53 protein-coding genes and 2 tRNA genes (2 of these 55 running past the window's edge) are annotated in these 57,671 nt (G+C 36.6%); 17 read left to right on the forward strand and 38 right to left on the reverse strand.

Annotated features, from left to right (window positions below; translation table 11 throughout):
• The 3 genes from AC27FM_RS02700 to AC27FM_RS02710 all read left to right on the forward strand — a co-directional run.
• Window positions 1-175: the 3' portion of a hypothetical protein gene (locus AC27FM_RS02700; protein ID WP_487085790.1), read on the forward strand. It extends 8 nt beyond the left edge of the window; only the last 175 of its 183 coding nucleotides appear in the window; its start codon lies beyond the left edge, outside the window; it ends in the stop codon at window positions 173-175.
• Window positions 176-233: 58 nt separating this feature from the next.
• Entirely contained in the window at window positions 234-1,040 is an 807-nt protein-coding gene (locus tag AC27FM_RS02705; protein WP_487085791.1) for an SHOCT domain-containing protein, read from the forward strand.
• Between the two features lie 220 nt (window positions 1,041-1,260).
• Window positions 1,261-2,415 carry a tyrosine-type recombinase/integrase gene (locus tag AC27FM_RS02710; RefSeq protein ID WP_487085792.1) on the forward strand — a complete coding sequence of 385 codons (1,155 nt, stop codon included), beginning with the start codon at window positions 1,261-1,263 and terminating at the stop codon, window positions 2,413-2,415.
• A gap of 139 nt (window positions 2,416-2,554) precedes the next feature.
• On the opposite strand, the gene AC27FM_RS02715 is transcribed toward AC27FM_RS02710, so the two are convergent.
• The 7 genes from AC27FM_RS02715 to AC27FM_RS02745 form a co-directional block, all read right to left on the reverse strand.
• Window positions 2,555-2,627: transfer RNA gene (locus AC27FM_RS02715), tRNA-Glu, on the reverse strand.
• Window positions 2,628-2,706: 79 nt separating this feature from the next.
• On the reverse strand, window positions 2,707-4,470 hold the full coding sequence (locus AC27FM_RS02720) for a hypothetical protein (protein ID WP_487085793.1): 1,764 nt from the start codon (window positions 4,468-4,470) through the stop codon (window positions 2,707-2,709).
• A 37-nt stretch (window positions 4,471-4,507) separates the two neighbouring features.
• Window positions 4,508-4,888, reverse strand: coding sequence for a VOC family protein (locus AC27FM_RS02725; RefSeq protein WP_487085794.1), 381 nt, complete (start codon window positions 4,886-4,888; stop codon window positions 4,508-4,510).
• 108 nt (window positions 4,889-4,996) lie between these two features.
• A complete protein-coding gene (locus tag AC27FM_RS02730) occupies window positions 4,997-5,131 on the reverse strand; it encodes a hypothetical protein (protein WP_487085795.1) in 135 nt (44 codons plus the stop codon).
• A 194-nt stretch (window positions 5,132-5,325) separates the two neighbouring features.
• The gene (locus tag AC27FM_RS02735) at window positions 5,326-7,098 is read right to left on the reverse strand and encodes an oleate hydratase (protein ID WP_487085796.1); all 1,773 of its coding nucleotides are present in this window, start codon (window positions 7,096-7,098) and stop codon (window positions 5,326-5,328) included.
• A 256-nt stretch (window positions 7,099-7,354) separates the two neighbouring features.
• Window positions 7,355-8,179, reverse strand: a complete 825-nt coding sequence (locus tag AC27FM_RS02740) for an aldo/keto reductase (RefSeq protein ID WP_487085797.1) — start codon at window positions 8,177-8,179, stop codon at window positions 7,355-7,357.
• A gap of 182 nt (window positions 8,180-8,361) precedes the next feature.
• The gene (locus tag AC27FM_RS02745; protein ID WP_487085798.1) at window positions 8,362-9,474 is read right to left on the reverse strand and encodes a serine hydrolase domain-containing protein; all 1,113 of its coding nucleotides are present in this window, start codon (window positions 9,472-9,474) and stop codon (window positions 8,362-8,364) included.
• Window positions 9,475-9,653: 179 nt separating this feature from the next.
• Between AC27FM_RS02745 and AC27FM_RS02750 the strand changes: the two genes are divergently transcribed.
• The 4 genes from AC27FM_RS02750 (at window position 9,654) to glyA (ending at window position 13,334) form a co-directional block, all read left to right on the forward strand.
• Entirely contained in the window at window positions 9,654-10,205 is a 552-nt protein-coding gene (locus tag AC27FM_RS02750) for a LemA family protein (protein ID WP_487085799.1), read from the forward strand.
• An 11-nt stretch (window positions 10,206-10,216) separates the two neighbouring features.
• The gene (htpX, locus tag AC27FM_RS02755) at window positions 10,217-11,131 is read left to right on the forward strand and encodes a zinc metalloprotease HtpX (RefSeq protein WP_487085800.1); all 915 of its coding nucleotides are present in this window, start codon (window positions 10,217-10,219) and stop codon (window positions 11,129-11,131) included.
• A gap of 144 nt (window positions 11,132-11,275) precedes the next feature.
• Entirely contained in the window at window positions 11,276-12,091 is an 816-nt protein-coding gene (locus AC27FM_RS02760; RefSeq protein ID WP_487085801.1) for a DNA/RNA non-specific endonuclease, read from the forward strand.
• A gap of 13 nt (window positions 12,092-12,104) precedes the next feature.
• Window positions 12,105-13,334 carry a serine hydroxymethyltransferase gene (glyA, locus tag AC27FM_RS02765; RefSeq protein WP_487085802.1) on the forward strand — a complete coding sequence of 410 codons (1,230 nt, stop codon included), beginning with the start codon at window positions 12,105-12,107 and terminating at the stop codon, window positions 13,332-13,334.
• A 43-nt stretch (window positions 13,335-13,377) separates the two neighbouring features.
• Here glyA and vprA read toward each other — a convergent pair whose 3' ends face one another.
• The 7 genes from vprA to AC27FM_RS02800 form a co-directional block, all read right to left on the reverse strand.
• Window positions 13,378-14,823, reverse strand: coding sequence for a vinyl phenol reductase (gene vprA / locus AC27FM_RS02770; protein ID WP_487085803.1), 1,446 nt, complete (start codon window positions 14,821-14,823; stop codon window positions 13,378-13,380).
• A 17-nt stretch (window positions 14,824-14,840) separates the two neighbouring features.
• Window positions 14,841-15,593, reverse strand: coding sequence for an SDR family NAD(P)-dependent oxidoreductase (locus AC27FM_RS02775; protein ID WP_487085804.1), 753 nt, complete (start codon window positions 15,591-15,593; stop codon window positions 14,841-14,843).
• Window positions 15,594-15,617: 24 nt separating this feature from the next.
• Entirely contained in the window at window positions 15,618-17,102 is a 1,485-nt protein-coding gene (locus AC27FM_RS02780) for an FAD-dependent oxidoreductase (RefSeq protein WP_487085805.1), read from the reverse strand.
• A 105-nt stretch (window positions 17,103-17,207) separates the two neighbouring features.
• Window positions 17,208-18,071, reverse strand: coding sequence for a LysR family transcriptional regulator (locus AC27FM_RS02785; RefSeq protein WP_487085806.1), 864 nt, complete (start codon window positions 18,069-18,071; stop codon window positions 17,208-17,210).
• Window positions 18,072-18,171: 100 nt separating this feature from the next.
• Complete coding sequence (yjeM, locus tag AC27FM_RS02790; RefSeq protein ID WP_487085807.1) at window positions 18,172-19,710, reverse strand: glutamate/gamma-aminobutyrate family transporter YjeM; 1,539 nt, start codon at window positions 19,708-19,710, stop codon at window positions 18,172-18,174.
• Between the two features lie 39 nt (window positions 19,711-19,749).
• Window positions 19,750-21,180, reverse strand: coding sequence for a C69 family dipeptidase (locus AC27FM_RS02795; RefSeq protein ID WP_487085808.1), 1,431 nt, complete (start codon window positions 21,178-21,180; stop codon window positions 19,750-19,752).
• A gap of 11 nt (window positions 21,181-21,191) precedes the next feature.
• Window positions 21,192-21,518 (reverse strand): heavy metal-binding domain-containing protein, encoded by a 327-nt coding sequence (locus AC27FM_RS02800; RefSeq protein ID WP_487085809.1) that lies wholly within the window; start codon window positions 21,516-21,518, stop codon window positions 21,192-21,194.
• 151 nt (window positions 21,519-21,669) lie between these two features.
• On the opposite strand from AC27FM_RS02800, the gene AC27FM_RS02805 reads away from it, so the two are divergent.
• Both AC27FM_RS02805 and AC27FM_RS02810 read left to right on the forward strand, forming a co-directional pair.
• Window positions 21,670-21,741 (forward strand) — tRNA-Gln (locus AC27FM_RS02805).
• 414 nt (window positions 21,742-22,155) lie between these two features.
• Window positions 22,156-22,869 (forward strand): alpha/beta hydrolase, encoded by a 714-nt coding sequence (locus AC27FM_RS02810; RefSeq protein ID WP_487085810.1) that lies wholly within the window; start codon window positions 22,156-22,158, stop codon window positions 22,867-22,869.
• 189 nt (window positions 22,870-23,058) lie between these two features.
• On the opposite strand, the gene AC27FM_RS02815 is transcribed toward AC27FM_RS02810, so the two are convergent.
• The 5 genes from AC27FM_RS02815 to AC27FM_RS02835 all read right to left on the reverse strand — a co-directional run bounded on the left by AC27FM_RS02815 (window position 23,059) and on the right by AC27FM_RS02835 (window position 26,656).
• Entirely contained in the window at window positions 23,059-24,117 is a 1,059-nt protein-coding gene (locus tag AC27FM_RS02815) for a permease (protein WP_487085811.1), read from the reverse strand.
• 144 nt (window positions 24,118-24,261) lie between these two features.
• Complete coding sequence (locus AC27FM_RS02820) at window positions 24,262-24,774, reverse strand: uroporphyrinogen decarboxylase/cobalamine-independent methonine synthase family protein (protein ID WP_487085812.1); 513 nt, start codon at window positions 24,772-24,774, stop codon at window positions 24,262-24,264.
• Window positions 24,775-24,780: 6 nt separating this feature from the next.
• Window positions 24,781-25,425: a hypothetical protein gene (locus AC27FM_RS02825; RefSeq protein ID WP_487085813.1), complete on the reverse strand. Its 645-nt coding sequence runs from the start codon at window positions 25,423-25,425 to the stop codon at window positions 24,781-24,783.
• Between the two features lie 114 nt (window positions 25,426-25,539).
• The gene (gene yedF, locus AC27FM_RS02830; RefSeq protein ID WP_487085814.1) at window positions 25,540-25,875 is read right to left on the reverse strand and encodes a sulfurtransferase-like selenium metabolism protein YedF; all 336 of its coding nucleotides are present in this window, start codon (window positions 25,873-25,875) and stop codon (window positions 25,540-25,542) included.
• A gap of 223 nt (window positions 25,876-26,098) precedes the next feature.
• The gene (locus tag AC27FM_RS02835; protein ID WP_487085815.1) at window positions 26,099-26,656 is read right to left on the reverse strand and encodes a TetR/AcrR family transcriptional regulator; all 558 of its coding nucleotides are present in this window, start codon (window positions 26,654-26,656) and stop codon (window positions 26,099-26,101) included.
• Window positions 26,657-26,804: 148 nt separating this feature from the next.
• Between AC27FM_RS02835 and AC27FM_RS02840 the strand changes: the two genes are divergently transcribed.
• The 3 genes from AC27FM_RS02840 to AC27FM_RS02850 all read left to right on the forward strand — a co-directional run bounded on the left by AC27FM_RS02840 (window position 26,805) and on the right by AC27FM_RS02850 (window position 30,149).
• Window positions 26,805-28,244, forward strand: a complete 1,440-nt coding sequence (locus AC27FM_RS02840; protein WP_487085816.1) for an MDR family MFS transporter — start codon at window positions 26,805-26,807, stop codon at window positions 28,242-28,244.
• Window positions 28,241-28,945, forward strand: coding sequence for a DUF4811 domain-containing protein (locus AC27FM_RS02845; RefSeq protein WP_487085817.1), 705 nt, complete (start codon window positions 28,241-28,243; stop codon window positions 28,943-28,945). Before AC27FM_RS02840 ends, AC27FM_RS02845 begins: the two co-directional genes overlap by 4 nt.
• A 568-nt stretch (window positions 28,946-29,513) precedes the next feature.
• The gene (locus AC27FM_RS02850) at window positions 29,514-30,149 is read left to right on the forward strand and encodes an Ltp family lipoprotein (RefSeq protein ID WP_487085818.1); all 636 of its coding nucleotides are present in this window, start codon (window positions 29,514-29,516) and stop codon (window positions 30,147-30,149) included.
• A 213-nt stretch (window positions 30,150-30,362) separates the two neighbouring features.
• Here AC27FM_RS02850 and AC27FM_RS02855 read toward each other — a convergent pair whose 3' ends face one another.
• From AC27FM_RS02855 to AC27FM_RS02880, 6 genes are all read right to left on the reverse strand, one after another.
• Window positions 30,363-31,298 (reverse strand): NADP-dependent oxidoreductase, encoded by a 936-nt coding sequence (locus AC27FM_RS02855; protein WP_487085819.1) that lies wholly within the window; start codon window positions 31,296-31,298, stop codon window positions 30,363-30,365.
• A 217-nt stretch (window positions 31,299-31,515) separates the two neighbouring features.
• Complete coding sequence (locus AC27FM_RS02860; protein WP_487085820.1) at window positions 31,516-31,677, reverse strand: hypothetical protein; 162 nt, start codon at window positions 31,675-31,677, stop codon at window positions 31,516-31,518.
• A gap of 239 nt (window positions 31,678-31,916) precedes the next feature.
• Window positions 31,917-32,411 (reverse strand): GNAT family N-acetyltransferase, encoded by a 495-nt coding sequence (locus tag AC27FM_RS02865; RefSeq protein ID WP_487085821.1) that lies wholly within the window; start codon window positions 32,409-32,411, stop codon window positions 31,917-31,919.
• Between the two features lie 86 nt (window positions 32,412-32,497).
• Entirely contained in the window at window positions 32,498-34,489 is a 1,992-nt protein-coding gene (gene ppk1 / locus AC27FM_RS02870) for a polyphosphate kinase 1 (RefSeq protein WP_487085822.1), read from the reverse strand.
• A gap of 510 nt (window positions 34,490-34,999) precedes the next feature.
• Complete coding sequence (locus AC27FM_RS02875) at window positions 35,000-35,617, reverse strand: NAD(P)H-binding protein (protein ID WP_487085823.1); 618 nt, start codon at window positions 35,615-35,617, stop codon at window positions 35,000-35,002.
• Between the two features lie 9 nt (window positions 35,618-35,626).
• The gene (locus tag AC27FM_RS02880) at window positions 35,627-36,283 is read right to left on the reverse strand and encodes a nitroreductase (protein ID WP_487085824.1); all 657 of its coding nucleotides are present in this window, start codon (window positions 36,281-36,283) and stop codon (window positions 35,627-35,629) included.
• A gap of 153 nt (window positions 36,284-36,436) precedes the next feature.
• Here AC27FM_RS02880 and AC27FM_RS02885 point away from each other — a divergent pair, with 153 nt between their 5' ends.
• The 3 genes from AC27FM_RS02885 (at window position 36,437) to AC27FM_RS02895 (ending at window position 39,402) form a co-directional block, all read left to right on the forward strand.
• The gene (locus AC27FM_RS02885) at window positions 36,437-37,516 is read left to right on the forward strand and encodes a helix-turn-helix domain-containing protein (RefSeq protein ID WP_487085825.1); all 1,080 of its coding nucleotides are present in this window, start codon (window positions 36,437-36,439) and stop codon (window positions 37,514-37,516) included.
• A 103-nt stretch (window positions 37,517-37,619) separates the two neighbouring features.
• Window positions 37,620-38,051 carry a pyridoxamine 5'-phosphate oxidase gene (locus tag AC27FM_RS02890; protein WP_487085826.1) on the forward strand — a complete coding sequence of 144 codons (432 nt, stop codon included), beginning with the start codon at window positions 37,620-37,622 and terminating at the stop codon, window positions 38,049-38,051.
• A 25-nt stretch (window positions 38,052-38,076) separates the two neighbouring features.
• Window positions 38,077-39,402, forward strand: coding sequence for a replication-associated recombination protein A (locus AC27FM_RS02895; protein WP_487085827.1), 1,326 nt, complete (start codon window positions 38,077-38,079; stop codon window positions 39,400-39,402).
• Window positions 39,403-39,452: 50 nt separating this feature from the next.
• On the opposite strand, the gene AC27FM_RS02900 is transcribed toward AC27FM_RS02895, so the two are convergent.
• From AC27FM_RS02900 to AC27FM_RS02910, 3 genes are all read right to left on the reverse strand, one after another.
• A complete protein-coding gene (locus AC27FM_RS02900) occupies window positions 39,453-40,949 on the reverse strand; it encodes a YfcC family protein (RefSeq protein ID WP_487085828.1) in 1,497 nt (498 codons plus the stop codon).
• Between the two features lie 217 nt (window positions 40,950-41,166).
• Window positions 41,167-42,351 carry a M20 family metallopeptidase gene (locus tag AC27FM_RS02905; protein WP_487085829.1) on the reverse strand — a complete coding sequence of 395 codons (1,185 nt, stop codon included), beginning with the start codon at window positions 42,349-42,351 and terminating at the stop codon, window positions 41,167-41,169.
• Between the two features lie 11 nt (window positions 42,352-42,362).
• Window positions 42,363-43,859 (reverse strand): YfcC family protein, encoded by a 1,497-nt coding sequence (locus AC27FM_RS02910; RefSeq protein WP_487085830.1) that lies wholly within the window; start codon window positions 43,857-43,859, stop codon window positions 42,363-42,365.
• Window positions 43,860-43,953: 94 nt separating this feature from the next.
• Between AC27FM_RS02910 and AC27FM_RS02915 the strand changes: the two genes are divergently transcribed.
• Entirely contained in the window at window positions 43,954-44,808 is an 855-nt protein-coding gene (locus AC27FM_RS02915) for a LysR family transcriptional regulator (RefSeq protein ID WP_487085831.1), read from the forward strand.
• 114 nt (window positions 44,809-44,922) lie between these two features.
• On the opposite strand, the gene AC27FM_RS02920 is transcribed toward AC27FM_RS02915, so the two are convergent.
• The 9 genes from AC27FM_RS02920 to AC27FM_RS02960 all read right to left on the reverse strand — a co-directional run bounded on the left by AC27FM_RS02920 (window position 44,923) and on the right by AC27FM_RS02960 (window position 55,901).
• Entirely contained in the window at window positions 44,923-45,702 is a 780-nt protein-coding gene (locus AC27FM_RS02920; protein WP_487085832.1) for a hypothetical protein, read from the reverse strand.
• A gap of 49 nt (window positions 45,703-45,751) precedes the next feature.
• Window positions 45,752-46,606 (reverse strand): GGDEF domain-containing protein, encoded by an 855-nt coding sequence (locus tag AC27FM_RS02925; protein ID WP_487085833.1) that lies wholly within the window; start codon window positions 46,604-46,606, stop codon window positions 45,752-45,754.
• Window positions 46,596-48,629 (reverse strand): cellulose biosynthesis cyclic di-GMP-binding regulatory protein BcsB, encoded by a 2,034-nt coding sequence (locus AC27FM_RS02930; protein WP_487086069.1) that lies wholly within the window; start codon window positions 48,627-48,629, stop codon window positions 46,596-46,598. Before AC27FM_RS02930 ends, AC27FM_RS02925 begins: the two co-directional genes overlap by 11 nt.
• A 25-nt stretch (window positions 48,630-48,654) precedes the next feature.
• The gene (locus tag AC27FM_RS02935; protein ID WP_487086070.1) at window positions 48,655-49,908 is read right to left on the reverse strand and encodes a glycosyltransferase family 2 protein; all 1,254 of its coding nucleotides are present in this window, start codon (window positions 49,906-49,908) and stop codon (window positions 48,655-48,657) included.
• A gap of 5 nt (window positions 49,909-49,913) precedes the next feature.
• Entirely contained in the window at window positions 49,914-51,470 is a 1,557-nt protein-coding gene (locus tag AC27FM_RS02940) for a hypothetical protein (protein WP_487085834.1), read from the reverse strand.
• Window positions 51,460-52,956 carry a glycan biosynthesis hexose transferase WsfD gene (gene wsfD / locus AC27FM_RS02945; protein WP_487085835.1) on the reverse strand — a complete coding sequence of 499 codons (1,497 nt, stop codon included), beginning with the start codon at window positions 52,954-52,956 and terminating at the stop codon, window positions 51,460-51,462. The genes AC27FM_RS02940 and wsfD overlap by 11 nt, the downstream gene beginning before the upstream one ends.
• A gap of 11 nt (window positions 52,957-52,967) precedes the next feature.
• Window positions 52,968-54,092, reverse strand: a complete 1,125-nt coding sequence (locus tag AC27FM_RS02950) for a hypothetical protein (RefSeq protein ID WP_487085836.1) — start codon at window positions 54,090-54,092, stop codon at window positions 52,968-52,970.
• A gap of 117 nt (window positions 54,093-54,209) precedes the next feature.
• Window positions 54,210-55,040, reverse strand: coding sequence for an alpha/beta hydrolase (locus tag AC27FM_RS02955; protein WP_487085837.1), 831 nt, complete (start codon window positions 55,038-55,040; stop codon window positions 54,210-54,212).
• Window positions 55,041-55,526: 486 nt separating this feature from the next.
• On the reverse strand, window positions 55,527-55,901 hold the full coding sequence (locus AC27FM_RS02960; RefSeq protein ID WP_487085838.1) for an iron chaperone: 375 nt from the start codon (window positions 55,899-55,901) through the stop codon (window positions 55,527-55,529).
• A 150-nt stretch (window positions 55,902-56,051) separates the two neighbouring features.
• On the opposite strand from AC27FM_RS02960, the gene AC27FM_RS02965 reads away from it, so the two are divergent.
• On the forward strand, window positions 56,052-56,912 hold the full coding sequence (locus AC27FM_RS02965) for an AraC family transcriptional regulator (protein ID WP_487085839.1): 861 nt from the start codon (window positions 56,052-56,054) through the stop codon (window positions 56,910-56,912).
• Between the two features lie 188 nt (window positions 56,913-57,100).
• On the opposite strand, the gene AC27FM_RS02970 is transcribed toward AC27FM_RS02965, so the two are convergent.
• A protein-coding gene (locus tag AC27FM_RS02970; protein ID WP_487085840.1) for an NADP-dependent oxidoreductase crosses the window boundary here: on the reverse strand, window positions 57,101-57,671 show its 3' portion. It continues 335 nt past the right edge of the window; only the last 571 of its 906 coding nucleotides appear in the window; its start codon lies off the right edge, out of view; its stop codon occupies window positions 57,101-57,103.

Consider the following 57,671-nt stretch of genomic DNA (forward strand, 5'->3'; position numbering starts at 1 on the left):
TAAAAAAGAAATTGATCTAAGAGTCGTATTACTAGAAAAAGCAGCAGATTGTTTTAGTAACCGTCATGTTAAAGGATTAGATGGCAAAAATCGCTTTGGTGAAGATGCAATTCAATATGGTTATGAACTGATCGCTTTTACTCAATACCTTGATAGAAAGTTCAAAATTAATTAGATATATTTGATGTCCAAATACTGATTGACATTAAAAGCTGAATAATAGGAGGTAAAACATGTCAAAGCGATGCGTAGTCTGTGGTAATAAAATTGGAATGTTTAGTTCTTTCATTCAAATAAGCGATGGTATTATTTGTAAGTTTTGTACCCCACGAGTTGCAAAGGCATTAGGATTTTATGTTCCATTTTCTGAAATGGAAAACTTGAAACTTTCACATATGATTACTAATGAACTTTTAGAAAAAATAAAATATTATGATCAATCTGGTCAAATTATTAATACCCCAGTTTTTGAAAATAATGAAAATGAATTTGATATAGATAGAGCGATTAACGCTGATGGATTGTATGCCGATTTCACTTCTAAAATTGCAATGAGAAAACTTGGATTTAAGCAACAAAAATTATATTATTTCCAAGATATAACTGGCTATACTCCTAATATTGATGGTCATGAAGTTAAAAAACATCATGGTGTTGCACGTGCGGTCACGGGAAGTATTCTCTTCGGAGGTGCTGGTGCCATTGTCGGTGCAGTTACCGGCGGCAAACAATATGACGTAATTAGTAATATCAATCTAACTGTATTTTTATCAAACGGTAGTTCATTCGAAGTTACAATGTTATCAACAGAAACCAAACCCGACTCACTTACATTTCAGGGGGCAAAAGGTCAATTAGATTCTTGGTGTAATCTTCTTGACAGAATTATCAATGACAATCAATCACGTAGTGAAAATCAATCAAATAATATTTCTAACAATAATGCTGATGAAATACGAAAGTATAAGACTCTTCTTGATGATGGAATCATTACCCAAGAAGATTTTGATAAAAAGAAAATTCAATTACTAAATCTTTAATCTATACGTTTCAATTTATATCGGTACTACCGCAATAGGTCATTCAAGAATGACTAAATACACTGAATTTAAATGGTATAACGAATAATTAAAAACAAAAAAAGCCATATCCCCCTACCGACCAAAGTTGTGGGATATGACTTTAACTAAGATATATACTAAACGGGACTACTGCGCCCTTTTTAGCTCCTTTAGTATAACATATTGGAGGAAATGTATTATGGAAGTTTACAAGCGATATAACAAGAAAGACCCCAAGAAATATACTTGGACTTATCGAATACGATACTATGATGATAATGATAAGAAACACTCCATATCGAAATCTGGTTTTAAAACTTCAAAATCTGCTAGAAGAGCTGGGGAAATACTTGAATTAAAATATCATCAATCAGGTATAACACAAAAAGAAAATATAACTTTTCATGACTATGCTCAAATGTGGATTGAAACTTATAAAAAAGATCATATTAGCGAACACAGTTATTATATTTATTCGTTAATTCCTATTGAGATACAAAATCATTTTAAAGATACAAAACTCAAAGATGTTACAAAGGCTGATTATCAAAAAATGATTACTAAATACGGAAAAACACACGTCAGAGAGAGTACTTCTAAACTTAACAGTAGAATTAGAGCTATTGTACAAGAAGCCGTTGATGAAAGAATTGTATTTACCAATTTCACTCATAATATCTCTATTTCTTCTAAAGTTGAAAGTAAATCATCAGAACTAAAATATATTGATGAAAATGAAGCTAAAAAACTAAAAGCTCTTTGTATGGAAAATCTCGATATGAGTGCCATGAGTAACTATGAAATACTCTTCGGATTGATGACTGGCTGTCGCATAGGAGAAGTTTCTGGTCTTACTTGGAATAACGTACACATTGGAACTAAAACCGTCTCAATAGTCAATGGATACGATTATAATGGCTCTAGCGGGTTTAAAGATACAAAAACAGAATCATCGAATAGAACGATCAGAATATCCGATAAATTAATTACTATTTTAAGAATTTTAAAAAAACAACAACGCGAATTATTTTTAAAACAAGGGTACCGAGATGATGATAATTTAGTATTCAGAAATGCTAATCATCAAATAATATCAGATAATGCTGTTAATAAGAACCTTAATACTAAATTGACTGATCAAGTTAAATCTAAAAACATAATTACTTTTCATGGATTGAGACATACACACGCATCTATATTAATTTCTCACGGTGTAGACATTGCATATGTATCTCAACGACTTGGACATAAAAATGTGGGCATAACTTTAAATATTTATTCTCATCTACTTCAAAAAGCTAAAGAAAAACAGGAAGAAAAGGCCATGGAAGTACTTCAAAACGAACTCAATTAAAATATTATTTGTGGGGGATTTGTGGGACAAAAGTTTATTTCGAGTGAATTCGAGTGAACCCTTGAAAAACAAAAAAGCCGTAAACTCAACGTTTACGACCCTTTTATAAAAATAAAATGTAGTGGAATTTAGTACAATATCACCCGTGAGGGAATCGAACCCTCAACTCCACCTTGAGAGGGTGGCGTCTTAAACCATTTGACCAACGGGCAATCAAACAACAATTAACATTTTACCTGTTAATATGTTGTTCTGTCAATACATTAAAATAATTTTATTTAATAAAAATCATTAAAGACTCTGATTATTGATATCTTTCACCACAACTACCGTATTTCCGTCCAAATAACCGGTGAAACTGACCTCATCTCCAGTTTGAATGAACATATTTCTAGGATAGTTTTTAATAGATGCATAGAAGACATTTTCATTATCGTTCATCAAAAATGCGACTTCGCCATTATTCACCTTGACGACTCGCTTAATAGTACCAGTGAACTTTTGCTTTTTTCCAGAATATGAAGAACTTGCAGTTCCTAGGTTGGAATTGAACAAGTTACGATACTTTTGAAGTGTAGTCTTAGCATCGGTACCAACCGCAACTGTGTCTTGTGTTCCATTACCATCAGCCAGTAAGTAGACGTAGGACATGAAAGCCCCGTTATCGTCGATCATCGAGACTACCCATGTTGGCTTGCCATCGATTCGGTACAGCAATGGCATATTAGCCTTCCACTGCGTCTGCTTCATCCGATTCTCAGCCAAACTATCAGCACGATTTGGCGTCATTGCATCTTCACCTTCACGATAATAGTACGTTTTACCTGTCTTGGCATTAACATACATATAACCTAAGACTGACGTTTGTTTCTTATTATTACTAGTCATAGACGTGAAATAATAAATACTACCTTTATAAGCAATAGGTGTGAAAATCTCTTCCTCACCTTCAATACCGACATTTTCAACTGACTTCATAACTCCCAGACGAGAGCCACCGAATCCATGAGCATTCCACCAGCCGTTACGTTCAGCAGCATATGAATAAACTTTGCTACTAGCAATGTTAGGGTCAAATGTGACATCGATCCACTTAGGTTCGTCACCTTGTTTGTAAACTTTGACTTTACCAGTGACTGAATCTAAAACTGCAACATAGATCTTGCGATAATTCTTACGTGTCGATAATCCATATTGCTTGTACAACGTTTGAACGTAGTAAGGATGTCCTGATTCATTGATCTCCAATTGTGGTGAGCTACCAGAAATCACTAAACCTCTACCAGCAATCGAAGCGTAGATCTTACGAGAGGCATCGTGACCAAAATACGCCGATGGTGTATAGCGCATGCTCTTTTTAATGAATTTTGGTTTTGCATTTTTAGATGTTGCATCCACTACAAAATAACCAGGAACTTTTTTGTAATGATAATATCTGAAGAATGAGCCATCAAAATCTAATGGTGCAATATAAACTAACTTTCCATGATAAAACTGAACTCTAGCATGATTCAATGAGTATACATTAGAGTCTGGAACGTTAGACAGTGAGTTCTGCATTTGATTGCGAACCGTCTTATACGAATTAACAACCGGTACTTCTTTACTTTGTGAGTTAATAACTGGCATCGGTGCATTCTTAGTCGAAGTATTCTCTGTTACGTCGGTAATTCGAGCAACGGATTTCGTAGTTGCATATCCTGCTCCGATGATCAGCAATACTAGTATTCCTAGAGCTACACCAGCACTTACCGCCAGCATCAAGAAATTTCCTTCGATCCGATGGACTTCACGCTTTGAAATCGCGACGATCACACCGTGAACAGCAGATGAAATGGCCAGTAGCAGCAGATTGACTTCTAGAACAACTTTCCAAGTTTGATCTGGTCCTGAGAAGTACACGAAGAACAACATAACCAAAAATAGCACTAGCTGAACTAAGACATGTGACTGGACCCGTAATTTAGAACTGTGGTTCTGCATCAAGGCATACACGAATGGTATGAATGATAACAGTGAAAATTCTAATGTTAACAATAAAAATAATAAAAACACTATTCTCTCCCCTTAACTAAAATTTTTTGTAACAACCTTATTCCGCCTGATAAACCATCCATTGATACTTATCTGTATCTTGTAAAACCATATATTTCAAGCCTTCATATGGTTCTTTAGTGATAGGAACAACTAATTCAAATCCCGCTTTGACTGCATTATCGCAGGTACTCTCAATATCATCTACAATGACATTTACCCATGGAGAATTAGGTGTACTAGCAGGTAGTTCAAATCCAACTTCTTTATTAACAGTCAAGAAATGCACTGACATCCCCTCCATATTTACCAAAATCGTATCTTGAGGATTGACGGTATCTTGTACATTTAATACTTCTAAATTGAATACTTGTTGAAACATTTCGACAGTTTGCTTTGCATCTGAAACGATAATATCTAATTCGATTCCTCTCTTCATAGGTGCTCCTCCAAACATCTTTGTGGTAATCCAAGTGTAACAAAAAAGCTACTTATATAATACAAGCAGCTTCTTAAATTAATTTAATTATGAATCCGATAACTAAAACTATGCACTTTTCTTAATCAGTTTATTGACGGCTTCTTCGATCGATTTACCGCATGCAGAATTTTTTTTGTTATCTTTCTCTACGACGGTAAACAGATGCTTCTTCTTGTCTAATGAGACACAGTATTTTTTCATAGTGTTTACCTCCACGTTCGAATTTTTAATGATTTATTTTACTAGCATTGTAAGAAATGTCAATCCTTTCTTTTTGACAGTTATATTTTAATATTCTTCAGATAAAATCTATTAGTTTTTTGCCTAAAATATACAAAAAAGCAACCTCAAATGAGATTGCTTCGACTAAATTTAATTTGAATTCAATTGTAATTTTAAAGAAGTTTTGCTTCTTTCATTAATTCTTCGATATAAGTTCCGTGAATCTTCTCGAGAACTTTTTTCTCAGCCATACGCTCCTTGAACGGAAGTTTGATGCTGTCCAACCCTTGTTGATCGTTCAAGTAGTAAACAGCTCTCATCAATACACGCGTATCGAAGGCTGAAGCGAATACTTCAGGAACACCACGGTCAACATCTAGTAACGTATATACGGCTTCCATAGCAGTACGAACTGAATATTCAGTTGTGAAGACTGTATCACGTTCTGTTTCAGAGAAGTTACCAATAAATGCCAAATTCTTTGAACCTTCTGGAACTACTAGTGGACGGTCTCCAACTTTTCTAGGCATGAAATATGAAGTGATATATGGCATATGTGTTGGGATAGTGCTTGCATGATTTTCAGCGATATCCTTGATCTTATCAGTAGGAACACCGATATGATAGAGCCACTCTTCACAGAGTTCTTCACCTGTACATTCAGTAATCTTCTTATTAATGAAGTTACCAGGTTTGTCTGAAAATAATCCGTATACCCATACAATCAATTCATTAGGTTTTTGTGCCTTAAAGTGTGGTTGACGACTAATGGAATATCCGTACAACCAGTTTGAATCTTTGATACTTACAGGACCACTACTTACGATAGAGCCACTGTGAGGATCTTTTTTACTGATCTTTTCAATGTACGGAACTGCCTCATCATCTGTTAATGTGATCGTACCTGAAATTACCCAATTAGCATCTGGAATATTCTTACAGAACTTGTCTGGATGTCCAAAGGCTGGATCTTGTTTAGCAAGATTCTCCCATAGTTTCCAACTATCACCAAGCTCATGCTCCATTGGTGCTGGGTGCGTCTGATCACCATAGGTCGTACTTTCAGTGATGGAACCATTAGTTACAAATACCAAATCATTATCAGTCAAATCAACTGAAGCATCTTTGCCGTCAGTCGTCATAACGATCTTCTTTGCGACTTTTTCTTTGTTAGCAGTATCAACTTCGATATTTTCAACATGAGTATTGTAGACGAAGTCTACACCTTTACCCTCTAGGAACTTAACAATAGGCAAGATCAATGATTCATACTGATTGTACTTGGAGAATCTCAATGATGACAAATTAGGTAATGAGTCAATATGATGAACGAATCTCATCAAGTAACGTCTCATCTCCATAGCACTTGCCCAAGGCTCGAAAGCAAACATCGTTGACCAGTATAGCCAGAAGTTTGACTTGAAGAATTCATCTGTGAATACTTCATCGATCCTCTTGTCATCTAAATCTTTTTCAGGTGTTAAAACTAAATGTAATAATTCTTCAATTGCTTTTGGTGTCATGGTCAATTTATCAGGTGTATCAATATCCTTACCTTGATTTTGAATGGCTCTACCCTTTGAATAACTTGGATCTTTCTTATTCAACCAGTAAAACTCATCCAAGATCGAAACATCAGGATTTTCCAATGATGGAATCGATCTGAACAGATCCCACAGTGTTTCAAAATGAGGTTCCATTTCTCTACCACCACGGATGATGTAGCCTTTTTGTTCATCCCAAATTCCATCCATACTTCCACCGGGAAGTCCTAATTCTTCAAGGACATGAATCTTGTCACCTTTCATTTGGCCGTCACGTACAAGGAACGTAGCTGCAGCTAAACCAGCTAATCCAGAACCAATAATGTATGCTGACTTGTCGTCAACTCCTTCTGGCTTCATTGGATGTGCGAATGCTTCATAATTACCGTTACTTCTATACATAAGAACCACCTCTCGAATTATGATTAACACGTATCGTGTATACTTACACCTACAATATAGTTCCATTACCTTAAAACTACAATAAGAATATATGAAAATTCTGTTTCTATTTTTGAATTATTATTTAATAGTTTTTGACATGTAATTTAGTGTATGTATTAGCTCTAACAAAGTAAGTTACTAATATCGAGCAATTTAATCGCCGTTATTGACATAAAAAATAAGCCTAGGAATTTATCCCAGACCTATCGGTTAATTAAAATTCTTCATAAACTGCTGGATCTTGATCTTTATTTCTTCCATCGACTTTTGTAAGTCCGTTGATTCGTTTCATATCTTGATCAGAAATATCAAAATCAAAAATATCGATATTTTGTATTTGTCTTGCTGAATGTGCTGACTTTGGAATTGGCAATGTATCGAGTTGATGTTCCCATCTCAAAATCAATTGACCAACTGACTTATTGTATTTCTTAGCTAATTCAACCAAGTTAGGATCATTCAATACTGCGCTTGCACGTCCCAGTGGACTCCAGTCCATTGTTAAGATGTCGTGCTCAGTATCATAATCACGCATTTCTTGTTGATTAAAATATGGATGTAACTCAATTTGATTTACCGCTGGAACGATCCCAGTTTCTTTTTGTAGTCGATCTAGGTGTTCTGGTAGGAAGTTACATACACCTATTGATTTTACCAAACCAAACTTTTGTGCATCTATCAAAGCACTCCATGCTTCGACGTACATGTCACGTTTAGGATTAGGCCAGTGTAACAAATAAATATCAAAATAATCTAAATGGGAACGATACAGTGATTCTTGGATTCGTTCAATTGCATCGTCGTAATGATAATAACGTCCTGGTAATTTAGAAGTAACAGTTAATTCTGTACGTGGAATCGATGTACTGGCAATTGCATGTCCCACGGTACCCTCATTCTCATAGTTGTATGCTGTATCCAGCATGCGATATCCATTATTTATCGCTGAAACGATACTTTGAGCACCTTTATTACCATTGAGTTTATAAGTTCCAAAACCAATTTCAGGAATCATTTGACCATCATTTAATTTATACATTAACAAAACCTCCTTAGTAATAAGTTACACCTAATTACCAAATGGGACAAAAAAAACTCCCTATCAATCCGTGATAGGGAGTTTCGAAGTCGTCTCATAGAAAATCTTTGGAATGTATGAGACGACCCTTAAGCAGGTAGGCTACCTGCTCTATTAATAATACACGTTTCCAAATTAAATAGCTAATCATTATTTAACATATTAAAAATTTGCATTGCCGTTGGCTTGATGTCTGCAGCTAATCTCTGATAGTTCTCTAATACAACCACTGCGTCGTCGCCGTTATCTGAAATATGAATAACAGTTTGAAAGCCATAACCCCAACCGTTGGCGAATTTGTTGTCAGTGTGATTATAAAAACCACCACCATAAGAACTGCCACTTCCAGACTTGAACAATACCCTCTTGGATTCGTCTGTAAGCATATTACCAGCAACGATATAATGTTCAGCCTTATACAAGTCCATTGCGCTCATATATACTTGGCCCGTGCCTAGCTCATCATATGTATAGTAGCTATTAGTTTTGAATGCTCTTTTATAGTTTGCCCTCGGTGATAATGGGTCGACATTGCTGTAGCCGGCAGCCTTTTCGATCTGCGCTGATTCATCATATGCAAAAATAGTATGTTTCAAATTTAACTTGTTAATATACGCTTTGGTAAATAAATAACGATAAGACTTGCCAGTCACTTGCTCCAAAATCCCACTCAACAAATTGTAATTGATAGGTGAATAAAACCATCTATTGTAGTACAAACTAGAAAAATGTAATTTATTAATATCGTTTTTTAAGATATTATCGTCTGACATCACTGAAGCAGGACCGATTTGATTCGACATTATCAAGCCTGACGTCATGTCCAACATTTGACGAATAGTTATTTCTCTACTATTGGGGATTTCTGGATAAAATTTTGACAATTTATCAGTTAATTTTAATTTCCCCTTCTCAACTTGTTTCATTATCAGAGCAGCCGTTAGAGCCTTTTGAACTGAATCTATCTCGTAAGAAGTGTGTTCAGTATTGTATCGCTTCTCAGAATAATCAGCATATCCTCTACTAGTTTGATAGACTACGTTCCCACCTTTGACGACCAAAATGGTTCCTGAAAAATCTTTTTGTGAGAGTAAAGTGTCGACTTTATTATTAAATGAAATTTGGTCACTGGTAGATTTTGTAGAAGCATTTGCACTAGTAGTATCATTAGCACTGATTATAGTTAGAGGTAAATTAGGGATTAATAATATAAGACAAATCAACGAGATTATTCCGACTCTAATTTTATTTTCCATAGTTATACCTCATAAAAAACTTTTATAAATTAATTTTCTTTTACGTAAATTATAAATTATTTATAGGATTTCAAATAATGCGTGAGCCTAATTATCCAACTTGTATATAGGATTGAAATATAGGCTATCATCTATAGATATGTTAAAATTACTCTTAACAAATACCAAAGGAGAAATTCATGACCACAACAATAATTATTGTAATTATTTTAGTCCTACTCATTATTGCATACGCAGCTATGTATAATGGGCTAGTTAAATATCGTAACCGTGCCCTCGAATTCAGTTCACAAATTGATGTTCAATTAAAACGTCGTACTGACTTGATTCCCAACTTGGTAGAAACCGTTAAGGGTTATGCTACGCACGAAAGGGAAACTTTGTCTAAGGTAGTTGAATTGAGAAATAGCGTTGCTAATGCGGATTCACTTCAAGAAAAAGTTGACGCTGATAATCAATTGACTGGCGCTTTGAGACAAATCTTTGCTTTATCTGAAAACTATCCAGACTTAAAGGCTAACCAAGAGTTTGGTAAGTTGATGGAAGAACTATCAAACACAGAAAACAAAGTGGCATATGCTCGTCAAGCTTACAACAGTCAAGTTCAAGCCTACGACACTGCCCTTGAAACTTTCCCAAGAAATTTCGTTGCAAAAATTCACGGATTTAAAGAAATGGACTTCTTACAAATTCCTGAAGCAGAAAAAGAAGCCCCTAAAGTTAAATTCTAGGGAGTTAAATTATGATTTACCAGCAAATTGACAGAAACAAACGTAAAACATATTTTATCTTTACATTTTTCTTCATTATTCTCGCTGGTATTGGTGGCTTCATTGGTGAATTCTTTATCGGTAACATCTGGGGTGGAATTATTATTGCCCTTCTTGTAGCCCTAGTATATGCATTAATTACCTATTTTCAATCAACTAGCATCGTTATGCAGATGAACGGTGCCAAAAAATTGCAATCGGCAGAACAAGCACCTGAATTGTGGCATATAGTGGAAGACCTATCAATGGTAGCTAACATACCTTTACCTGATATTTACATCATCCAAGATGACAGCCCTAATGCGTTTGCTACTGGACGCGATCCCCAGCACGCGGCGGTTGCCGTCACTAGCGGATTGTATGAAATGATGAATCGAGAAGAACTGGAAGGTGTACTCGCACACGAAATATCTCATGTTAAGAACTACGATATTCGTGTTTCGACAATCTCACTCGCTCTATCATCAGCTATCGTCTTCTTGAGTTACTTGATCGGTAATGCTTATCGATTGGTGCTTCCATTTGGAGATGACGATAGGAACTCCAACGGCGGCTGGATAGCGGTCAGAGCCGCATTGTGGCTAGTGGGTATAGTTTTTATGGTGATCGGTCCCTTTATTGCTAGCTTAGTTCAATTAGCTGTCTCACGAAATCGTGAATACTTAGCTGATGTATCCGGTGCTGAACTAACTCGTAATCCACAAGGATTGATCAATGCACTTGAAAAACTAAAAGAAAGCACCAAACCAATGAAAAAAGTAGACGATGCCAGTTCGGCATTGTATATTGATGATCCGAAGAAAAAGAAAAAGCATTTTTCAAGTTTATTCGATACTCATCCCCCATTGGATGATCGTATTGAGGCCTTAAAAAAGACTTTTATGTAAGATTCAATCTAATCTGATTGAATCTTTTTTATTCAAATCATTTATTTACTAATAGGTTGAGGTTACGGATAAGAAATTACTAAGATATATGATAAAATTACACTTGAAGATTTGAATAAATCTTTGAGTTGAGGGGAAATTTTTATGTACATGTTATTGTTGATCCTTGTCGGGGTCATTGTATTATTCACAACATTTATGACGAAGCCAAAGCGTCGCATACACCGTCGATTAGTTTCGTTAGGATTATTGTTAGTCGTTGTTGGAGGATCAGGAGTCTACGAGAGTTATCAAGGTAATACTGGCGTCGGAGATAATCCACGACAAGTAGAAAAGACCAAGACTAGTTCTTATACTAAATTAGCTGATTTGAATTATGAAGACTATGCGAATCAGCAAGAGATAGAAGTTACTGACAATAAACCAACTTTTACTCAAGCTGATCTGAATATAGCTAATGGTGCTTGGCAAAGTTTTGCCAATCTAGATAATCTCAATCGCGCGATTCAAGCTGATGCTCTACTGAACAAGAGTTTGATGCCAACGGCCAAACGTGAACCCTTATATGTCAATCCGACTGGATGGCACAATAAGAAACTCAAAAACGGCTGGTTGTACAATCGATCTCATTTGATTGGTTACCAACTAACCGGACAGAATAACAATCCTAAGAATTTGATGACGGGTACGCGGTCACTTAATTCGCCAGAAATGTTGAAGCACGAGAACGACATAGCTTATTACTTGAAACAAAATCCGAATAATTTCATTAGATATCGTGTCAAGCCGATTTATCGTGGTGACGAACTAGTTGCTCGTGGAGTTCAGATGATGGCTGAATCACTAGATAGTCAAGGCAACCCCGATAATCAAGTTTCATTTAATGTTTATATTTTTAACATAGAAACCGGCGTCACGATCAATTATTCTGATGGTACCAGTGTAGTTAATAATAATTAAGGAGCTGATTTGAATGTTATATAGTTCAGGAGACAAAGAAGTTTTTGATTTAATTAGCAAGGAAGAAGATCGTCAAAATCGCAACATTGAGTTGATTGCTTCTGAGAATATTGTTTCTGATAATGTTAGAAAAGCCCAAGGATCTGTCCTAACCAACAAATATGCTGAAGGCTATCCTGGCCATCGTTACTATGGTGGTTGTGAATACATTGATCAAATCGAAACATTAGCAATCGAACGTGCCAAAAAATTATTTAACGCTGAATATGTCAATGTTCAACCACATTCAGGTTCACAAGCTAACGCTGCCGCATATCAAGCTGTTTTGAAACCAGGCGACTCTGTTCTTGGAATGGATCTCAATGCTGGTGGACATTTGACACACGGATCAAAAGTCAACTTCTCAGGAAAAATGTACAACTTCCATTCATATGGTGTAAATGATGATGGTTTCATTGATTACGATGAAGTACAAAAAATTGCTGAAGAAGTTAAACCAAAATTAATCGTTGCTGGTGCATCAGCTTACAGTAGAATTATTGATTTCAAAAAATTCAAAGAAATCGCCGAATCAGTAGACGCACTATTGATGGTAGATATGGCTCATATCGCCGGCTTAGTTGCGGTGGGATTACACCCTACTCCAATCGGTGTCGCTGATATCGTAACTACTACTACGCACAAGACACTCAGAGGTCCTCGTGGTGGAATGATTTTTGCTAAAGCTGAATTAGGTAAAAAAATCAATTCTGCTATCTTCCCCGGCACACAAGGTGGTCCACTAGAACACGTTATTGCAGCTAAGGCCGTAGCATTCGGTGAGGATCTACAACCACAATTCAAGGATTACATGACACAAGTCGTTAAAAATGCAGCCGCAATGGCAAAAGTTATCAACGACTCAGAAGACCTGTCTGTTCTAACTGGTGGCACTGACAACCACCTATTAAATGTTGTTCTAACAGGAACAGATATGAATGGTATGGAAGTTCAAGACTTACTTGACACCATCCATATTACTTCCAATAAAGAAGCAATCCCTAATGACCCATTGCCACCTAAGTACACATCAGGACTTCGTTTAGGAACTCCTGCTATTACTTCACGTGGCTTTGACGAAGATGATTGTATCGAAGTAGCTCATATCATAGTTGAAGCTATCAAGTATCATGACGATGCTGACAAGCTAAAAGAACTAGATGCACGTACTAAAGAACTTACTGATAAACATCCTGTTAAATAGGAAAAGGTCTGAGAATAAAAATTCTCAGACCTTTTTTTCGTCCTTATGCATCGACTAAACTTCGTACGATAGTATCCACAGCATTTTTAGCCGAGAATACTGCATAGCCAGCTGTACTTCCGGGAACACTGACAGAGTATGTCTCTCCCTCGATCATCCCGGCAGCATCATTGCCTGCTGCATACAATCCAGGAATGCCAAATCCTTTGGCGTTCAGGACTTGATTATCATCATCAACTCTTAACCCACCAACGCCACAAGAAGCTCCGACACCCAATTCTATGGCATAGTACGGTGCTCCATCAACTGAGGTCATATACTTATCAGCCTTGAAGAATTCTTCATCTTCGCCAGCTTCCACCATCTCATTATAATTTGAAATGGTTGTTGGCAAGTTAACTAATCCTAATTGATCTGCTAAATCAGCGACTGTATCTGCTTTAGTCACAAATGATACGTGTTGATCAATAAACTCATCCAATTCAGCCTGTAAATTATCCAACTTATCTGGTGAAACTGGGGAATTACCTAGTTCCTTATACAATCCCTGCTCCATCAAATGTTTAATATTATTGCTACCTAAAATGGAAAATACTCGGCTCTGGTTCAACAATGCATTACCTGCATGACACATATTATCAACAATATCTTCATTGACGAAGCGATTACCTTGTTCATTGATCCATAGCAGTGCTTCTTGTGTCGCTGCCATACCTACTTGCGAGGTGAAGTGAGCAAACGCTGGTCTCGTCCTATCCTTCAATGCACCACCACCATACTGGATCGTGCCCATTTGATATTTTTCAGCACCAATATCCCAAGCCATCAGCAATCCATCACCTGTACTCTTACCAGAGCTTACACGGAACAACCTGTCAGCATAAGGCGTCTTTTGTTTAACGAGTTCATCGTTATCAACATATCCACCAGTTGCCAAAATTACAGAATTGGTTTTGATCATACAAGTCTGGCCGTTTTGCTCATTGACTACTTTTACTCCACAAATATGACCATCATCACCCATTTTTAATTCAGTTACTCTGGTAGATGTCTGAATATCCGCCTCACTTTTTTGAATGATTTCAAACAACTGATGAATAGCTTGTCCGCCGCCACCTTCAAAGGTATGAATCGTGGCCCAACTATCACCCTGTGGTCCAACTTTACTAAACTTAACTCCCAAACTTTCAAGCCAATCTATCGTTGAACCACTCTGATCAATAAAATTGTGCAGATGTCTGGCATCAGCCTCATAGTGTGAATACTGAAGTTCATCTTTTAAGATTTCTGCTTTATTTAATTTAATATCATTTTGCTTTTGCATATTGGAATCAACACCAAAAGCTCCTTCGACATAATTCCCGTTGCCACCCCAAGTACGGCCTTTTTCGACAATCAAAGTACTCAAGTGATTTTGAATAGCTTCAACTGCGGCGGTGGTTCCTGATAGTCCGCCACCAACAATTACGACATCATAATGATCTTTCATAACCATGTCCCACCTTTCTAATTGGCACCTGCGGTCACACCACCGTCAATTGCGATAACTTGACCAGTCATGAAGGTTGCGCTTGATGCTAGGAATACCGCAACGTCAGCCATTTCTGATGGTTCCGCATAACGTTTCATGGGAATGATCCCCATCAGGTTACGCTTGATTTCAGGGTCACTCTCCAAGTCGTGCTTAGTCATATTAGTCAAAGTCAATCCCGGAGCAATCGCATTGACACGGATATTATTCGTTGCATAATCCATAGCTGCGGCTTTAGTCATCCCTAGAATACCTGACTTGGCTGCTAAATAAGCACCCATGCCTGGTGCAGCTTGTAGACTACCTAGCGCACCAGTGTTGACGATCGAACCACTTCCACTCTCAAGGAAATACTTCAATTCAGCACGCATGCAATAAAATGTTCCACGCAAGTCGATATTGATCGTATCGTCAAAATTCTGGTCAGTTAAGTCAGCAAATGGTGCTAGTTCACCTTTACCGGCATTATTTACGGCATAGTCGATTTTACCTAGCTGGTCGATAACTGTTTTAATGGCATCTTCTACTTGATCATTCTTAGAAATATCAACTGTCACACCTATCATCTTACCGTCGAATTCATCATCGAATTCCTTAGCGATATCAGTAATTTTTTCGTTGTAATCCAATAGTGCGACATCGGCACCTTCTTGAGCAAACTTCTTAGCAATTGCATTTCCGATTCCTGACGCAGCACCCGTTACAACAGCAACTTTTTGATTTAACATAACAAAAATCTCCTTTTTGATTTATTATTTTGTTAATTTATCAGCTATTTCTAAGCCTGAAATTCTACCTGATGCAAAAGCAAAACCATTCGCAACGCCTTCGAAAATCGGATATGAATCAGAATACAATCCGTTAGCGTTATTGCCGACAACATACAATCCTTCGATGGCAGTTCCATCCGCACGTACTGGCTCACAATCGCTATTAACATTGACACCATCTTGAGTACCTAGAATTGCCACGTGTTCTTCGATAGCATAATATGGTCCGTTATCATCCAAACCAAACTTTAAGAATTCTGGATCTTTGACAAAAATATCATCGCGTTGCTGATCAACTGCTTGATTGTATTTTTTGATAGTTACTTGCAGATTACTCAATGGAATATTTAATTTTCCTGCTAGTCCTTCAATTGAATCTGCTTTAGTAACTTCACCTGTTTCGATGGCCTCATCAAAGTCACTCTGGATATTTGGTAGTGGTCCAACGCTCGTCTTTGCGACTTCACCCGGATCAGTGAATTGGCGCTCAAAAGTATCTTCCCATTCGACTTTTTCATTCTTAAAATGGTCGAGTGTCTTTTGATCTAGTAATACAAAGTATTTGCCACCGACGTTGTGTGCTGCATTAGCCCACAATGCAAAATCATACACGATGTACTCATTGACGAATCTCTTGCCATCTTGTGCCACCCAAAATAGTGGCAAGTTAGTCAGTGTCTCTACACTGCTATCACGTTTCATGGGATTAATCTGTGCACTTGGCGAACAGGCATGGGCAAATAAAACTGGGGTATGTTCAGTATCAGCGCCTAGTTTCTTTGCCATCTGAATACCGACACCAGTTGCCTTACGTTCACCTAAGTTGAGCAGGTTATCTGCATCACTGTATTTTTCACGCATCATCTCTGGGTTGCCCGGATAACCACCATCTCCGATGACTACATACTGACAGTTGATACGGATATCTTCTCCATCTTTAGTCTCCGCCAAAACTGCATTCAAGTGATTATCGCTATAATCTAAATCTTGAGCTGCCGTTTCACGGAGAATTTTATTTCCACCTGCTTCGATCTTTTGAGCCATTTCATCCCAAGCTGCGAATTTTCCATCCATTGAATCGAACTTGTGATAAACTTTTGGATCATCCGCATGAAGTTTTTGTTCACTGGCTTCGAGAACTGTCGGTAGTCCTATGCTGTCCAGCCACGAGATCATCTCACCTGATACATGTAGGAAATGTGATAATAATTCTCCGTTAACAAAATAATGATTGTACTTAGTCATATCCTCAAAAGCCGTTTTGTAATCATACTTGATTCCCTGTGCTTTTTGTTGCTTAGAATCAATGGCAAAAACACCGTGAGCTCCAAATCTACCGGCGCCACCGAGTTTGTCACCTTTCTCTAACATCACGAAAGGAATTTTTTTCTCAAGTAAAGTCATTGCTGCAGAAATCCCTGCTGAACCTGAACCGATGATCGTCACACTTGTATTTAGCTCCTTCATGATTCCTAGCCTCCATTAGTTTGTGAATTAACTTACAATCTCATTATATGGTTATATTTATGAAATCGCTAACACAGTTTAGATGTAGGCTATAACCTGAAGTTATTAGTGTCTTAACTTTTGGGCAAGATCTTCATGTTGACCTTTGACCAACACCGCCACGATTTTGAATTTATCCTTTAACTGATCAGGAGTGATACGAACAATATTCTTGCAAGTTACAGGTACGACAAAACGTTCAGGGACTAATGAAAAACCACCACCGTAATTAACTTGAATCGCTGATGATTCAAAACTATTGATCAATTCTACTTTGTTATATGAGCTCCCATCCGCCATGTAATTTTTAAGCATGGCCGTTTGTATATCGGGCGTACCAGTAGATTGCCAGTTTTGTAAATATAAAGTACTATTTGCCGTCATTTTTTTGACGTCATTGTCATACCGGGCTAATTCTTGCTTGTTCATCAAAATATCAAAGCTAATCGTACGTAATGGAAAAATAGTTAATTTGGCATTATTATTAAAAGCCAATTCATAACCAATCAAAAGGTCATAGTTTCCATAGATCAATCGTGGAATACAGTCACTAAACGTCTCCTCATCGAACTGATATTGATAACTATCTCCTAATTTATCAACTAATAACGAAGTATCATCTTCAAAGCTTTGCAAAAAATGGACTTTGAGTATTTTCTTGGAAAACTTAGGTAAATTCCACAGATCCTTATAATCATTCAGTGTGATAATAGCTTGTTCATAAAATGTCTGACCGTATTCAGTCGTTGTTACATGCCCTAGGGAGCGATTTGAACGATTTAAGAGCCGATGTCCTAATTCTTTTTCTAACTTGCTGATCGCCTTGCTGATTGCTGTTTCAGAGACGAAATTTCTTTTGCTGGCTGAACTAAAGCCTTGAGTTTGAACGACGTCCACAAAATATCTTATTGCCATCAAGTTATAATTCATAATACTTCCCCCCAATACTGATTCTTATCATATTAAGAATACACAAAAAGGAGCCATGACATAACTTAATTTGTCATAGCTCCTATTAAAATATTAAATTTTAATTTATTTTAACATCTGAATCACTGTCTTCGGCTTGCTTAGCTCTTTGCTTACGCTCATATCTATTGAACATAACAATTGCTATTACACCGAATACAACTGGTCCGATGATAGTCCAGAAGGCGTCCATATATGCATGCTCAATGATTGGTTGTACTAGCGTAAAGATAACTGCTAGGGCAAGAACCACGAATACAACAATGGAGACTGTCCACATAGCCTTTCTATTCTTGTAGAAGACGTATGGCTTCTCAATATCATCATTGATACTGAAGAAAGGATACGCACCAACTAAGAATAGATATGGGATCGTTGTAGAAACATTAGCCATCAATGTCAAAACATTGTATAACTCTTTGGCATTTCTACCACCAAAAGCAATAAGAATAATCATTGCACCAACTACTGCAGCTTGAATCCACATTGCATTAGCTGGCATTCCGTGTTTATTCAATTTCGTAACTTTTTCAGGCCAGAAATCTTTTGGTGTACCCATAATAAATGATTTCAATGGTGAATATGTTAGAACGAAGAATGCTCCCATGTAGAGCACAAACATATCAAAACCAGTGAATCTGGCTAGCCATTGGCCAGTCGTGATTGCGGCCGCATGACCCCAACCGATACTTACAGCGAATTGATAACCTAAGTTGCTCATCATAACATATGTGATATTACCTAAGTTAACATTTGACTTACCTAGTATTTGATTCCAGTTTGTACTGATACCCCACATTAAGATCGTGAGTGAGTACATAATCGCAATAACGATAGCTGAGATCAAGATACCACGTGGAAAGTCACGCTTAGGGTTCTTCATACTATCAGTAACAGCACCCATAGATTCCATACCACCGTATGCAAAGATTGCATAAACAACGAATGAAACCATACCAATTGGTGAAGCAAAGGCTGGGTTGGCTGAATGAATAAATGTTTCCATACCAGTAATAGGTTCAGCTGTATGGAATCCAGTCGTAAATAATAAGATCAAACTTAGAAGGAAGAAAATTCCGTTCAAAGCAATAGTCATGATTCCACCGAATGATGAAACTTTTGAGATCTTGTCCATTCCCATACTAGAGAACGCTGTAACAAATATAATCCAAAATAATCCTAAAACACCAATAACTTGTGTCGCGCTTAATCCCATGATACCCCAAGATTGTGTAGTATCATGACCTGCAAAGGCTGTAGCTAGTGGGATCCACACCTTAGTAGATGTAGAAACTAACCATACTTCCCAAGAAGCCAGCCAAATGAATGTACCTGTGAAGGCAATCTTTGGTCCCACGGCTCCTTCAATCCAAGAATAAATACCACCTTTTGCTTCGTTAAAGGCGGAACCGTATTCGGCCATCATAAATCCTGCAGGTAGGAAGAAAAATACTGCCGCGAATACATACCAAATAATACTTGCTAATCCCATCTGCTCATAAGCAACAGTTGTATTAGCGAATCCGAAAATCGCCGAGAAGATCATCATGATCAATCCAAATAAAGTTATGGTCTTCTTGGTCGAATTACCATCATCCATTTCTATAATCCCCTTATTGTTATTTCAAAGTTCAAATATTTATAAATTCATATCTGTCTTGAAGTTCAGAGGCGAAAAATTAGTCGAGTTGGTAATTAACTGGGCAATAAGTTCTTTATATGCATCAAGCGATGTCTTAGCCATCTCAAATGATGACTCAGTTAAAAACGCAGGTAATTCCTCAGGGTCCTTGCTCAAGGCTTTCATATCAAAATCACGTAACATATTACGAAGAGTGATATTAATATCCTTTTGTTTTGCTTGGTAATCCTTGCCAAGCTCTTTGTAATGACCATCTAACAACACACCAGCTAACTTATATGTCCAATAAGCTGACTTATCATCGTATGGTAACTCACCAACTTTGTACTCCTCAGGAGTGTCAGTAATACCCATGTAGAAAGGAACATAGATACTTTGAGAAGCCACACCCATTGCTAACCATTGCACACAGGCGATCTCAGGTTCCATATCCGGACGGATCTGCAACACATGCGATTCCTGTGTTTTTGCCAAACTAATAGGACGGTAACGTTTGTTATTAGCGCCACCGTTTAGTGGATCATATTCAGTTTTTTGATAATGTGATGATAGATAATCTTGAGCATCATCGACACTTAATAGTCGATCAGCTTTTTTAATAAATGATAGTTCCTCACTCTCAGGGCTTTCATCAGTCTTACCTGAGAGATACTGTTGGCCCCACCATACACGTGGAGTGCTATAAATTTCATCCGATAGATCATGCGTTCCAAAAATATTTCTAAAATTAAAACTCTTTGGATCAGGATTTAAGCTATTATCGTTTACGAATTCTTGTAAGTCTTTTCTAAACAAAAAATTATCCGTGTCGCTAAAATCAACCGTTTGAATTGCCAATTGGTTTGCGACAACTGCATAGCTGTTATCTGGGATGCGTTGTGCAACCCAATAATGTCCTGAACCATTTTCAAAGTACCAGACTTCATTTTGATCAGAAAATAGAACTCCGTTAGTCTCACAAGTTCCATATTCTTCAATAATTTTACCTAAACGCAAAACTCCTTCCCGAGCAGTTTTAACATATGGCAAAACCACGGTGATCATTGCTTCTTCACCAATACCATTCTCTTCGAGTGGATCAACTCCTAAGACGCGTTGATTAGAATAAGCACTCTCTGTGGCACTCATTCCAACTCCATATTCGTTGAAACCATCTTCTTCAAATAATCCTTCTTTAACAGTCCATTCTGGAGTAGCTGAATATTTAAAGCGAGTTTTAGGTAGATCCATTGAAAAATCATTAGCTGTAGAAACAAACTTTTGGTCATCATCGAACTCCTTGTGTTCATGAATCACAAAATGTTTGGGCCATGAGGCCTGTGAATCCTCATTTCTTCCAATGATAGTCGAGCCGTCTATCGTAGCCTTCTTACCAATTAAGATACTCGTACAAGCTGAAAGAGAACTCTTGTTATATTCTAATGACATTTAATCTCACCTTACTTAAATTTTACTGCGGTACCGTAAGCAGCAACTGTTTCCATATCGGCACTAATTGAATCCGAATCGAATCTCATCATAACTACGGCATCGGCTCCCATCTCTACTGCGTTATTTCGTAAACGATCAATAGCTATATCTCGAGCTTCAGAAAGTAGTTCAGTGTAGGCTTTGATCTCACCACCAACGATGTTTTTCAAACCTGCACCAATATTTCTGACTACGTTCTTCGATTGAGTTGTTAATCCAAACACCTCACCGATAATTTCATATTCTTTACCTGGAATATGTTCAGTTGTAGTTACTAATATCTCGCCATTCTCCATATATTCACCTCACAGATATTTTTTTATCACTCCCATAATAAAGATAACACAATAATCATTATAGAGAACCATTCTTAACTATTTTTTCAACTGAAATTATCTTGACTTTATCGCTATTTTTTATTAATATTTTATTGTTAAGCAATATTAGTGGGCAATCGCCAAACGGTAAGGCAGCGGACTCTGAATCCGCAATTTGTAGGTTCGAACCCTACTTGCCCAATTTTGAGGTTTTACCAGTTTTTCATCGAGGTAAAACACTGTTATATCAACGTTTACAAAATCCTGAAATCCATAATTTTTATAAAAGTTGGTCAAAAGTTGGTCAATATTGTGCGATATATTATTGAAAGTACGGTGCCATTTTGGAGATTATCGCTGGAAATACCAAAAATCGTATTATCAAACTAAATATAAGCACACATAACTATAGAAGAATCCAATCGTTAATCATTTTGGTTAACGATTTTTTTGTGCTTTTTATCACAAATTAATAAATTATTGTTTTAAATTAGAATCAGTACCTCGTGTAATAGAAGTTGGATAATTTTATTTAATTAAGAGTATTATCATTGTTTCAAGTAAACTATGATAATACAATAGACTTAACAAATGCTTCGAATAAGGAATAATCACCATGAAAAAAGTTTTTAAATGGATAATCGGAATCATCATTGCATTGATAGTCATTGTCAGTGCCGCCTTCATAATCACAAAACACCTCGAATACCAACCATCTGATGCAGCAATGACCGATTCTGAATCGAGTACGAATATGGCTGACACAGTGAAATTTCAAGGTGATGATAGTAAACCAGCGATAATATTCTACCCTGGTGCCCTCGTTGAACCCAAGAGTTACAGTATTTGGGCTTCCACGCTCGCGAGAAACGGATACACTGTCTATGTCTGCAAATTTCCACTTGATTTAGCGGTAGTCGATGCCAATGCGGCGAAACGAGTCCAAAACAATCAACCATATATTATTGGTGGTCATTCACTAGGTGGGACGATGGCAGCTCGATACGCCAAGAAGAATTCTAAAGAGCTCCGTGGTGTATTCTTCTTAGCTAGTTATCCTGAGAAAAAAGGTAACCTGCGTAATATTAAAGAACCTGTTCTCTCAATAACCGCCAGTCAGGATGGTGTTCTGAATAAGTCTAATTACAAAAAAGCAAAAAAACTACTCCCACAATCTACTACCTATATCGAAATAAACGGTGGTAATCATGCCGGATTTGGAAGCTATGGTAAACAAAAGGGTGATCGAAAAGCTAGCATCAGTAATGCGGATCAACAAAAAGTCGTTGCCGATATACTCTTGCGATGGCTCAACGGTAAAATAAAATAAAAAGAGTCTAAATCAAATCGTCTTGGTGAGATATTTTAGACTCTGGGCACACTCGAAAGAGTGTGTCTTTTTTATGCCATTATCAAATTAATTTTGACAAAGAAAATGAAAACAAAAAAACTGATATTGGTTTTCACCAATACCAGAAAATTTAGACCCTCAATTTGGACTTAAACTTAAATTAATTATTTATAAAACTACCATACCCACTAATCCAGCAACTAAACCAAAGGCAAAGACGCTGGCTGCGGTGATACCCAAACTCTTCCAACTTAAAACTGGTTTTAGCAATGCCAATGAAACGATACTTACAGCTGGTAAAGTCATCAACAATGCTGCTGTTGGACCTGATGTTAATCCCAAAGCCATAAGTGCTTGAATAATTGGAATCTCACCTGCAGTTGGGATTACAAAGATTGTACCAACTAAGGCAAATAGGATAATAGCTAAAACTCCACTACTCAATCCATTTTGAATTGCTGGGAACAAAACTCCTTCAAAAGTACCTAACAAGAAGACAATGACTACGTATGCTGGAATACTTTCGATAATTAAAGTATAAAAAGCTTTCCACCAACGTTTCAATAAACCTTCTGCGTTTTCATCAACAGGATCAAAATCCACACCCTCAGGAACTTCGACCTGTTTATTTGTACTAAGTTTACCAACCAGCGTAGCAATACTTAATACCATTAAAATACCAAAAATAATTCTGAAAATAGTATATTTCCAGCCCAAGACTAATCCCATGAAAATCAAAGTAGCTGGATTCAACAATGGATTAGCTAAAAAGAATGCCATAATACTGTTAACTGATGCCTTTGATCTCGATAGTCCAACCGTTACAGGAGCTGAACAACAAGTACACATCATTGTTGGAACTCCCATTAATGTTCCAATCAATGTATTTCTAAATTTAGTTCCGCCAAGATATCTACGTACCCAACGAACAGGAATCAAAACCTGTACTAATGATCCAACTATAATAGCTACAGCCAAAGCTTTCCATACAGACAAGAAATAAGCAATGGTAAAAGTATAACCTGTTTTTAATGAAAAACCGGCTGACTGAGTTCCAACCCCAGCAATGATCGAATCTCCAACCGAATGCGTTGAAGCTGCTGCGATAGCTTTACCATAGTAAGGCCACCATTTAACATAAAAAATACCAGCAATAAAAATGACAAAGAATAATACAGCAAAAATTATTTGCTGATTATTACGATGATTTGAAACTTTCTGTTCCATATAAATCCCCCCAAAATAATAATTATAAATCCGCTTTCAGTAATCAGTATAGCACTTTCGTTTAGTAAACAGCCCACTAGGTTGAAAAGTTTTTCACAAATAAACAAAAAAATCTACTAAATATTTAGTAGATTTTTTTATTTCTTAGCAATGTTTTTGACGAAGAATATCAGCGGCAGCTGACATGGCCTTCATCTTTTGCTCAATAACGTCATAAGAATTTAATGAGCGACTTGAAAATGTTGCAAAACCACAATCAGGATTTAACCAAATTCTTTCTGGAGGGAGGTATTCTAAGGCTTTTTCAGCTGAACTTACAATTGTATCTACATCTTCGACTTTTTCACTTCTTGGATTTACAACACCTAATCCTAAAGTGATCTTATCGCTTAAATCATTGTTTTCAAACAAGGCCGAAATATCTCCAGCTCTTGGAGTAGAAAATTCCAAGGTCAGCATATTAGCATCAATAGATTCGAAAAACTTCCCTAGTTTGTCGTATGAACCTGAAAGTAATGTTTCTTCATTGGTTGTCCAATTACCACGACAGACGTGAATCGATCCCTTGGTATTAGTTCCATTAATTTCAGCAAATAATGGTGCAATTAAATCATGAGCAAAATTCAATTCTCGGTCAACCTTGACCTTTGCAGACAAAGCACCTCAATAAAATGAATTTTTGGAATCAGAATTATTAAAAACGATATCTGACAAGATTGGTTCATCAATTTGAATGACATCAACTCCGATATCAATCAATCGATGGATTTCGTTTTTCAATAATTTAACTACGTCATCACCTAAATCGGCCCGACTATCATAGACCTCTCCGGAAACATCAGGCAACCACATTGATCTAGTTAATAAATATGGGCTAGGTAATGTAGCCTTAATTGGATGATTTGTTAGTGATTTGAGACGTTTGATTTCTTCATAGTCTAAAACACTCTCAGTACCAATTTTATCCACTGCAACTGGATTATGAATTTTACTATCATCAGCATCCATGGATTTAACACTTTTTTCAAAGTTTGTTTCGTCGCTAGTTTTTTTAGCCATTTCATTTAGCGACATTAATTTTACACCCTTAACTTTATTAGCCACGAAGGACATATAATTATCACGAGATAATTCACCATCGACAATTACATCGATACCAGAATTTTCTTGTAAATTAACAACATTCTCGGTATCTCTTAATAAAGTTTTTTGAAACATGTCCGTATTACCATTTTCACGAGCATCTAACAACTCGGTACTTCTTGGCATACTTCCCATTAAAGAAGTTGTGAACGGTTTGAACTTCACGGTAAATCCTCCCTTCATTCAATTCAGAAATTAGTCATATCACATAATAACACCATAAAGCAACTAAGACTTTATGGTGTTATTTATGGTTGTAACAAATATTTAATTAGTTTTTTATGGAGTTACCACAATGTTATCTGATGCCATAATATCTACTACTTCTGGCATAGTTGTTACGCCACCAACACCTAATTGATCAGCAATATCAAAGTAATCTAGGCAAATTCCACATGAAAGAACGTTTACGCCACTCTTCTCAAGTTCTTTTAAGTCGTTTAATGCTTCGGAATTCTTCTTAGCTAGCTTTACTCCAGTTCCATACATTACCAAATTCTCTGGTTTTTCCTCTTTTTCAGTTAAAGTATGGATAAATGCCGTCATCAAATTCTCAGTTAATGCTTTGTCCCCATTTCCCATTTCGTTGTTGTTCAGTACAACATCGTAAGCCATAATATTCCCTCTTTTCTTTGATTTACAAATTTATTGTATCACAATAAATAAAAATAAAAGCGTTTTCAGTAAATTAATTTATTTTATCTTACTTACTTGCCCAAGGAATCTAGCAAAAATAATATTTTGTGAAAAAATATTCAATATTCTATAATAATTTATTAAAATCTTGCTGAACCTTTGCCATCGCTGTGTACTTTTTTATAAAATTAAATATTTTAACTTATTTCATATGGACATTTTTAATTGCCAAATGCATGGTTTCCTCAAATCGTAAATTAATCTCTTCATCTGAAATTTTAAAGAAGCCGCCAATTTCCTGAGTAATAAATCCGAATAGTGCTGAGCGATAAAGCGTCGACTCCACTCGACTATTAGATTCATCCAACTGTAATGGTGTGAAAACTCCATTGTATAGTTTAACCAAGGCATCATGGGTTTTTATATTATTGAAATTATTTAGATTTAGCAAAACAGGTGTTAACTCTTTATGCCGCAAGCAAGCACTTCTAAATTCATTAGCAAAAGTCATCAATGCTTCATCACCTGAAATACCCACCAACTTTTGAGTTAGTTGCTCTGATATATCAGTTACAAATTGTAAACTAATTTGATCTAATAAATCATTAAGGCTATTCGCATAGTTATAGACAGATTGAGGACGCACATTCAGTGCATCAGCTAAAGCACGGATAGTCAATCCTTCAACTCCCCTGTCTTCTATAATGTTATTTGCTTCTAAGAGAACTTTATCTTTAGTTAAGGTTCTTTTTTTTGCCATTTAATTCACCACTTTACAATAACTTGTCTTAATTATATTCTTAGTTTCCAAAAAGACAAACTGTTATCAGTTGGATATAAACTGTTGACATCAGTTTATTAAAGAATTAGACTGTGCTCATCAGTTTAATAGACAAGAGGCTTTGAACATGTTAGATAATAATGGTAAACCATTTAACAGAATTCTTTTGATGACAGTCTTAATGCTGGGCACATTTTGTTCAGCATTGACGACTAATATGCTGGTTACAGCCTATCCAACTTTGATGGATCATTTCTCAATTTCTAGTTCAACCGTTCAATGGTTGACGACCGGATTTCTATTAGTTATGGGAATTATGATTCCGATCAGTGCATGGTTGATTAATAATTTCAGTTTAAGACTTATTTATATGTCAGCTTTGTCATTCTTTCTAGTTGGTTTAGTTATTAGTTTTACAGCACAAAATTTTAGTATTTTATTATTAGGACGTTTGATTCAAGCAGTTGGTGTAGGAATTACCTTCCCAACTATTCAGACCGTCCTACTGGTCTTATTCCCACCAGAAAAACGTGGATCAATGATGGGGATTGGTGGTATCGTCATCGGCTTAGCACCAGCGCTTGGCCCCACTGTATCAGGATTGATTTTAGATAGTTTAAATTGGAGAGCCTTATTCGGCATTATGATTGTTCCAGTACTATTGGTACTAGTCTTCAGCGGATTTTTAGTTCGTCCTGTAATTGAATTAAAGAAATCAAAAATCGATATCATGGCAATTATTTTATCCACAATTGGATTTGGGAGTCTACTTTATGGATTCTCCGAAGTTGGTCAAAACGGTTGGGGTTCCAAGACCGTTATTATTGGGATCATAGTGGGTATTATATTTATCGGTTTATTCGCTAAACGTGAATGGCCGCAGACTAATCCATTTTTGAATGTAAAATTATTAACTATTAAATCATTTACCGTCGCATCATTTGTTACCGCATTATCCAACACAGCTATGATTGGTGTACAAGTTGTTTTGCCAATGTACTTACAAGATGTTCGCGGTATCACACCCTTGAATTCTGGATTAATTATTTTACCGGGAGCATTGGTATATGGTGTTTTAAGCCTAGTCAGTGGTAATTTATATGATAAAATGGGCGGCCGAAAATTAGCGATGTTAGGAACATTCCTATTAACGTTAGGAACATTGCCTTTTGCCATGCTAACTAGAACCACTCCTTACGCATATGTAATTTGCGAATATATTATCTTAATGGCTGGAGTTGCACTAGTAACCATGCCCATCACGGCAGCCAGTTCGATTGACCTACACGGATTACAATTAAGTCATGGTACTGCGGTTAACAGTACTTTAAGACAAGTAATGACCTCGATGGGTACAGCAGTTCTTGGCAGCGTTCTTACTAACGTTACTAATAATCATGCACCCGCTAAATCTTTATTACATACAGCTCCGCTACTATATCAACAACGAGTTTATGCGGCCGGAATGTCAGGTTTCCATGCAGCCTTCTTAGTTGCAACGGCATTCGGTATAATTGATTTTATCTTTGCCTGCTTTCTCAAGGATAAAAAGGAGGTAGAACAATGATTCTAGTTATTTTATTTATTGGATTAGTCGTTTTCATTTGTGGATTATTGTTTGCTAAGGGATTAAAGAAGCAATTATTAATTGGTGGAATCGGTTTAATAGTCTTAGTTGGTTCAGCCATTTTAATGATTGGAAATGACAACTGGCATTGGGGAATGAAAAAGGTAACTGAATCGCAAACAATCTCCGTCAAAACAGATCAAAAAGGTGTCAATATTTTGCTTTACAAGCAGATAGGTAATAACGAAAAGGTTTATGTATACAAAAATAATAGATCAACTAAACTAAATAAAACTAAGGTTAATTTACATGTTACAAATACGGTAAAAAAGGTAAACTCAACATCGCAGTTGATCCAAAAAAATCAATATTGGAAATACAAGAACAACTTTTACTCTCTTCTATTTCATACATCCGGTGATAAAAAAATCTTTATTAGACAAAATAACACTTTTGAAATTGGTAAAGACTGGATGGTGTTAACAACTAAACAAGCTAAAACCATTCAGAAAAAACTAAACAATGCTAGTTTCAAAAAACAATTAGAGTCTCAAGGAAATACCTATGTTACCAAAGTAGTGACTGAGGCAGTAGAAGCCAATCCTGCAATGTCTACAAGTGAACGTACTGTAATACAAAAACAAGCAACGAAGGCATTTAAGGTATACGTGGAGAAGAAATTATTAGCCAGTTTAAAGTAATTGAGTAGCTTTATAGCTACTTTTTTTATATAACAAAAAGCCTGAAATAAATCCAAGCTGATTTTCGGAACTTTAAAATAGACAACTAATGAAACATACTGGAGAATGACATTATCATTCCCTCCGACCATATTCGTGTCCATCAACTTAAAATAATTAAGTTTTAAATATGATTCCCCAACATCATTAGAAGTTAACCCTTCATAGAAAGGAAAGTTAGATTGACACACAAATCTCCAATAACTTTAGGTAGATAGACCGACTTCTCCAATTGTTCCTTGGCATCGTTTAAGAATTCTTGTTCAAACATTCTCAGCTAGTATGGTTGTGAGATCAAATAAAAGAACTACTTCATAGTATATATAGTATAAAATAATCCTGTTATACTAATTATATAAAACAGGTTTCAAACAATTTAATTTATTTTTGTTGTCCAAAACTGAAGACAATAAAAGCTGAATATGTTGTTACAGGGGGAAATACTATGACAAGGGGTGAAAGAAGAAGACAATTAAAAAAGCCATTTTATAAACGCATTTGGTTTTGGATTATAACGGTTATCGTTTTAATGATTCTTGTTCCTGTTGGTGGCGGTATTAGTAATAGTAAAAAAAGTTCTAAACCAGATAATATAAAAACATCCAAAATTAAGGATTCTTTCGATAAAAGTGATGATGAAGATTCGTACAGCATGGAAGAAAGCACACCTGAAGTAGACTCCAACGATTCCGAGGAGGATAGCGTTCCTTATGAATATAAATCGGCCTTAATCAAGGCTGAAACATACTCTAGTGGTATGAATATGTCAAAACAAGGCATCTATGATCAACTAACATCTGATGCTGGGGAACAGTTTTCCGCTGAGGCCGCTCAGTATGCAATGGATAACTTGAAGGCAGATTATAATAAAAATGCTTTAAAAAACGGTTTAAATTATGCAGAAACTATGAATATGTCAAAACAAGGTATCTATGAACAATTGTCATCATCATATGGTGAACAATTTACTGCGGAAGAAGTTCAATATGCAGTTGACAATATCAAAGTAGACTACAATGAGAATGCTTTAGCCAAAGCTAGGAGTTACCGAGATGATATGGATATGTCTCCTGATGCGATTAGTGATCAACTCTCTTCTGATGCGGGAGAACAATTCACCGCCGATGAAACTAGCTATGCCATTAGCCACTTGAATGATAACTAGTTTATCAAATCAGAATTATAGCTCTATCTTATAAACGGGCAAAAAGTCATTACCTATATCTACTACCTATATAAAAATAAACGGTAGTAATCATGCCGAATTTGAAATCTATGGTAAATAAAAATCGTTGCCGATACACTTTTACAATGGCGCGACGGTAAAATAAAAATCCATAATGAGTTTTTTGATTAAAAACTCATTATGGATTTTTGCTTATTTCAATATAGCAATTTTACCGAACACGTGGTTATTTTCATAATAGTCTTGAGCATCTTTAACACCAGCTGCATTCAATGGAAAACTCTTTTGAACGCGTAATTGAATCTTACCCTCACTGACTAACTTAATTACCTTGTTCAGTGGATTAGCGAATTTTCCATCCAAGTACATTGCATGCACATCATACTTTTGTGATAAAGCTTCATCCGGTTCCTCTACTAATGAAACTAGGCGACCACCAGTTTTTAATACTTCAAAACTATGTTGATACGTCGAACCACCAACTGTATCGATCACCAAGTCCAAATCGGACAGTAACTCTTCGAATTTCTCAGTATGATAGTCTAGAACTCTGTCAGCACCTAATTCGATCAAATCATCAATATTGCGCGGGCTTGCAGTAGTATAGACTTCTGCTCCGACGTTTTTGGCTAATTGAATCGCCATCGACCCAACACCACCTGCTCCACCGTGAATCAAGACTTTTTCGCCAGACTTCAATTCACCTAAGTCAAATAAAGCATTGAATGCAGGAGTTGCAGTCATTGGTAAAACGGCAGCGTTTTGAATTGAAACATTCTTCGGAACTTTGATAGCCTTGCTTTGACCTAGAATGGCCATGTCAGAGTACGCCCCAAAGCCTTTGACACCAACCATCCCGCATACTATATCACCGATTTCAAAATCACTTACTGCTGTACCTTTTTGGATAACTTCACCGACAACGTCTGTTCCAGTGATAGCTGGCATCTCCAAAGATAAGCCATCCTTGAAAACACCTTTGCGTACCTTGATGTCAAATGGTGATACTGAGCTACCAGCTACTTTTAATAATAATTGCTTTGGTTTTAATTCAGGAACATCAATTACTTGATCATGAAATTCACTTGTATCTCCATAATTATCAATCACAATTGCATTTGTTTGCATATTAAAACATCCCTTCCAAATTATTTGTCATAAAAAACATTTCAATCTAACGATAACTAAAAAATAATACATTGTCCAAGAATAAAGAATTTAATAAAAAAAGCCACCTAATGAGTTGTCCGATAATCTCTCCACAAATTTATTGTTCTTATTCGACAAAATGTTTTTTCAAGACCGTTCTAAACGTATGATTCAGATACCTAAACCGAAACACAATTTAATTAAATAATATATCCCAAAGAAGTTCATAGACAATCAAACCCAATGCAACATAGATGGTTAAGCGTAACTTTCTTTTAGCAGATTCATCTTTCTTGATTAGAAAATTAACCAGTCCAATCAGGGAAATTGCGGCAGAAAATATTATTGATTTTATCATTGCACCCCAGCCCTCCTAATAATCGACTTATAAACTTAGAATAGCATAGAAAGGATTGCCTTGCCGTCGGCCTCCTGAAAAAAATAATTAGTAAAGAGGCCAGTCAAAATTAGTATTTGACTGGCCTCTTGTTGTACATATAAATGCTGTAAAAACTTTGTTAATTGCTGGCTATTTGGAATTATAACCACATAATCATCAGATTAATTATTGTATTTCATCTGACAACCACAAAGTGATTATCCCAAATCGATGATTTTTTCCATGTTGTACCATATTTCATTACCATGTGATGAATCGGCGATTCCTCGATTTAAATAGCCGTTTTTCTCATAAAAAGGAATTCTATCTTCCAAACATGTCAGTGAAACACTGGTTCTATGTGCTTTACGAGCGTTATTTTCAAATTCCGTTAATAATTTACTACCAATTCCCTGACCGCGATACTCTGGGTTGATTGCAATAGTAAATATCAACTGGTGACCACCTTCGGCTAAGTTATTGGGGGTGACATCGTACATCTCGTCCAGAACAAATCTCTGTTCAACTGCAGGACCAACTACGAATCCAATCACCTTATTATTGTCATCTCTGATTGTCAAAAATGTATCGTGTAATTTTGACAGTCTTTCGCGATAGGCTTCTTCACTTCCTGCCTCCGCCTCATTGAACCCTAAACGCTCCAAATTCATGATCTCTGTCAAATCATCGATCGTCGCAAGTGAATACTTCATAAAACGCCTCCTGAATCAATACTATAAGTAAATATCATAGCGCAAAAAAAATAGAATTGAAGTAATTTGCTTCAATTCTATCTTTGTTATACATATTTTTTCCATTTGATTCTTCTAAGCCAGGTTTGTTGCGCAGAAGGATTCAGAAATTTCTTACCTTTGAAATACTCGCCATCTTTCGTCAAATAATAGGAATTGGCGGAATCTCTATTGTACATCCTAATGATTTTACTCATTTGATTCTTAGGCTTAGACTCAACGATCGGTACGGCAATCTCAACACGACGGTCAAGATTTCTCGTCATGAGGTCGGCTGAAGAAATCCAGATTTCTGTACTATTATTGCCATAAGTAAAGCTATAAATACGACTATGTTCCAATAACTCCCCAACAATACTCTTGACGACGATATTTTCTTTCTCACCACAAATACCCAGCTTCAAAGAACACGGTCCTCTGACAATCAATCTGAATGGCAAACCTAATCTAGCTGCTCGATAGATTCCGTTGATGATGTCGACGTCAGTCAGTCCATTGACCTTCATAAATACTTCCGCTTTGCCACCACGTAAATAATCCTGCGTGGCTTTTTTTATCTTCATCAGAATCATCCGTTTTAAATCATATGGTGAAGTGACGACCAACTCAAATCCAGAATTCTCCTTACCATCTAGCTCTTCAAAAAACTTCACAGCGTCATTGACATAGCGTTGATTAGACGTATAAAAACTAATATCAGAAAAGATTTTTGCAGTGATGGAATTGTAATTACCGGTTCCAATTTGCACGTAACCTTTTGTTTCTCCTTGACGTATTAAACAAATTTTTGCATGAACTTTGTTTAACCGATCCCCATAATAAACCTTACAGCCAGCTTGTTTCAGCTCATCTGCGACTTCCAAATTATGTGCTTCGTCAAATCTAGCTCGTAATTCAACGACTACTTTCACTTCAATCCCTTTAGAAGCAGCATCCTTCAGCAATTTAACTACTTGTGAATTACCTTCAGTTCGATAAATCGTCATTTGAATACTAGTCGTTTTCGCATCTTTTACAGCAGTTTCAAGAAAGTTTAAGAAGATGCTGAAAGAATCATAGGGATACTGAACTAACAATGACTCTTTGTCCAAATGAGCAAAAATATTTTGATTAGATTTCCAATTAAGACCCTTGAAGGGTGAAAAAACCAAATTGTTCTGACTCTTATAGCGTTTGAATAACTTATCCAAAAATTTAAGGTCCAACGGTCCGGGAATAGCATAAATACTCTTCTTACTCAAACCGAACAGACCAGCAAGAAAACTTCTCCCCTTATGCTCTGGACTGTAAAACTCTACTCGCGTGATCTCTCTAGGTCCACGGTGATTGATATAATCGGTCATCTTATCCAAATATTCATCGTCACCCATGTCAGCATCCAAGAAGTCATACTTCTTATTCTTATCGTAAGTCACGCGATAGACATAAGTCTGTTCGATCTCCAATTCAGTTGCGACCTGAGCTATATTGGCATAGATCAAATCGTCCAACATGATGAAAACGTTGGGTATGCCCGTTTCAACCATCCGATCCAGATCATTAGGTACGGAAACCGTATAATTATTATCCTTTGCGCAGATTAAAAAATTCAAATTACTCTTTGTTTTTCTTTCTGGTGAAAACACTTCGATTGTTAATTTGTTTAAAATTTCTTGTTTAAAAAAATCATTGACGTGATTCTTCTCTGAGAATTCTAATTCGTGATACCTCATAATCTCAAAAGTTCCTTTTTCTTTTAATTCATCTAGTACCAATGCCAACGCCTGATATTGCTTGGTGATGTTACGGGAATTATATTCATAAATAATGCTTAATAATTCCGTCCCGGTCAGGCCAGTACGCTTTTCTATTCGTTTCTTACTGATCATAGTTTGAACATTGTGTAGTCTAACACCAAAAAATTCGTCCAAGTTGTTAGAAGCAATCGACAGAAATCTCAATTTTTCCAACGACGGTACTTTTTTGTTATAAGCCTGATCGATTACTCGATTATCGAATAATAACCAGCTCAAATCCCTATTGTAATATTTATTTACCATTAATCGGTCCCTCTTTAGTTGAATCGTAGTTAGTAAAATATCAAAAAATCATCGGTGGTTATTATTCATATTAATTTATTTTTATATACTATAAAACAACCATAAAAATCAACGATATAAAATTATAAATAAATATGCACCACAAAATTCTGATATAGTTCCTTGATTATCCAACATAGTTTGAACGGTTACGCTCTTTTTGTCAGTATACAATTCGTATATATTAAATATACATGACAAACTTAATCGACTAAAAATAGCTTATATTTAATCTATTTATTAGACCTATAAAACTCGATTTGAAATAATTTAAGTATCATGCAGTATTAATTTCATTTCACTACCCCAAGAATAATATTTTTAGAGTCATTATTTCTACTTTTTTGACCTCTACTTTATGTGGACGATTTGTATGATAATTTAAATGGAAAATAACAATTCTAATAGTAATTAACAACTAATTTAAATTGTATAGAAATAAAAAAATCGACGATAATCGTCGATTTCTCATTAAATATTCTCAACAGCTTCAGAAATATCTTCATCACCTGAACCCATAATTATTACTTTACCGATGGTATTATTCTTATCCAAAACATCTGCCAAGACTTCTGCAACATCTGCTAAGGAATTTTCAGAAGGATTTTTGACGTCAAAATTTGTCTTGCCCGTTGCAGGAGTTTCTGTCAAAACACCTGGTTGTAGAATTGTGTAATCCAAATTAGTATTATTTATCAGCCAAGAGTCGGAAAAATACTTGGCAATATTATAGTCAGTAATTCCAGCTAGATAACTTTCATCCCATCTGTCCTGCTCCAAGGCGAAGGCTGAACTCAATTGAATAAATCGCTTGATACCAGCTTTTTCACTTGCCATCATTGTTTTAACGGCGCCATTGAGATCCGTCTGGAGTAGGTCCTTACCACGTGATCCAGCTACGAAATACACTGCATCATACCCGGACATCAACTTTGTCATCTCAGCTACTGAGGCATGCAAGTCGAATTTTATTGCATCGTTTATTTTTTTACTATTATACGTTCCTGTAACTTCGTTGCCCATATCTTCTAATTTATTAACTAACAATGAGCCAATACGTCCGCTAGCACCAATTACTAAAATTTTCATTATCATTACCTATCTTTCTATTCTCAATATATTTTTTGTCTCGTCGCGCGTACTTCTAAAATCATTGATAACACTGGTATCCTCATATCCTAAGGCAATACCCATGATCAACTTTTCACTGTTGTTTAAATCAAAAATCTTTCTCAACTCATCTGGATATCGGACTATTTCGTATGCCGGAATCGACTGGATGCCTCGATTGGCGGCGCTCAACATCAACGTCTGTGAAAAGGCACCGACATCAAATATTTCCCAATCATTCAACGGTTCAGTTACGGATAAATAGACTAACGCTGGCGAATTGAATAAGGTCGACTGAGTATTGCCAAATTCAGATTGAGGGATATTATTATTGATCAGATGTTTGATCAATTCGTTGTTCCAGCGACCAATATTGTTCCTAGTATAATCAGCCCAATCATTTCGATGAGCCGTGTTCATATCGGAGTCGCCGGGCATCCCTTGATTACTTAGCTCCAGGTGCTTATTCTTGATCGTCTGCAAGGTAGAACCAGTTGCTACGATCACCTTCCACGGTTGAGCATTTGCCCACGACGGTGCACGCTGAGCTTCTTGAACAATCTCTGACAAAATTTTTTCATCTATCGGCGTATCCAAGAACCTTCGACTTGAATGACGATTATGCAATACTTTTTCAAACTCCATCGTATTCTCCTATCGGTGTGTATTTGGTACACTAACTAGTGACCACTTATTATTACGTGTGTAACTATAACATCAGACATCATCAGATACGACTGGCTGACCGCACACAGATCTATATTATAAGTGTATATTATGCACACCGGAGGGCTGCGAATGTTAAAAGAAGATTTACTGCTAAAATCAATAACTTGTACGACTATTGATCAACTAACTCATCTGATAGGCGATTACTTGGAACAAACGGTCTTGATCATCGACGAAAAAAATAACTTGATAAGTTCAAATACAGAGCAAGTCCCGGTGATAAGTAAAAATTGGCTAAAAAATAGTCATCAGAGTCGATCATTCTTAATAGGTCAAACTGAATATATTAGAAATACTATAAACACGTTCTCATTAAATAATTGGTATTTATTTGTGACCCAGTCCAAAGGCTACCCATTATCCAATGAACAATTGCAGTTAGCTATCAAAATAATTAATAACTTCAACAATCGCTACTCGGTCAACCCTGATCAGAGCGAGTTAAACAGCTTGTTCTCAAACATGCTTGAGAATATCGATTCAATCGATTCATTATCATTTGATAAATTCTTTCCTGAGAGAATGGTTTGTGTAATTGCCATTCCACGAAAAATTAATAGTAATAAGGATCAGTTCATCAATGAATTGCAGTCCCTCGTCGCTCCCATGCCACTAACTGAGAATGCAGAACAAAATCTCATCTTTGTTGCTGGCGAAAGTAAGGTTGACCAGATAACTAAATCACTAGCAGCTCTCGGAAAAAAATATAATCATTATTTCTTTATCTCAGAATCCTACAAGACCATCACACAGACTAATGAGTTTTTAAAAATCTGCAAACAGGCAGTAAAAATGGCTATAAAACTCAATGAAGTAAATATTATAAATTATACATTGAAATATAATATTTATATTATTTTGAATCAAATGACAAATATCGACTTACTCAGAAATACGATGTGTTCACAATTATTACTATTGAAACAATATGACAAACAACATAATTCAGAACTATTTAACACGCTCTTTGAATATTTGGAGTCTGATGGAAAACTAGGTCATACTGCTGAAAAAATGCATTTGCATCGAAACAGTCTTTCTAAACGCTTGAATAAAATAAATGATTTGATTCCAATAAATTATGATGACCCCGACAAAATATTCGGTCTCAGATTAAGTTATAGAATTTTTAATTACCTTGAGTACTAGCACCACTGGATTGTGATAAACTTCACGCAAACGTACGTTCAATGTTGCTATAAAATACGTTATAATCAGGTAATAAAGACATTTTACGAAGGAGCAAATCATCATGAACATTTCTCTATTAAAAGACGTCACTAGAAAAACAAATAAGATTGCATTGAGCACATCGGTGGACAATATCTCCAATGTTAAAATCGTCAATTTTATTTGGCTTGAAGAACAACCCAACACTCTATTCTTCTCATCGGTCGTGGGTACTCCTTGCATAACTGAATATGAAAAAGCCCAAAGTGTGTCATTCATCAGCATTCCCAATAGTGATATGATCGGTAATCCATACATTCGTTCCCAAAATGCATCTATCCAAAAATCAGACAAAACTATGATAGAATTACTTCCAAAGTATCTCGAAACTGTACCTAATTATCAAAAAGTCTGGGATTTAATTGGACCAAAACTAGAAGTTTTTGAACTACAATTAGACGACGTCTACGTTGACCCCGGCTTAGACAAAGAAAAAGTTACTTTTAGTTTCTAAAATCATTCATGAGAAGGAGGATATCATGAAGCAGGAATCATTATTCGCATCTGCAAATGAGCAAAATACTCCTCTGGCAAATCGTATTAGACCCAACAATTTAGATGAATTCGTTGGTCAACAGCAATTGATCGGAAAAGGAAAAATCCTTCGAGAAATAATCGATGAGGATAAGCTATCTTCGATCATTCTTTGGGGTCCTCCTGGGGTTGGAAAAACTACTCTAGCACATATAATCGCTGAAAAAACCAAATCAAATTTTGTTACCTTCAGTGCGGTCACAAGTGGTATTAAAGAGATCCGTAAGATAATGGAAGAAGCCGAAATGAATCGTGAAATAGGACAACGCACGATCGTTTTTATTGATGAGATCCATCGCTTCAACAAGGCTCAACAAGATGCTTTTTTACCATTCGTTGAAAAAGGCAGCATCATTCTGATCGGCGCGACGACGGAAAACCCCTCGTTTGAGATCAATTCCGCCCTACTCTCTAGGTGCAAGGTCTTCATACTGAAGTCACTGACCGAAGATGACATTATTCTTCTAATACATAATGCACTAAACAATAAACTGGCATTTCCCAATTTAACAGTCCACATCGATGATGAGAGTATCAAGATAATTGCTGAATTCGCTAATGGCGATGCACGTTCAGCACTGAATACCCTTGAGATGGCTGTACTGAATGGCAACAAGAAAAACAATATTGTTTCTATCAATGCTCAAACTTTGAGTGAGACGATCAATACCAAGTCACTTCGTTACGATAAAAAAGGCGAAGAACACTACAATATTATTTCTGCACTACACAAATCCATGCGTAACAGCGACGTTGATTCAGCGATTTACTGGCTTCACCGAATGATGGATGGTGGAGAGGACCCCTTGTACATTGCTCGTCGATTAGTCAGGTTTGCCAGTGAAGACATCGGCTTGGCTGACACCAGAGCATTGTCACTAACTGTTGACGTCTTTCAAGCTTGCCAATTTATCGGTATGCCTGAATGTAACGTTCATTTGACTGAGGCGGTTATTTACTTATCGTTAGCTCCAAAATCTAATGCTGTCGATGTAGCGCACCAAAATGTTGAAAGGGATATTAAAAAGTTCGGTAACTTGCCAGTTCCATTGCAAATACGCAATGCTCCAACTAGTCTGATGAAAGACCTTGATTATGGAAAAAATTATCAATACGCCCATGATACGAGCGATAAAATCACGACTATGAAGACTAATCCACCTGAAATAAGTGGACATGAATACTATCAACCAACCGAACAAGGTAATGAGCAACGTTTCAAACAGCGACTCGCGTATATTAAAGAATGGCATAAAAAAAATGACAAATAAAATGGGATTGAAGCAACCACGCTTCAACCCCATTTTTTATTTTGATGATTTTAAGATAGCGCCGTCGCAATAGATAGAACTGAAATTACAATAATAAAAATTATAATTAATAAATTGCGATTGAACTTAAGCCAGGTGCTGTAATTAACATGTGATAATCCTAATGCACCGAGTAAAATTGCATTAGCTGGACTGATTAAATTCATAGTTCCACTACCAGCTTGGAATGCAGTAACAACGATATCTCTTGGCACATTCGCAAAATCTGCCAAGCCACTCATTATTCCCATCGTTGCCGAAGCTAGACCGGAAGTTGAATAAATCAAAAATGACATTGGAATATAGAATATATAAGTTAAAACTGAGAATAATATCGGTGGTAATTTACTCAAGTACATTTCTCCCCAATGTAGAATTGTGGCGGTCATATTTCCATCATTCATAACTACTTGAATTCCTCTCGCAAGGGCCACGATTAAAGCAATTTGCACCATATCTTTGGCCCCATTGACAAAATGCTTAGCAATCTCGGACTCAGTCATATTGAAAGAAAATCCTATTATCAACGCCATTAGTAAGAATAAAATAGTTATTTCAGTGAAGTACCAAGTTCCAAGAGCTGGGAAATCTTCACCTAAGATGTTCCCTAATACCGGTATCTTCAATATGAATTTGTTTAATTTCTCAAAGAAATTAAGATCGGGATTAATATCTGTCCAAGGTATCAAACCGAGAATCATGATTACAAACGTTGTTATAAATAATTTAATAACTAACTTCTGTTTTTTGTTGATTCCGTCTACTTCTACCGGATCAAAAGATTTTTCATCTTCTTCTCTTTGAGAATATACCAATGACTTAGTCGGATCCTTTTCGATTTTTTGAGCATATCTATAAACATAGATAATACCCACGGTAGTTAAGATTACCCACAAAACCACTCTCCAAATGATTCCGTCACCTGGAGAAATACCTGCGGTATGAGAAGCAACACCCGTTGCGAATGGATTAACCGTTGACGATAAAACGCCCATCGTCGAACCAATACAGATGGTTCCCACAGCAACGATACTGTCCAATCCAATACTGTACATAATTGGTAATAAAATTGGATAAAAAGCTATTGTCTCTTCTGCCATACCGAAGCTCGTTCCACCTAAAGAAAAAAGTATCATCAGAACAATGATCAATCTCTTTTCTTTGCCGCGATATTTATGTACTATCGAACCAATTCCTGCGTCCAAAGACTTCGTTGCATTAACTACCCCTAAGAAGCCACCGATTATCATGATAAATAACGATACTGGCATGGCTGCTGAAGTATGCTCATCACCTAACATCCCAATAACTGGAGCCTTGATAATGTCCCATAAACCTTGAGATGAACGTGCAATATGATGATATGTCCCAGGAATCAAATTATTGGATTTATCCACATTATAAGCACCCGCTGGAACGATCCAAGTTAATACAGCAATAATTGCAGTAATAATAAATAAAATACTAAATGCCGATGGCATTTTCCTAGTTTTCGCTTTCATTCCCATCTCCCCTAATATTATTAGCGTTTAGATAGAGTATAGTAAAGATATTTCATTATGGGAACCAACAATTTACTTTTTGGAAATTGATATTGACTGATGAGAATAAATAACTATTTTTCTATCAGAATAAGGTTGCTCATGGCATGAAAAATGTGCATCCTTTCGGGTGCACATTTTGATTTATTGTTTCTAATAATACGATTTAACTCAGTCTCATTACCTAGTGTATTGATTGGTCAAATTCTTCTTTGATCTGACTCAACAGTTCTCGATCACCTAGGGCTTTTAGAATCATTAAACCAATAATCTTGGATCCGGTTAAAATAACTGGATTTACTTTTTCTGGTGATTTCATAATATCAGCCACATCTTTGGTATGCATTGAAAATTCTCGATCAGATATAGCCAACATAGGATGAAAAGCTGGACATAAATAACTGACATTACCAATATCCGAGCTTCCTTCAGCTGGAGCGTTAGGATCCCATTTATGTGGAACGTTCAATTCTGTCATTACTTCATCGATCAATTTGATACCAGTCTGATTAAGATTCATATCATCAAAATCTTCGCCTGTACGTTCATAACTGTATGTAGCTTCTGTGGAAAGTGCAGAACCCTTGATGCAGTTTTCAACTTTTTCAAAAACACTTTCGAGATATTTTTTCTTCGATGCTCTCATATTAATAATCATTTCTGAATTCTCCGGAATGACGTTAGAGGCAGTTCCACCCTTTGTAATAATATAAGACACTCTAGTATCTGGTTTCAATTGCTGTCTGAGCATGTCGATCGAATTAGTAGTGAGAATTGCTGAATTCAATGCATTTATCCCATTCCAAGGTGCAGCAGCCGCATGCGATGGATACCCCTCGAAGTTCACTTTTATCTCGCTCAAAGCGAGGAACTTTGCTGCAGGCATAGTTATATTTGAATTCATATGAATCATGATCACAAAATCATAATCATCAAAGGCACCAGCCTTACCCAGAGTTATCTTGTCACCGACCGTCTCTTCATTGGGAGTTCCGATGAGATCGATCGTTGCTGCTACCTTATCACGCATTTCCCACAACGATAATGCCGCCAGCATGCTCAGGCTACCACTGGCACTATGTCCACATCCATGCCCAATCTCTGGAAGCGCATCGTATTCCATTACGATTCCAATCTTTGGTTCATCAGATTTACCTTCAATTATATGTCCCAAGAAACTAGTTGGCACACCACAATAATTTTCTTCATACTCAATTCCTTTTTCTTTGAGAATCTCAACAGACTTCTCTACTGCCATGAACTCATGACCCGATAACTCAGGATTGTTAGCTAAAAAACTATTCAGATTATATGCCACTTCTTCATTTATAGGTAAAACATTTAAAAAATCTTTTTTCAAATCACTCATGTGTACTCTCCTTAAGATAATATTGTTGCAGTAGATAGGACTAAGATCACGATAAGAAAAATCATGATCAGTAAATTACGATTAAATTTTAACCATGTACTGTAATTTACATGTGCCAAACCTAATGCACCTAGTAAAATCGCATTGGTGGGGCTGATCAAGTTCATCGTTCCATTACCTGCCTGGAAGGCCGTAATAGCAATATCTCTTGGTACATGGGCAAAGTCTGCCAAACCACTCATTATTCCCATCGTAGCTGAGGCTAGACCGGAAGTCGAATAAATCAAGAAGGACATTGGAATATAGAAAATATAAGTTAGGACGGAGAATAGCATCGGTGGTAATTGACTCAAATACATTTCACCCCAATGTAAAATAGTTGCGGTCATATTGCCATCATTCATAATCACTTGAATACCTCTTGCAACTGCCACAACCAAAGCTACTTGTACCATGTCCTTAGCACCGTTAACAAAGTGCTTGGCAATATCTGATTCTGTCATGTTGTATGAGAATCCTATGATCAATGCCATTAGTAAGAACAAGATAGTAATTTCTGTAAAATACCATGTACCTAACGCTGGAAAATCCTTACCTAAAACTGACCCTAGTACCGGTATCTTCAATATAAATTTATTTAACTGTTCAAAAAATGTGAAGTTTGAATTAATATCTGTCCAAGGAATCAAGCCTAGAATCATGATTACAAACGTTGTTATAAATAGTTTTATAACAAATTTTTGCTTCTTATTGATACCATCGACTTCGACTGGATCAAAGGATTTTGCATCTTCTTCCCTTTGAGAATAAACTAATGACTTAGTCGGATCTTTTTCGATTTTTTGTGCATATCTATAAACATACAAAATACCTACTGTCGTTAAGATCACCCACAAAATCAATCTCCAAACAATCCCTTGGCCGGGAGATATTCCCGCAGCCTGTGAAGCAACTCCCGTTGCAAATGGATTAACAGTTGATGCTAACACTCCCATCGTTGAACCAATGCAGATGGTTCCTACTGCAACGATACTGTCCAAACCGATACTGTACATGATCGGTAACAAAATTGGATAGAAGGCGATGGTTTCCTCTGCCATACCATAAGTGGTTCCACCTAATGAAAAGAGTATCATCAAAACAATAATCAATCTTTTTTCTTTACCGTGATATTTACGAACTATCGAACCAATACCTGCATCCAAAGATTTTGTCGCATTAACTACCCCTAAGAATCCACCGATTACTAAAATGAAAAAGGAAACTGGCATGGCGGCTGAAGTTGTTTCATTACCCAGCATTCCAACAACTGGGGCTTTGATAATATCCCAAAATCCTTGTGCTGATTGTTTTATGTGATGATAAGTACCTGGAACCAAATTATTAGATTTGTCTACATTGTATGCTCCCGCTGGTACGATCCACGTTAATACAGCAATAATTGCAATAATAATAAATAAAATACTAAACGCCGATGGCATTTTTTTTGCTTTAGATTTCATTCCCATCCCTCCTAATGACACTAATTTTAAGGTAGAATGTAATAAAATTTATTTCCTTTTTGGAACTTAAAATTTCTTTTTTGGAAAGTAAGGTGTACTAATGATTAATATTAAGCTACTACAAACATTCAAGACGGCAGTTGATCTTGGATCATTTCAAAATGCCGCTAAAAAACTAGGATACAGTAGCTCTACCGTCAGCAAGCATATCAGTGAATTGGAAAATCAAGTCGGATCGGCCCTACTCAAAAATGGTAGTTTAACAAGCGGTCTAACTTCAATAGGCATCCTTACTTACGAATATGCAAACCAATCACTGATAGAATTTGAAAATTTTTCCAACAAAATTGCTAATAACAAAAATATTTTGATCAGAATTGGCGGAATTGACCGTTATTTAGCTGACTATGTTGTCTCCAAGGTGATAGATTATCATGCAAATAATTCAAAAATAATGTTTGATTTGATCGGACAAACTAGTGATGAAACGATTGAAAATTTAAAAAGTGGCAAATTAGAATTGGGAATCATTGTAGATAGATTCATCCCCGCCGACTTCGATAGTGTCGTAATTACCAAAGAGAGTCTAGTCTTAGCTGCATCAGATATTACCTTTAACAAGATTCAACAAGGCAAAATTTTGCAATCAGATCTACCAGTTTTGATCGATAAAAAATCCAGTGCCATTTCTGCTTCTGCTGTCAGCGGATATTCTCATTCACAAAATCTGATCAATGTTGAAAGTGATGACATCGTACTGAAAGGAATCAAGAATAATCTCTGCTTAGGTGTATTGAGTGATGGTTGTTTTACAGACTCGGATAGCATCTCTACCGTTAAAGTATACGAACCTAATGGACCAGTTAGATTAGTTTATCCACACAAAATAACAGAGAATAAAAAAATAAATAATTTCATAAATTCCCTGATTCATCACTTTAAAAATATTAATTAAACGAGTTCCATAATCTGCCTACTCCTTTAAGAAAATAAATATCCTCTTGATAAAATAACAATTATCGAGAGGATATTTTTGCATAAAAAAACTACCAGCCTAACTGGTAGTCGTCTAAAAAATATCGAATATTCCTAAAATTTTAATGAATATCATAGCTAGTAACATACTAAAGATAGCGTGAATCATAAACAAAACTGAGAAACTAGTAAACTGTAACAAATAATCATTCAAAGTATCCATTTTTCCTAAAATAATAAAAATGTTACCGATCACGAATTGAACTACGATCCAAGGTAAAATCCCCTTATTGACTGTTCGAAAATCTGCATCACTCAAATCATATCCAGTGCTTGCGATCATGATGGTCAATACTAAATAAAGAAAAATCATTGGAAAAGTACCATTGGCGAAAGAAGTTTTTAAGTTGTTCAAAACTAATTCAGTGAGTCCACTAACAGTTACCACTGAATCTGCACCGATGCTTGTAAAGTTCAATTGTGCATTCAGTAAATATTTTTGAAGGAAGTACAAGACTAACGAACACATATAATACGGAGCAATTCCAATAAAAAAATTACCTAAGCGTTGATAAATATTGTTCTCATTCCAAGAATGACTGACAGAACCTAATTCACCTGAGTTCTTATAATGAAAGTTTAGCAATTGCACATTAGTCACATGATGCCCAAAAATAAAGGCGAAGATGGCATGTCCTAATTCATGGATAATAACTCCCAGTCCACCGACTACTAGCTGGCTACTGTTGCCTAAATTATTAACCAACATGCCCTTAGTCACATGACCGATCCAAGAAACAACGCGCGCTGTAGCATAAGGAACGACGGTGAACGTAAATATTATTTCTAAAACCCATTTTAGATAGCTTTCCAAAAAAGTTCTCCTTCAAAATGTAGACTTCCGTTAATTATATCATTCCTAACTAAACATCGTATTGTGTTTCACGTATAGCCGCATTCATCAAATCATACGGCGTATTCATCTTTTCAGCATCCCACGAAGCAATCCCAACAACCAACGATATCGCCATAGTCGATAATTCAGGATTGTTTTGGAGACGTTCACTGAATCCTTGCTTCACACGATTGGTGGCGATGGTGGCTCCATCAGCATTGGAAAACAACAATATCGCCCAAGTCGGATCTTCATTATTTAACAAATAAATAATATCGTTAACTCTAGTCTTATCCTTAATTACATCCGTCGTCATCTGCAACAATGACTGCAATTGATTGGGACTCATCATTCGGCGAATATCATTAAAATACCCAATCTTGATCACTGCCGTGGTAACTGGCAATTGAAATCTACGATTGGTTTCAGCATAGATAGCCGTATCCTCAATATACGCCACAGTAGTACGTAAATGAGTCTGTTCATCGAACGCTCCTTGTTCGACCATCGCAGTCCTTAATTCGGCATTGGAATTTTGTAATTTCAATTGATTGTAAGTCATACTATACAACGCCAAGGACAACAGTATCGGCGCTATCATCCAAAAGCTAAGTTGCCAATGAATTTCACTAGCCTTAGCCACATATTGATAAACCATGATCGTTGCCTGTACAGCTATGAACAAAATGTTTGCAATTAAGCTAGGCATGATTCCAAAGAAGTATGTCAACATCAGCAACGCCACTGTACAAAATAAATAAATAACGTTCAATAAGATTTGACCAGACACAGCCATCAATATCGCTGTTGCACTAAAAAGAACTAGAAACATTAACAGTCCCACATCCGCCAAAAGCGATGTTCGTTGATCTTTATTTCCCATCCTTGTGACCTCCGTTCAACAAGCCTTGCTTCCTCATTACTAAGAAGACTGCTGCACCGATCATAACGATCACGACTAATGCCATGATCAAATAAATGATCAATTGTGTATTATCGCTGATCAATTGCTTAGTAGTCAGTGATTTATCAATAGCCTTATCCTTCTTGAAGCGATAGCCGTAGTGAGTATTGTTAGGATCAACTATCAAGCCATCGCCAGAATACTGTTGAATATTCTTCTGAAAATTAATTTGAGTTGAAGCCAGATAAACCGCCGTATCATTGGCACCAGTGACAACTAGCATCCCCCGCTTATCATTGTACGGTGAGCGTAATAATTGAGCCGTTCCGATGGTCTTACCGTAGTCATGCTCGATACTCAATTTTTCATTAGAAATGATCCGGCTAAAATCTTTAGAGTATTTAAAATACAAATTTGAATTTATTTTCTTGATCATTTCATTATTCTTGGGTGTCCCGACTAAAATGACATTTTTATTTTTCAAAATACGCTTACTTGGCATACTAGAATAAAATTGAATATGTCCTGTATTACTCTTAGCAAAACTACCGACTAAATTAAAAATGTTGGTCAGAGTTTTGAAATCTTCATCGCTTAGACTACTTGGCGTGACGACGGCAATATTATCGTAAGTTTGATTATTGATAAATAACGTTGGATAGTTAGTAAACAGTAAGTCATTGCTCCGCTTTGATTTCACGTACATCTTGGAACCTGTATCTAATTCTGCCCATGGCGTTTGGCTATTGTCAGAAGTATCTTGGTCTTTCATCTCCAAATCAAATCCGACGTTGATCGTAAAACTATTTCCCAAACTCAATCCACGTGGAACTTTGAGAGTTAGAGTATCGCCGTCAGCACGTGCAGCGATTAACTTTTTACTTCCAAGCGTGGTGTCATTCACCTTGACAGTAACTAGTGAGCGATTAAAGTTCAAATTCTTACTGTATCTAAACTTCAAATAAACCTCTGAACCATCGGCATTAGAACGATCATTCGGCAAGCTGATCAGATAACTATTCTCGCGATGACCAGCACCTTGATATGTATCAGTGGAGGTAGTAATATTCTTTACCCCATTATCATGTAGGGACGATGTAAATGTCGCTGTTTCATCACTGACGTATTCTGTATCTTTATCAGTCTCCTTCATCAATTCTTGATTGGCAACGAATCTAGCCGCCTTCTTCAAAAGTGAGCCTGACTTAGCCGTAACTATCAGATAGCGCTTATTGCCATCATAGTAAGTCTTGATGACCGCTTGATCGTTCAGATAATTCGCTGAAACTTGTTTCTTCAAGTTGGCAGGAAGATGTCCATACCGTGCTACGACCATCATGTAATCCCCATCTTGAGCATTCAATTGATTCATCTTAACAACTGGGATTTGATCATTTTCAGTCGTGATCACTCGTGACTCACCAGCTAAGGCAATCATACTTGCCGTCAATTCATTAGCAGTTGGATCATTTGCTGTGGCGATTTTCGAATGATTGTATGCAATCGTATCCTGACCAGAAAAATGATCATAAAATGATTTGAGATTGTTGTCAGCATCTTTTAATTGATATTCAAAATTAACATTCGAACCGTTCTCGATCGTCAGCCAATTAGCAGGAGTTTGTGCCAATTGATAATTCTTGTCATTATCTTGACTGAGAATCTGTCCGTCAATTTGTAGCTTGTTACTGCCACCAAGGAGTTCGACTGGTACGTCGATTGCCTCAGATTGACTACCAGTTTTTTTGGACGGTCTGAATGAATAGAACTTCACACCATTCATTGAGACGGTGATGTCAGACATATCACGCGATGCCAACTGGGAAACCTGAAAATTCAAGTTAAACGTCACTTTCTTAACATCCCAATAATCCATCTTAGTCAAATACATATTAGATTCCACAGCACGACCAGACAGAGTTGTTGTGCTGTTTTGGAATTGTTGTGTGTAAGTTTGATTGTCAGCAGCTTTAACATTGGTACCACCAAATATCAGTGTCATAGCAAAACAAAGCGCTATTATAAATTTATTGATACCGCTTCGTTTTATACCATTTTGCTTGTTTATGAAATACTTGTTCACGTATATACCCCACCATTCCATAGGCCGCAACAGCAAGCCACATTTGACTGTATACTACATACATAAAAATAATTAATAACAAATTACTGAAGGTCAATTCCCCTCTTTCTGTCGTTATTGTAACAAAAGTACTGATGACAAACATTATTACCGCAAATAACCACAGTGAATTACTGAAACCTTGCAGATCTGAATGTGCGATTCCAGCGACTGATAGGACAAAAACTGAATCCGATAAAATCAACGAGGTCATCAAGAGAAAATATATCGACAAAAAATACAACAGGTCGAAGCGAATCGGACGACCTTCTTTTTTGAATAACAAATGTGCATTTTTAACAACTACATAAATGTTTCCCTTGACCCACCGAGTTCGCTGATGGAACCAGACATCCAAAGTCTGTGGTTCTTGTTCCCAAGTGACCGCCTTTGGTTGGAATCGAATCCGATAACCCATCTGATAAACTCGAAAACTGATCTCTGTGTCCTCAGCCAACGCTTTGACATCCCAACCGCCGACTTTTTCGATAACACTTCGGCGAATAACATAGTTAGTTCCGGGAATCGTACATAGCTTAAACAATTGTTGTCGCCCTGCTTGCGCCATCCATTGAAACGATAAAGTTTCGATATTAATAAATCGCGTCAAAAGTGTCGCCATCTTATTACGCGTTCTAAACTTACCAATGACTGCCGCAACACCTTCATCTTGCATCAGCTCGGCTACTAGGATCCGTAAAGCTTGATGCTCTGGGGTATTATCTGCATCGTAAATAGATATGATGCTACCTTTGGCCTTGGTCAATCCAATATTCAAGGCGTTAGACTTACCTTTACCACCGGTAACACTATCCGTATTAATGACTTTTAGACGTTCATGTGAAAACTTATCTTGCAAGTTAGCCAGCAACTGTGCCGAGTTATCACTTGAATTATCGTTTATCACGATAATTTCGTACTTATCTTGAGGATAATCAAAAGACAAAAGCGATAAAACAGTCTTTACGATCACCACGCCCTCATTATGAGCTGGAACCAAAATAGAAACAAATGGGACCTCATCTGGCAATTTAGGCGCTGGTTTATTAACATTCTTCAAATACCAAGTATATCCAGCAATCGTTAAAATCAAATTAACAACTAATGTTCCCCAAATTGCAATTACTGCAATCAATAAAAATATATCTAAGACTGAAATATTTATCACTTCCTCTTATTAAAATTATTCCAGTAAATTCTTCTACCAATCAAAATGAAGATAATCAGCACGATAGTAATTACTGTAAAGAATATCGTCAAAACATTACCCTGAATATTAAAATAATTACTCAACAACGGTTTTTGTTTGATCGTCTCTTCAAATGCTTTTGAAGAATTAGCGGTTCCGGTATTCTCTTGCTTGCCATTAACAAAATAATTTCCATTTTTAAAGGAAATCGTTGACGTTCCTGTATTGATCGTAGTTGACAGATTTGACGTCAAGGGATCAAACCACTGGAATTTTAATTTTCCAACTTGTTCCTTAAAATCTACCAATTCTTTTTGAGAATGGGGTAGTGGTATCAAGACTGCTGTCGGCGTAAGAAATTTCGTAGCTGAAGTTTCTTTGACACTGTTAAGCGATGACGCCGAGATTCCTAAGAAGCTTCGAGCAACAACTTGTGAGTCGTTATCTTCATCCGCATAAGTGGCGTCTGAATTAGGTAATAACAACCAATGGTCAGCTTTCATCAAAAAATTCTTGCGTAATACTTTATCCTGATTCCAAAAACCTTGAGTACTGATCCCGATTGGATAAACAGTATGCTTCGCCAGACTAACGATATAGCTCGTCAAGTTTTGATTCAACTCGGTTCCACTATCCGCACCAGCGCCACCAACGACTGGTGACTGGATGAAGATGACACCACCACGATTCTCGACATTTCTCAGAACCGACGCAAATCTAGTAAAAGCTTTCATCTCGGTATTCTTTGCGACTGAGGTCGTACTTACTGCAAATGGAATACTATTTTGGTAACAAAATTCACTCACCTGTTCCAATATCCGCATATCGCTGACCGGCGTGACATCCGTTATCGTTAGTAATGGTTGATAACTACCGATCCGTGTGAATAATTTGGCAATCAACTCGACCGCTGTTAAATAACTCAAACCCTTGGAATTGAAATACGGTAAATATGCATTTTTTCCAACGATCGTCCCATAGCCATAACTTTTTTGATCGGCTTGTTGCGTACTGAGGGTACCGATTCGTTGCGCATCATCTGGTAAACCATCCAAAACAGTAATAGTTTCACTAAAAGGTAACATCTGACTGTTATGATTATTCTTCAAAATAAACTGTTGCTGATATAAGTCGACTGAATTGGCCTGTAAATCTGATAATTCATCCGCCGCCAAATCATATCCAATGTGCAACTTTATTCCTGTGAAGTTCTTTCTATCATTGATGAATGACTTATTATTCAACCCTACTTGACGCCAATTGACCATTGAGATGACACCCAGATACTTATCAGTAAGTTGTCCAGATCGATAATCTGACTGTGACACTGTCTTGATGCGTAGATTCATACTCGTTAAGGCTCGTTGGAGGGCGTCGATCTGTACTTGCGAATTATCGGTCGTGTTTTGAGAATCATACACTAGCATGACCAAATTATCATCAGCGGCCTCTACTTGCGTAGGAGGATTCATGATCGTAAAGAACAAAATTGACAGCAACAAGCATAGTAACTTTACAATTTTATTTTGCACGTTCAACAAACTCCTCTCTAGCTTCAGTATTCCATAGTCGATGATGCAACACATCTGATATGAACAAACAAAATATCAAATTAAAACTAACTGGGATTATGAATAAATGCTTAGCTAAATCGGCATCGCCATCACCGACGATTGAAATGATCGGGACGAATAGGATCATCGTGATCAATCCTAAAATCAAGAAAAACCGCATTACACCATGAGGTCTATTAGCGCGAAAATCCTTGTACAGACCGACACCGTAACAAAGGATCAATGCTACCGATAATAGGCATACGAATGCATATTTTGCAGGGAAAAACGTGCTCATATAGTCACTGTACAGAGTAAAATATCGAACTTGTTCACCCGGCTTGTGACCAGAATCTCGTGTATAATCACCCACCGCCTCTACTTGCGTAATCATAATATCTTTAGTCGCTAAGTCTAATAGCGATACGGCTTGCTTGGGGTTGTGGGCATAATATTTCAAGGTCCAGCCGATGCCATTCTTCGCCAAAAGATTTTGTTGAACATCCTTATTGGTAGCTTTGACCGCAGAATAAGACTTTACATAGTAATTTTCTTCACGCAACAACGCAAATTGCTCGTCAATACCCAACTTATTGATTTTTTTACTAGGATCACTAGTTTCCATCAATACTCCATGGGTGAATGCCTTATATTGATTTACATCGTTGAATTCTTTGTTGATGGCGACATAGGTGAATACTCCTGAAAAAATCAGCACTACCATCCCTATACCCACTGCAAAGCGACGAGCATTGAAATGTGGTAGAAACATCATCCCGACGGAAATAACGATAAAACTCAATGCCAACGGTGCATTCTGCGATTTATCAGTGATTACCAATATCGTACTAACAAAAAATAGTAGCATCATAGGCCAGTTCTTCTGGTAGCATCCCCTAGCCAATAACATGATTGAAGCAAAGGCATACATCATAAAGATATACATGACAGGTTCTGCAAAAAAGGAATTGAAATATAAGGTGAACGATGAATCGGTAAATATAAAGACTATCAATAGCGCTACCACGTAACTACGTAATTTACGATATGGATGCACTATTGATTTCGTTAACAAATAAATAGCGCCTAAGAATAATACATAATACAAAGCACCTAAAAATCTAATATCAAAAATTTTGGTACTATAAAACAACTTGTTGATCAAAACAGCTATTCTTATAAAAAGCGACTGCGAAGAAAAGGCGATCGTGCCGTATTCGTTAAAATATTGAAACAAGCCGAATTTGGTAATAACATACTCTAGCGCCCAAGGGTGTTTGGAAGGCAAACGATAAATTCCATTGCTAAGCATGGCTCGATAAAAATCACCATTGTCAGCGTATCCGTGAATTGGCGGCACAAAGAGAAGTGCCCCACTGATAATAGCAGCCAAAATCGTTGCTAACAGTGCAGGCGAAACATATTTACTAAATTTTTCCGCCCATAACTTTATTTTTTCTTTCACGTTTATTTTCCTTAGTATTTAGATGCTAACAAACCATACAAATTATTATATGAATACGCTTGCTTCAAATGCTTAATACCTAAAGCACCGTAAATTGAAGAATCCTTATCGGTAACTTGAGATCTCCACATTTCTTTCATCGCGGTTTGATACATTTCTTCATCGTTGGCATTCGCAAAGATAATTGCTGCTAACGCATAACTACCGCTGGATTGACCCTTACTGACCACCGTTCCATTGATAGAATAAGTATTGTACAACTTATGATTTTTCACTTGTTCTGCCAACCAGTTCAAGGTAACTTGTTTGACCTTACCAACTTCAGAGAGATGTAAAATAGTCTCCAAGGCCTCAGAAGTATTCAGATTCTTACTGCTATAACTTCCTTGGCTCCAACTATAACTGGAGGCGTAGAGTGGAAATGCATCACCCAGATATCCCTTCTGAACTAATTGTAACTGTTTCTTGTAATGCTTTTTTCCTTTAGTAGATGTAGATTCAAAATATTTCAAAGTTTTGAAATCATAATACGCTAACGAACTGTCAGTGCTAGATTTTTTGGAATTCTCATCATAAAAATCTACCAACTTTCCATTCGGGATGGAGCCAGTCGTTAACTTAGCAAATCTGCTCGCGGCTTCTTTGTGATATGTCTTGTTATCAGTTGCCTGTGCATACATTTGCAATGCTCGAATAATTCTTAGATCATCCAAGGTCGCATTGACGTTGGATTTTTTATTATTGTCTGGATCATACCGATAGCTGAATTGATCACCTTGGTCAAACGTCTTCTTCGTCTGATGATAAAATTGGCGGAATTGCTTATACTGCTTGGTATATACCAAGTACTCCAGCCACAGACCTGATGATTCCGAAAGCATTTCATGACCGGTAGCTTCATCCTCAGTGTCCTTAGTCTTGTGAAATTGCGTATAGATTCCCTTGTTGGCAACCATTTTGTCGACCACAAAACTCTCAAGTAATTTATTTTGAGAATTATAATTACCATAGTTGCTGTTATCCAAAAAATTGCTGGCACTCATTTTTGGCACACTAACTTTTACATCGCTCTTATTGCTACAACCGCCTAACAAAACAAGAGGTAGACAAAGCAATAATACAAATATTTTTTTCATAAACACACAACTTTCTGTATGATGAAATCTAAGTATAATTATATTACATAACAAATTTTAATGTGTCTTTGAGTGAAAAAAATAAGGCAAATATCCGCCTTATTAATTATCACAATATTATTTACCCCAGAGGAAGTTTCCCATTATCTTATCAACTCGCGAGTTCTCATGCAACATGCTGTGCTCGCCCATGTAGCCACTGATCTTCACCTGACGATAACTCTTATAGCGCCCACGCAGAATGTATTTTATCGAACGTGCAGAAACTGTCGAAACTCGACCATCAGTATTAGTTCCATCATCCAAATTCCCATAAAAATTCAGTACCTCAACTTGGTTGGACGGATAATTCTTACGTAATTTCAGTGCATGTCCGTAGTCAAACGTAATGTATGCCGGTCGACCGCTCTTCATAAACCAGTTGGTATTGGGCTTGTCCTTAATTCCAGCAATGCCATCGTAATGACCAGCAATGTCGACTTGTTTCATCAATTGAGGTAATTTTTTATTTTTACCGTAATTTAACATATAATACAAAAAAGTCATGTTTCCCATCGAATGAGCAACAACATTAAATTTTTTGACGCCATAGTTTTGTTTCAATTGAACCATGATCTCACGAACCCACCCACTAGTAACGTTGAAGTTAGTATTCATGTTATCTCGAAAAACCACTTGAACCGTAGGACGATATGTATTTTTATCCATCGTCCCATAAAAATGGTCGATGCCATTTCTGTCCACAACTACTAGCAGTGCTCTTGTCGCATAATTATTCCTTTGAGCATAACTGATCATGTCGTCAGTTGAGCGTGCCCCAGCACCGTGTCCGTGAATGTAGACGGTCGGAATATAGTCCGACTTTGCGGCACTAACTTTGGTAGGCATGTATAGACTGATAGTCGCCATAATTAATATTGTAATTATTATTTTTATTTGTTTTTTCACAATATCGTTCCTCACTTGCCTACATGATATTTAAATATTAATATCATTTTTCTGATTTTTCTAAGCATACGTATCCAGCTAGACAGCTCGTCATCTCTGACTGCTAAAACCAGATTTTACCATGAAAAAAATTATAGCATTATCTACAATAACATTTTTAAGTTATTATAGCCTCTCCAATAGACCTTCATAATTCATGAGGTATAAATTATAGCAATCTGTAAGCAAAAAACTAGAGAAATTACGCATACCATGGCATAGTATAGACAGATACAAAAAGTGTTTGTATCTACCCCGTATCAAATTATTATCCAAATATAAAAACTCTTTATATCGAGTTTTTAATGTTAGGGTGATGTCATGCGTAACACAAGGAGAAGATATCAGCTACCAATGTTTTTTTTGATTATTGCTTTAATTCTCCCGTTTGTAGGATTTGAACACACATTAAAACAAGCTAACAGGAAGAGAACCCGTTAGCTTGTTTTATTTTTTTCGCCAAAAAGTGTCGCAATCTTTTTTATCTTCAATATTGAACTCAATAATGCTCCGGAGTAATTCATAATCCACTTCTTGATCGAATCCAATCCTAAACATCTTACTACCGTGACTGTATCCTGATGCTTCCGCCTGTGAGACGAACAGATCCATCCACTTCTCCTCAGGTGCAACAGAAATATGCTTTTTAGCAACACTAAATCCGATAATAAACGTTCCATGATCAGTAAACATCGGTTGTTTCCACGCGAAGCGTTTGTTTAAATTAGGAAAAGTATCTTGCACCCAATCAATTATCTCAATCATTCTTGCACGGTGAGAATCATCTTCGATTGCTACTAAAAAATCTTCGAATACATCCATAATATTCTCCATTTATTAAATTTTCTTCAGTATATCAAATATACAAAACTTCGCAAATTGATATACTTGAATCCGATGAAACTTGTCTCCGATATATCAAGGTAATAAATTACTCAGCCTTTAATATTACTAAGTAAGGGAGTGTTAAAAATGCTAAAAAACTTAAACAATCTGATGGACTACCTAGAAGATCATATGACTGATGAGATTTCTTTAACCTCAACTGCCAAACAAGTGGGTATTTCTGAATATCACTTAAAAAGAACTTTTTCATTTATCGCTGGTATCTCATTATCAGAATATATCAAGAAACGCCGACTAGCCTTGGCAAATCATGATCTGATCAATCAAAAATCCGTTACTGAGGTAGCCTTCAAATATCAATATCAGTCGCTAGAGGGATTCTCACGCGCCTTTAAGGAATTCACTGGTTATTTGCCATCAGAAATCATTAAGAATCAGCAACAAATAGCATTCCCAAAACTTACTTTTTATATCAACGTTAAGGGAGGAACCACAATGGAATTCAAAATCGAAGATAAAGGCGCTTTTAACTTAGTAGGCGTGACTAAACAAGTTCCCATTCAATTTGAAGGGGTCAACGCTGAGATCGAAGCTCTTGCCAAAACCATTACCGCGGAACAACGTAAGCACATGCACCAACTAGGAGATATTTATCCTAATCAAGTTTTGAATGCTTCATATAATTACGATGAAACTTGGCAAAATGAACAAGGAACATTAACACACATGATTGGATTTGCGACGAGTCAAGAAAATACTTTTTCTGACCTCGAACAAGTTCAAATACCAAAACAAACCTGGGCCATATTTCCTAATCGGGGGAGTTTCCCCGCAGTATTACAAGACACCTGGGGTAAGATCTACTCTGAATGGTTGCCGTCATCTGACTACGAACTAGTCGATGAACCTAATATCTCATTCACTAGGTATGGCGATCAGCCCGATGATACATACAGTGAAATATGGATCGCTGTTAAGAAAAAATAAAAAAGTTGGGACTAGAATTATTTATTCTAGCTCCAACTTTTTTGATTTACATTTTATTTTTAAGGTAAGACTTTAAATAAAAAAATGCTACGATCACCAAACTGATCCGGAGTACCTGAATTATCAAATAATAACTTAAAAAAGGTATGATGAGATTTTCAATATCTGCTATCGTCATTTTCCCACCTCTAGTAACTTAGTAAGATTCTTCCTTGAGAGTGCGAATCTTTAGACATATTCTGAGCATCTTTGACATTCTTAAAATCAAAAGTTGCTTGAATATAGGCTTTTAATTCTCCTGAAGACAACATCTCTAACAATCGTTGGTAATCCTTGGGGAAAATATTGGGATGTATGAATCTAAACTTACTGGAGTTGAAGTATTCCGTCGCAATAGAAGTGAGCATCAAGTCAGGAAACAATGTATTGATCTGCTTTAACATCTCCGTATTCCCGGCTGTGTCGATCACTGTGGTGATATTAGTATGTTGTTGTAGTTGCTCGGAAAAATCAAGCGTATAATCGATGACTTCATCCGCACCTACATCCTTCAAAAAATCTACATTCGAGTTGTGCCCGATGGCAATAACTTTCGATCCTTTTAGTTTGAGCAATTGAATCAGATAAGTTCCGATTCCACCAGAAGCACCGGTTATTAATACGACGTCATCAGAAGTGATCTTGGTCTTATTGATAATCCCCATCGCTGCATCAGCACCACCAATGATCGTTACTGCCTCTGATAATTCAACATCATCC

The sequence above is a fragment of the Companilactobacillus sp. y65-5 genome (genome assembly GCF_057541095.1).

Bases quoted from the DNA above. Each gene is read 5' to 3' on its own strand.
- AC27FM_RS02705 (WP_487085791.1), top strand. From the start codon at position 234: ATGTCAAAGCGATGCGTAGTCTGTGGTAATAAAATTGGAATGTTTAGT.
- AC27FM_RS02710 (WP_487085792.1), top strand. From the start codon at position 1,261: ATGGAAGTTTACAAGCGATATAACAAGAAAGACCCCAAGAAATATACT.
- AC27FM_RS02725 (WP_487085794.1), bottom strand. From the start codon at position 4,888: ATGAAGAGAGGAATCGAATTAGATATTATCGTTTCAGATGCAAAGCAA.
- AC27FM_RS02730 (WP_487085795.1), bottom strand. From the start codon at position 5,131: ATGAAAAAATACTGTGTCTCATTAGACAAGAAGAAGCATCTGTTTACC.
- AC27FM_RS02735 (WP_487085796.1), bottom strand. From the start codon at position 7,098: ATGTATAGAAGTAACGGTAATTATGAAGCATTCGCACATCCAATGAAG.
- AC27FM_RS02740 (WP_487085797.1), bottom strand. From the start codon at position 8,179: ATGTATAAATTAAATGATGGTCAAATGATTCCTGAAATTGGTTTTGGA.
- AC27FM_RS02745 (WP_487085798.1), bottom strand. From the start codon at position 9,474: ATGGAAAATAAAATTAGAGTCGGAATAATCTCGTTGATTTGTCTTATA.
- AC27FM_RS02750 (WP_487085799.1), top strand. From the start codon at position 9,654: ATGACCACAACAATAATTATTGTAATTATTTTAGTCCTACTCATTATT.
- htpX (WP_487085800.1), top strand. From the start codon at position 10,217: ATGATTTACCAGCAAATTGACAGAAACAAACGTAAAACATATTTTATC.
- AC27FM_RS02760 (WP_487085801.1), top strand. From the start codon at position 11,276: ATGTACATGTTATTGTTGATCCTTGTCGGGGTCATTGTATTATTCACA.
- glyA (WP_487085802.1), top strand. From the start codon at position 12,105: ATGTTATATAGTTCAGGAGACAAAGAAGTTTTTGATTTAATTAGCAAG.
- vprA (WP_487085803.1), bottom strand. From the start codon at position 14,823: ATGAAAGATCATTATGATGTCGTAATTGTTGGTGGCGGACTATCAGGA.
- AC27FM_RS02775 (WP_487085804.1), bottom strand. From the start codon at position 15,593: ATGTTAAATCAAAAAGTTGCTGTTGTAACGGGTGCTGCGTCAGGAATC.
- AC27FM_RS02780 (WP_487085805.1), bottom strand. From the start codon at position 17,102: ATGAAGGAGCTAAATACAAGTGTGACGATCATCGGTTCAGGTTCAGCA.
- AC27FM_RS02785 (WP_487085806.1), bottom strand. From the start codon at position 18,071: ATGAATTATAACTTGATGGCAATAAGATATTTTGTGGACGTCGTTCAA.
- yjeM (WP_487085807.1), bottom strand. From the start codon at position 19,710: ATGGATGATGGTAATTCGACCAAGAAGACCATAACTTTATTTGGATTG.
- AC27FM_RS02795 (WP_487085808.1), bottom strand. From the start codon at position 21,180: ATGTCATTAGAATATAACAAGAGTTCTCTTTCAGCTTGTACGAGTATC.
- AC27FM_RS02800 (WP_487085809.1), bottom strand. From the start codon at position 21,518: ATGGAGAATGGCGAGATATTAGTAACTACAACTGAACATATTCCAGGT.
- AC27FM_RS02810 (WP_487085810.1), top strand. From the start codon at position 22,156: ATGAAAAAAGTTTTTAAATGGATAATCGGAATCATCATTGCATTGATA.
- AC27FM_RS02815 (WP_487085811.1), bottom strand. From the start codon at position 24,117: ATGGAACAGAAAGTTTCAAATCATCGTAATAATCAGCAAATAATTTTT.
- yedF (WP_487085814.1), bottom strand. From the start codon at position 25,875: ATGGCTTACGATGTTGTACTGAACAACAACGAAATGGGAAATGGGGAC.
- AC27FM_RS02835 (WP_487085815.1), bottom strand. From the start codon at position 26,656: ATGGCAAAAAAAAGAACCTTAACTAAAGATAAAGTTCTCTTAGAAGCA.
- AC27FM_RS02840 (WP_487085816.1), top strand. From the start codon at position 26,805: ATGTTAGATAATAATGGTAAACCATTTAACAGAATTCTTTTGATGACA.
- AC27FM_RS02845 (WP_487085817.1), top strand. From the start codon at position 28,241: ATGATTCTAGTTATTTTATTTATTGGATTAGTCGTTTTCATTTGTGGA.
- AC27FM_RS02850 (WP_487085818.1), top strand. From the start codon at position 29,514: ATGATTCTTGTTCCTGTTGGTGGCGGTATTAGTAATAGTAAAAAAAGT.
- AC27FM_RS02855 (WP_487085819.1), bottom strand. From the start codon at position 31,298: ATGCAAACAAATGCAATTGTGATTGATAATTATGGAGATACAAGTGAA.
- AC27FM_RS02860 (WP_487085820.1), bottom strand. From the start codon at position 31,677: ATGATAAAATCAATAATATTTTCTGCCGCAATTTCCCTGATTGGACTG.
- AC27FM_RS02865 (WP_487085821.1), bottom strand. From the start codon at position 32,411: ATGAAGTATTCACTTGCGACGATCGATGATTTGACAGAGATCATGAAT.
- ppk1 (WP_487085822.1), bottom strand. From the start codon at position 34,489: ATGGTAAATAAATATTACAATAGGGATTTGAGCTGGTTATTATTCGAT.
- AC27FM_RS02875 (WP_487085823.1), bottom strand. From the start codon at position 35,617: ATGAAAATTTTAGTAATTGGTGCTAGCGGACGTATTGGCTCATTGTTA.
- AC27FM_RS02880 (WP_487085824.1), bottom strand. From the start codon at position 36,283: ATGGAGTTTGAAAAAGTATTGCATAATCGTCATTCAAGTCGAAGGTTC.
- AC27FM_RS02885 (WP_487085825.1), top strand. From the start codon at position 36,437: ATGTTAAAAGAAGATTTACTGCTAAAATCAATAACTTGTACGACTATT.
- AC27FM_RS02890 (WP_487085826.1), top strand. From the start codon at position 37,620: ATGAACATTTCTCTATTAAAAGACGTCACTAGAAAAACAAATAAGATT.
- AC27FM_RS02895 (WP_487085827.1), top strand. From the start codon at position 38,077: ATGAAGCAGGAATCATTATTCGCATCTGCAAATGAGCAAAATACTCCT.
- AC27FM_RS02900 (WP_487085828.1), bottom strand. From the start codon at position 40,949: ATGGGAATGAAAGCGAAAACTAGGAAAATGCCATCGGCATTTAGTATT.
- AC27FM_RS02905 (WP_487085829.1), bottom strand. From the start codon at position 42,351: ATGAGTGATTTGAAAAAAGATTTTTTAAATGTTTTACCTATAAATGAA.
- AC27FM_RS02910 (WP_487085830.1), bottom strand. From the start codon at position 43,859: ATGGGAATGAAATCTAAAGCAAAAAAAATGCCATCGGCGTTTAGTATT.
- AC27FM_RS02915 (WP_487085831.1), top strand. From the start codon at position 43,954: ATGATTAATATTAAGCTACTACAAACATTCAAGACGGCAGTTGATCTT.
- AC27FM_RS02925 (WP_487085833.1), bottom strand. From the start codon at position 46,606: ATGGGAAATAAAGATCAACGAACATCGCTTTTGGCGGATGTGGGACTG.
- AC27FM_RS02930 (WP_487086069.1), bottom strand. From the start codon at position 48,629: ATGACACTGATATTTGGTGGTACCAATGTTAAAGCTGCTGACAATCAA.
- AC27FM_RS02950 (WP_487085836.1), bottom strand. From the start codon at position 54,092: ATGAAAAAAATATTTGTATTATTGCTTTGTCTACCTCTTGTTTTGTTA.
- AC27FM_RS02960 (WP_487085838.1), bottom strand. From the start codon at position 55,901: ATGGATGTATTCGAAGATTTTTTAGTAGCAATCGAAGATGATTCTCAC.
- AC27FM_RS02965 (WP_487085839.1), top strand. From the start codon at position 56,052: ATGCTAAAAAACTTAAACAATCTGATGGACTACCTAGAAGATCATATG.